This window comes from Burkholderia sp. RF2-non_BP3 (assembly GCF_001522185.1).
GTDB classification, from domain to species: domain Bacteria; phylum Pseudomonadota; class Gammaproteobacteria; order Burkholderiales; family Burkholderiaceae; genus Burkholderia; species Burkholderia diffusa.
This window is the reverse complement of the sequence record NZ_LOSU01000040.1, coordinates 1-57,199: the sequence shown is the minus strand read 5'-3', so window position 1 is coordinate 57,199 and position 57,199 is coordinate 1. Positions and strand designations below refer to the sequence as shown.

Genomic DNA, 57,199 nt, shown 5'->3' with positions numbered 1-57,199 from the left:
CATCGGCTTCTTCAACAGCGCGGCTTCCAGCGTGACGGTGCCGCTCTTCACGAGGATCGCGTCGGCGGCCGTCATCGCGACCTGCGAGCGGCCGTCGGTGATCGTCAGCGCAAGCTGCGGATGCGCGTCGACGAGCGCCTGCAGCAGTTCGCGCAGTGCAGGCGTCGCCGCCGGCATCACGAACCTCACGCCGGGCTCGCGCTGCTGCATCAGCGCCATCGCCGCGAAGAACGTCGGGCCGATCAGTCCGATCTCCGAGCGCCGGCTGCCCGGCAGCACCGCGATCACGGGGCCGTCCGCGGGCAAACCCAGCGCGATGCGCGCGCCGTGCGTGTCGGGCTCGAGCGGAATCTCGTCGGCCAGCGGGTGGCCGACATACGTCGACGCGACGCCCGCCTTGTCGAGGATCGCCGGTTCGAACGGGAACAGGCACAGCATGTGGTCGACGGACTTCGCGATCTTCTTGATCCGCCCCCCGCGCCATGCCCAGATCGACGGGCACACGAAGTGGATCGACGGGATGCCCGCGTCGCGCGCGGCCTGCTCCACGTTGAAGTTGAAATCGGGCGCGTCGACGCCGATGAATGCGTCGGGCCGCTCCGCGAGCAGCTGGCGCTTCAGTTCGCCGCGAATCCGAAGGATTTCGGGAATCTGGCCCAGCGCCTCGACGTAGCCGCGCACCGTCAGCTTGTCCATCTGCCAGTGCGAGTCGAAGCCGTGCGCGAGCATCCGCTGCCCGCCGATCCCGTAGTAGCGGGTCGACGCGGGCAGCCGCGCTTGAAGCCCGCCGAGCAGCGACGCCGCGAGCAGATCGCCCGACGGCTCGCCGGCCACCATCGCGAGCCGGAGCTGATTGGTCGGGAGCGACATCGCTTAGCGGATGATGCCGCGTTGGGACGCGTCGATGAACGCGACGAGCGCGCCAACAGCTGCGTCGCCTTCGCCGCCCGCGGCCGCCAATTCGCGCAACTGCACCTTCGCTTCCTCGAGCGACAGGCCGTTCTTGTACAGCAGGCGGTACGCGCTGCGCAGCGCCGAGATCGCGTCGGGCGAGAAACCGCGCCGGCGCAGGCCTTCGACGTTGATGCCGTGCGGTTCGGCCTTGTTGCCGGCCGCGATCACGAACGGCGGCACGTCCTGCACGAGCGCCGAGGCGCCGCCCAGCATCGAGTGCGCACCGATGCGCACGAACTGGTGCACGCCCGACATCCCGCCGACGATCGCCCAGTCGCCGATTTCGACGTGACCGGCCATCTGCGCGTTGCTCGACAGGATCACGTTGTTGCCGACGCGGCAATCATGACCGATGTGCACATAGGCCATGATCCAGTTGTCGTCACCGAGCGTCGTCACGCCGACGTCCTGCACGGTGCCGGTGTGGATCGTCGTGAATTCGCGGATCGTGTTGCGGTTGCCGATCACGAGCTTCGTCGGCTCGTCCTTGTACTTCATGTCCTGCGGACGGCCGCCGACCGACGCGTAATGGCCGATGCGGTTGTCCTCGCCGAGCGTCGTGTGACCTTCGATCACGCTGTGCGAACCGATCGTCGTACGCGCGCCGATCGTGACGTGCGGCCCGACGATCGCGTACGGCCCGATCTCGACGGACTCGTCGATCTGCGCACCCGGTTCGACGATCGCGGTAGGATGAATCCTGGTCATGCGCCGTTGCCTCTCGATGTGATGTGTCGCGTTGCTCGCGTTATGTTACCCATGCGTGCCGCGTCGCTCAGGGCGCCGCGTCGGCCGTCTTGACCGTGCACATCAATTCGGCTTCCGCCGCCACCTTGCCGTCCACTTCCGCCACCGCCTTGAACTTCCAGATGCCGCGGATGTAGCGTTCGAACGTCACGTTCAGAATCAGCTGGTCGCCCGGTTCGACCACACGCTTGAAGCGTGCGCCGTCGATGCCGACGAAGTAGTACAGCGTGTTCTCCGGATCCTTCGGCTGCTCTTCCGCGAACGTCAGCAGCGCGGCCGCCTGAGCGAGCGCCTCGAGGATCAGCACACCCGGCATCACCGGCCGCTTCGGGAAGTGCCCCTGGAAGAACGGCTCGTTGATCGACACGTTCTTCAGCGCTTTGATTCCCTTGTGCGGCTCGAGTTCGAGCACGCGATCGACGAGCAGAATCGGGTAGCGATGCGGCAGCAGCGTGAGGATCTTGTGGATGTCGAGATTGATTTTTTCAGTGCTCATGATGGTTCGTCTCACGCAGAAGCTGCGCGGTGGTGATGCAAAGGCTGAAGCGGGCCGCCGCGCGGCCCAGTCTGGCAAACCGGGCCGGATGCGCTGGCGGTGCCCGGTTCGTGGTCTCGCATGGTGCGGTCAGGCGTCCGTGCCGCCCTGGGCGGCCAGCGCGGTTTCGAGCGCCTTGATGCGGTCGCGCAACTTGTCGAGGTTGCGCACGAGCGCGGCGCTCTTGTTCCATTCGCCGTGGTCGACGGCCGGGAACGCGCTCGTGTAGATGCCTGCCTTCGGCAGCGACTTCGACACGCCCGAATTCGCGGTGATGATGACATAGTCGCCAAGCGTCACGTGGCCGGCGATCCCGGCCGCACCGCCGATCATGCAGTGGCGGCCGATCGTCGTGCTGCCCGCGATGCCCGCCTTGCCGGCGATCACCGTGTACGCGCCGATCCGGCAGTTGTGGGCGATCTGCACCTGGTTGTCGATCTTCACGCATTCCTCGATGACGGTGTCCGCCATCGCGCCGCGATCGATCGTCGTGTTCGCGCCGATCTCGACGTCCGGGCCGACCGACACGCCGCCGACCTGCGGGATCTTGACCCAGCTGCCGGTGCGCGCCTCGCCGTCGCCGACGAAATCCGGCGCGAAGCCGAACCCGTCGGAACCGATCACGGCACCCGAATGAATGATCGCGCGCGGGCCGATCTTGCAGCCGTGGTACACCGATGCGTTCGGATACAGGTGCGAACCCGCGCCGATCGTCGTGCCGCGCCCCACGAACACGTTCGCGTCGAGCTGCACGCCGTCCTCGATCACCGCGCCGGCCTCGATCGTCACGTGCGGACCGATCACCGCGCTCGCGGCAACCTGCGCGGCCGGATCGATCGTCGCGCTCGGATGCACGCCGGCCGCGCGCGGCGGCGTGGCGAGATCGATGAACATCTGCGCGACGCGCGCGAAGTACGCGTACGGATTCGGCGTCACGATGAAATTGCGGGAGCCGGCCGTCCGGCCATCAGCGGCCGCGCCCAGCTTTTCGAGATCCTTCGGCGCGATCAGCACCGCGCCGGCGCGGGTCGTCTCGACCTGCGACAGGTACTTCGGATTCGCGAGAAACGCGAGTTGCTGAGGGCCTGCCTGGTCGAGCGGCGCGAGGCCGCCCACCTTGCACTGGGCGTCGCCGACGATCTCGCCGCCGAACCGCTTTACGAGTGCCTCAAGCGTCAATGCCATTCGTCGTCTGCTCCGTTCAGTTCGTCGAGCCGGACGCGAGCGCCTTGAGCACCTTGTCGGTGATGTCGATGCGCGGGCTGACGTACACGGCTTCCTGCACGATCAGGTCGTAATTCTGCTGCTCGGCGATCTGCTTGATGACCTTGTTCGCACGCTCCAGCACCGCCGCGAGCTCCTCGTTGCGGCGCTGGTTCAGGTCCTCGCGAAACTCGCGCTGCTTGCGCTGGAAGTCGGTATCGAGCTGCGCGAGATCGCGCTGCTTCTGTGCGCGATCGGCCGCCGACAGCGACGGGCCGTTCTTGTCCAGCGAATCGGACATCGACTTCAGACGCGCGGCGAGGTCCTGCAGATCCTTGTCGCGCTTCGCGAACTCGGCTTCGAGCTTCGTCTGCGCCGCCTTGGCGGGCGCGGACTCGCGCAGGATCCGATCCGAATTGACCGCCGCGATGCGGGCGACGTCCTGAGCATGTGCCGTCGCCGCGCCCAAGGCCAGCGCAACGGTCAGCGCACACATCACTCGTTTCGAAAACTTACCGGTTAGCAAAATTACCCTCTCGTTGCTGTTGTCATGCGTTCGATCAGAACGCCGTCCCGATCTGGAACTGGAATTTCTGGTACTGGTCGCCTTCATGCTTCTGCAGCGGGAAGCCGAGGCTCAGCTTCAGCGGGCCGATCGGCGAGATCCACGCGAGACCCACACCGTAGCCGTAACGCAGGCCGTTCGCGCCGGTACTCGTGCCGCCCGGCGCGTTGCCCCACACGTTACCGCCGTCGAGGAACGTGAACACGCGCAGCGTGCGGTCGTAGCCGGTACCCGGCAGCGGGAACGTCAGCTCGATGTTGCCGACCAACATCTTCGAACCGCCGATCGGGTCGTTCGTCTTCGTGTCGCGCGGGCCCAGCGAACTCGGCTCGTAGCCACGCACGGAGCCGATACCGCCCGCGTAGTAGTTCTTGAAGATCGGGTACGGGTTGCCGATACCGTTGCCGTAGCCGCCTTGCAGGTTCAGGCCCAGGATGAAGCCGCGCGAGAACGAATAGTAGTACTGCGCCTGCAGGTCGGCCTTGTAGTACTGGATCTTGCCGACCGGCACGCCGTATTCGACGTTCGCCTGCGTGAAGTAGCCGCGGCTCGGGATCAGCGCGCTGTCACGCGCGTCGCGCGACCACGCGACCGTCAGCGGCACCGTGTTCGACACGCGGCCGAACTCGTTCACGTAATCCTGGTAGCTCTGCGGCGTGTTCGAGTCGACGTCGAGACGGTTCTGCTCGAAGCCCGCGCCGAAGTAGACCGTATCGACTTCCGAGAACGGAATGCCGAACTTCAGGTTGCCGCCCGCGCTGATGATCCGGAAGCTCGAGCTCGTCGAATAGTAGAGCGGCTGGTACGTGCGGTAGTAGACGTCCGTGATCCGCTTGATGCCGTCGACCGTGAAGTACGGGTCGACCTGCGTGACGGTCAGCGTGCGGTAGCTCTTCGCGGTGTTGACGTTCACCGACAGGCTCGTGCCCGAGCCGAACACGTTGTCCTGCGACACGCCGGCCGACAGCACCACCTTGTCCGTCGACGAGAAGCCCGCGCCCAGCGTGATCGCGCCGGTCGGCTTTTCATCGACCTTCACGTTCACGTCGACCTGGTCGTTCGTGCCTTCGACGGGCACCGTCGTCACGTCGACGTTGGTGAAGTAGCCGAGACGGTTCACGCGGTCCTTCGACAGCGCGAGGCGGTTCGAATCGAACCACGAGCTTTCGAGCTGGCGCATTTCGCGGCGCACGACTTCGTCACGCGTACGCGTGTTGCCGACCACGTTGATGCGGCGCACGTACACGCGGCGGCTCGGATCGACGACGAGATTCAGGTTCACCTTGTGGTTTGCCTGGTCGATGTCCGGCTGCGCGTTGACGGTCGCGAACGCATAGCCGTATTCGCCGAGCTTGTCGACGATCGACTTCGTCGTTTGCTGCAGCTTTTCGGCCGAGAAGCGATCGCCCGGCTTGATCTTGATCAGCTTGTTCAGTTCGGCTTCGCGGTCGAGCAGGTTGCCCGACAGCTTGATGCCCGACACCGTGTACGGCTCGCCTTCGTGCAGCGTGACCGTCAGGTACATGTCCTTCTTGTCGGGCGAGATCGACACCTGGGTCGACTCGATGTTGAACTCGAGGTAGCCGCGGTTCAGGTAGTACGAGCGCACGGCCTCGAGGTCGCCCGTGAGCTTTTCCTTCGAGTACAGGTCGTTCTTCGTGTACCAGGAGAACCAGTTCGGCGTCGACAGCTGCATCTCGTCGCGCAGCGCGCTCGTGCTGAACGCCTTGTTGCCGATGAAGTTGATCTGGCGGATCTTCGCGCTCGGGCCTTCGGCGACCGCGAACAGGATCGACACGCGGTTCGCGTCGACCGGCGTGACCGTCGTCTTGACCTCGGCCGCATAGAAGCCACGCGTCAGGTACTGACGCTTGAGCTCCTGCTCCGCCTTGTCGACGAGCGCCTTGTCGTAGTAGCGGCCGTCGGCCAGACCCACTGCGCGCAGCGCCTTCGTCAGGTTGTCCTTGTCGAATTCCTTCGTGCCGGTGAAGTCGATCGACGCGATGGCCGGACGCTCCTGCACCTGCACGATCACGACGTTGCCCTGGGTGGCAATGCGCACGTCGTTGAAGAAACCCGTGGCGTACAGCGCGCGGATTGCTTCGGATGCCTTGTCGTCGGTGAAGGTATCGCCCTGCTTGATCGGCAGGTAGGCGAACACCGAACCCGCTTCGACGCGCTGCAACCCCTCGATCTTGATGTCTTGCACCACGAACGGTGCCGCTGCATGCGCCGCGAGGCCGTGCGCGGCGAGCGCGGCCGCTGCAACTGTCTTAGGTACAAAGCGATGAGGTTTGAACAACGTGCATCCCCAATATTTAGCTGCATCAAATCAGGCGGCGGCCGACTGGCCGCCGCCTGACGCTTCAGAAATGGATTAACCGAGCCAGGTCGTTGAACAGCGCGATCGCCGACAACGCGACGATGCAGATCAACCCGGCTCTTTGCAGAATCAGCTGCCAGCGCTCCGAGACGGCTTTCCCGGTCGCGGCTTCAACCAGATAATATAACAGATGCCCCCCGTCCAAAACGGGAATCGGCAGCAAGTTCAGCACCCCGAGGCTAATGCTGACAAGGGCGAGGAACGACAGGAAGGCCGACGGACCGAGCCGCGCGCTCTTGCCGGCGTAGTCGGCGATCGTCACCGGGCCGGACAGATTCTTCAGCGACGCATCGCCCGTGATCATCCGTCCGAACATCTTCAGCGAGTAAACCGCGATGTCCCACGTGCGGTGCGCGCCGAGCCGCAGACTCTCGATCGGCCCATAGCGCACGTCGACCGACGGCGTGTGCATCGACAGCGCCGCGCCGATGCGGCCGATCTGCTGCCCCGTTTCATCGTCGCGCTGCGCTTGCGGCACGATCGACACCGTCCGGGCGGCACCGCCACGCTCGACCTGCAGCTCGACCGCCTTGCCCGCATGGTGCTTCACCGCGTCGATGAAGCGCGACGCGCCGCCGATCGGATTGCCGTCGAGCGCCAGCAGCTTGTCGCCGGCCTTCAGGCCCGCCTGCTCGGCCGCGCTGCCGGGCTGCACCGACGCCACCGACAGCGTGCCGCCGCCGGTCTCGAAGCCCAGGTGCATCATGAAATCGTCGTCGAGCTGGCTTTCGGGAACATTGCGCAGGTCGACGCGGAAGTCGAACGTCGACGCGCCGCCGTCGCGCGCGCCGAGCACGACCTCGCGATGATCGAACGCGGCGGACAGCAGCTTCCAGCGCAGGTCCGACCACGAGCGCACCGGCACGGCCTCGCCACCTTGCGCGTCACCTACGCGCGCGTCGCGGATCGACACGATCGTCTCGCCGCCGTCGAAGCCCGCGTGGGCCGCCACCGTGCCGGCGGCCGGCGGCGCGAGCACCGCGGCCGGCTCGGTCACACCGGTTGCGAATACGACGGAAAACAGGACGATTGCCAACAGGAAGTTCGCGATCGGGCCGGCGGCGACGATCGCGATGCGCTTGAACACCGATTGCCGGTTGAACGCCTGATCGAGTTCCTCGGGCTTGACGCCCGCCCCCGGCTCGCGCTCGTCGAGCATCTTCACGTAACCGCCGAGCGGCAACGCCGAGAGCGTCCATTCGGTGCCCGTCCTGCGGCTGACCCAGCGCGCAACGGGCTGGCCGAAACCGATCGAGAAACGCAGCACCTTCACGCCGCACCAGCGCGCGACGCGATAATGTCCGTACTCATGCACGACGACCAGCACCCCGATCGCCACCGCAAACGCGATCAGTTCGACCAGCACGTTCATGAGCACCTCATTCAGACAGCGCGCTCCACGCGTGGCGCAGGCGCTTTCGCAATGATCTCGGCGGCGAGGCGGCGTGCCTCGGCGTCCGCCGCAAGGACGTCTTCGAGCCCGTTCGGGTTACGATTCGGCAGTGCGTTGAGCACCGCATCGACCGTCGCCGCGATCGCCATGAAGCCGATCCGGCGCTCGAGAAATGCTTCGACCGCGATTTCGTTCGCCGCGTTCAACGCGGCGCTCGCGATACCGCCCTCCTCAAGCGCCTTCAGCGCGAGCGCGAGGCACGGGAAGCGCGTGTAGTCGGGCTTCTCGAACGACAGCTGCGCGATCTGCGCGAGGTCGAGCTGGTCGACACCGGCGTCGACGCGCTCCGGGAACGCGAGTGCGTGCGCGATCGGCGTGCGCATGTCGGGGTTGCCGAGCTGCGCGAGCACCGAGCCGTCGCGGTACGACACGAGCGAATGGATCACGCTCTGCGGGTGGATCAGCACGTCGATCCGGTCGCCCGGCAGGCCGAAGATCCAGTGCGCCTCGATGACTTCGAGGCCCTTGTTCATCATCGTCGCGGAATCGACGGAAATCTTGCGGCCCATCACCCAGTTCGGGTGCTTGCATGCTTCGTCCGGCGTCACGTCGACGAGCGTGGCCGGCTCACGCGTGCGGAACGGGCCGCCCGACGCGGTCAGGATGATCTTCGAGATCCCGCCGTGCTCGTTCTCGTCGCGCGGCATGCACTGGAAGATCGCGTTGTGTTCGCTGTCGACCGGCAACAGGATCGCGCCATGGTCGCGCACGGCGTCCATGAAGATCGCGCCCGACATCACGAGCGATTCCTTGTTCGCGAGCAGGATGCGCTTGCCGGCGCGCGCGGCCGCGAGGCTCGGCGCAAGGCCGGCCGCGCCGACGATCGCGGCGACGACCGTATCGCAGCCATCGCTCTTCGACACGTCGACGAGCGCCTGCGGCCCGTACAGCACCGTGGTCTTGCTGCCCGCCGCGCGCAATTTCGCCTCGACGTGCGCGGCCGTGCTCGCATCGCCGACCACCGCGATTTCGGGTGCGAAGCGCAGGCACTGCTCGACGAGCTTGTCGCCGTTGCGGTGCGCGGTCAACGCGTAGACCGAGAAACGCTCGGGATGGCGGGCGACCACGTCGAGCGTGCTGTCTCCGATCGAGCCCGTGGAACCGAGCAGTGTCAGACGTTTTTGCATAGCAGAAATAGTGGTTTAACCAAGCAGCAGCATTGCGAGCGGCAGCACCGGCAGCAGCGCGTCGACGCGGTCGAGCACGCCACCGTGACCGGGCAGCAGGCCGCTCGAATCCTTCACGCCCGCCTGACGCTTGAGCAGCGACTCGAACAGGTCGCCGATCACGCTGTAGACGACCAGCAGCGTCAGCGCGGCCCACGCGCCGGGCATCCCGTAGCGCGCGGCGAATGCGGAAAACAGGGTCGGCTCGAACCAGTGCGCGGCCATCGCGACACCCGCGACGACCATCACGGCGAACCAGCCGCCGATCGCGCCTTCCCAGCTCTTGCCGGGACTGATCGTCACGGCCAGTTTACGCTTTCCGAAGGCCTTGCCCGCGAAGTATGCGCCGATATCGGCCAGCCAGACGACCAGAAGCAGCGACAGCACGAACGCAACGCCCTGCGCGCGCGCCGCGACGACCGCATGCCAGCAGGCCGCGAACACCACGAGCCCGGCCGCGAGCAGGAACGGCCGCCACACGCCGCCCGCGAGCTCCGGCTTGCGCCGCAGCGAGAACGGGCCGACCAGCAGCCAGAACACGCCGGCCGCCATGAAAAGGGGACGGGACGAAGTGGCTTCGACGCCGAGCGGCGCGGTCGCCGCGAGCGCCAGCGCCGCGACGATCGCGTAGACGACCGAGCCGGTCGCGCCGAGCTTGAGCAGGCGCGCCCACTCCCACGCGGCGAACACGAGCACGACGCCGATCAGCGCGCCGAACGCGGCGAGCGGCGCGAACAGCGTCACCGGCAGCAACACTGCCAGCATCACGACCGCCGTGATCACACGGGTCTTCAGCATGAAAGGGAATCGGCGTTCTGCGATTGGGGTTCGAGCTGCGCGCTGGTGCGCCCGAAACGGCGCTCGCGCTCGGTATACGACGCGATCGCGTCGGCCAGCGCCGCGCCGTCGAAGTCGGGCCAGTATTTGTCGGTGAAATAGAATTCGGCGTATGCGAGCTGCCACAGCAGGAAATTGCTGACGCGCTGCTCTCCGCCGGTGCGGATGAAGAGATCGGGCTCCGGCGCATAGGCCATCGCCAGGTGCGGCGCGAACGCGTCTTCGGTCACGTCGACCTCGCGTCCCTCGCGCACGGCCTGCTCGACGAGTTTCTTCGTCGCCTGCAGGATGTCCCAGCGGCCGCCGTAGTTCGCGGCGATCGTCAGGGTGAGACGGGTGTTGCGCGCCGTCTTGGTTTCGGCACGGCGGATCAGTTCGCGGATGCGCGGCTCGAAGCGCTCGAGATCGCCCACCACCCGCAGGCGGATCCCGTTCGCATGCAGCTTGCCGATCTCGCGCTCGAGCGCGGTGATGAACAGCCGCATCAGGAACGACACTTCGTCGTTCGGCCGGCGCCAGTTTTCCGAACTGAACGCGAACAGCGTCAGATATTCGACGCCGGCGCGCGCGCAGCCTTCGACCACCGCCCGCACGGCATCCACGCCGCGGGTGTGCCCCGCGACGCGCGGCAAGCGGCGTTCGGTCGCCCAACGGCCGTTGCCGTCCATGATGATCGCGATATGACGCGGCACGGCGCCGACGTCAGGCACGCGAACGGTAGAGCTGGTATAGGTCATGGCCGTTGAGACAGTAATGCGGGAAGAAGGCGGCGCGCGAGGACGGTCGTCAGACCGTCATGATCTCGGCTTCCTTGCTCTGCACGAGCTTGTCGACTTCGGCAACGTGCTTGTCGGTCAGCTTCTGCACGTCGTCGCTCGCACGGCGCTCGTCGTCTTCCGAGATTTCCTTGTCCTTCACGAGCTTCTTGAGCGCTTCGTTCGCGTCGCGGCGCAGGTTACGGATCGCGACCTTGGCCGTTTCGCCTTCGCTCTTGACCACCTTGGTCAGCTCGCGGCGACGCTCTTCCGTCAGCGCGGGCATCGGCACGCGGATCAGGTCGCCGGCCGTCGCCGGGTTCAGGCCGAGATCCGCTTCGCGGATGGCCTTCTCGACCTTCGCGACCATGTTCTTTTCCCACGGCTGCACGCCGATCGTGCGTGCGTCGACGAGCGTCAGGTTCGCAACCTGCGAGATCGGCACCATCGAACCGTAGTAGTCGACCTGCACGTGATCGAGCAGACCGGTATGCGCACGGCCCGTACGGATCTTCGCCAGATCGTTCTTGAACGCTTCGATCGAGCGCTGCATCTTCTGCTCTACGCCCTTCTTGACATCAGCGACACTCATTTCAACCTCCAAACCTTCCAACCTTCAAAGAACGCGGGCCCCGCCCGGCGCGCCACGCACCGCGGCCGGCGACCCACGCCGCTTGCCCGCATCCGCGGGAGTTTACACGTGGACGAGCGTACCTTCGTCCTCGCCCAGCACGATACGCTTGAGCGCGCCCGGCTTGTTGATCGAAAACACGCGGATCGGCAGCTTCTGGTCGCGGCACAGCGCGAAGGCCGTCGCGTCCATCACCTGCAGATTGCGGCTGATCGCCTCGTCGAAGCTGATCGTCGTGTAGCGCGTGGCCGACGGATCCTTCTTCGGATCGGCAGAATATACGCCATCGACCTTGGTCGCCTTCAGCACGACCTCGGCGCCCACTTCCGAACCGCGCAGCGCGGCGGCCGTGTCCGTCGTGAAGAACGGGTTGCCCGTGCCGGCCGCGAAGATCACGACCTTGCCTTCCTCGAGCTGGCGGATCGCGCGGGGCCGGATGTACGGCTCGACGACCTGGTCCATGCGCAGCGCGGACTGCACGCGCGCGACGATGCCGGCGTGACGCATCGCGTCCTGCAGCGCCAGCGCGTTCATCATCGTCGCCAGCATCCCCATGTAGTCGGCCGTCGCGCGGTCCATGCCGGCCGCACCGCCCGCGACACCGCGGAAAATGTTACCGCCGCCGATCACGACCGCGAGCTGCGTGCCGAGACCCACGACTTCGGCGATATCCGCCACCATCCGCTCGATCGTCGCGCGATTGATGCCGAAGGCATCGTCGCCCATCAGCGCTTCGCCGGAGAGTTTGAGGAGGACGCGTTTATAGGCATTGGACATAGGGGCTTCCGAGCGACGAGAGGATGACAACCACGAACTGTAGGGGCGAAATACTGATTCGGGCAAGCACCGACGGTCGGACGGGGGTTCCCGGCCGGCCGGCGGCGCCGCCGGCCGCGGCGGAGCGGACGCCCGCCGCGGATACTGCCTGACTGCTTACTGCTGCTTTGCTGCTGCGACTTGCGCGGCCACTTCGGCGGCGAAGTCGTCCTGGCGCTTCTCGATGCCTTCGCCGACGACGAACAGCGCGAACTTCTGCACTGCCGCATTCGCTGCCTTCAGCATCTGCTCGATCGTCTGCTTGTCGTTCTTCACGAACGTCTGGTTCAGCAGCGACACTTCCTTCAGGTACTTCTGGACGCTGCCGTCGACCATCTTCGCGACGATTTCAGCCGGCTTGCCCGATTCGGCAGCCTTCTGCTCGGCGACACGGCGCTCCGTCTCGATCAGCTCCGCCGGCACGTCGGCCGACGACAGCGCGACCGGCTTCATCGCGGCGATGTGCATCGCGACGTCCTTGCCGACCTGCTCTTCCGCACCCGTGTACTCGACGATCACGCCGATACGCGCGCCGTGCAGGTACGTTGCGATCTTGTTCGCGGTTTCGAAACGGACGAAACGGCGGATCGACACGTTCTCGCCGATCTTGCCGATCAGGGCCAGACGCACTGCGTCGACCGTCGAGCCGTCGAGCGGCAGTGCCGACAGCGCTGCCACGTCGGCCGGGTTTTGCGTCGCGACGAGTTCCGCGACCGTCTTCGAGAATGCGAGGAAGTCGTCGTTCTTCGCGACGAAGTCGGTTTCGCAGTTCAGTTCGACCAGCGCGCCCGCGTTGCCGCCGACGAACGATGCGACGACGCCTTCGGCCGTCACGCGCGATGCCGCCTTGCTCGCCTTGTTGCCGAGCTTCACGCGCAGCAGCTCTTCAGCCTTGGCCAGATCGCCGTCGGCTTCCGTCAGCGCCTTCTTGCACTCCATCATCGGTGCGTCGGTCTTTGCGCGCAGTTCTGCCACCATGCTTGCGGTAATTGCCGCCATCATTCGCTCCTTGAGTCTGTATTCACAACGCCGCCCGCTTGGACGCGAACGGCCGAAAATCGTTTCCGGACCCGCGCCGATTCGGCGCGATCAGGTCCGGCGCACAAGCTTAAAAAAAGGGGGCCTGTTGAGAGCCCCCTTTTTGCGCCGGCTCGGGGCCAGTTACGCGTTTTCCTCGACGTACTCGTCGTCGCCACGCGCTGCCTGGACCACTTCGTTGACCGCGTTCGCACGGCCTTCCAGGATCGCGTCGGCCACGCCTTCGGCGTACAGCGCGACTGCCTTGCTCGAGTCGTCGTTACCCGGGATCACGTAATCCACACCTTCCGGCGAGTGGTTCGTATCGACCACGGCGATGACCGGCACGCCCAGCTTGTTCGCTTCCGTCACGGCAATCTTGTGGTAGCCGACGTCGACGACGAAGATTGCGTCCGGAATGCCGCCCATGTCCTTCACGCCGCCGATCGACTTCTGCAGCTTGGCGATTTCGCGTTCGAACAGCAGCGCTTCCTTCTTGCTCATCTTCTCGAGCTCGCCTGCCTCGACTGCCGCTTCCATGTCCTTCAGGCGCTTGATCGAAACCTTCAGCGTCTTGAAGTTGGTCATCATGCCGCCGAGCCAGCGTGCGTTGACGTACGGCATGCCCGCGCGCTGCGCTTCCTGGGCGATCGTGTCACGCGACTGACGCTTCGTGCCGACGAACAGGATCGTGCCGCGGTTCGCTGCCAACTGGCGCACGTACTTCTGTGCGTCCGTGAACATCGGCAGCGTCTTTTCGAGGTTGATGATGTGAATCTTGTTGCGGTGACCGAAAATGAACGGAGCCATCTTCGGGTTCCAGAAACGGGTCTGGTGACCGAAGTGGACACCCGCTTCCAGCATTTGGCGCATCGTGACTGCCATGTAAATTCTCCACGAGGGTTGGGTCTTAAGCCGGCTGCCGTACCCGCCGCGCGAACGCGCCCCGAAGGACCCTCGTTCCGCGCGGCCGGCACCCTGGTTGCGCCGGCTTGCGATTCGGCACGTGCGAAAATGCCCGTGCCGCAAGCCTTTCATCGCCATGCCGCCCTGCACCGCCCGATGACGGGCATGTTCGGCATTTGGATGTCGACTTAGCCAGAGAGTATAGCACGCCGGTTTGTCGGCTCTCAAGTCGCCCGGCACTTTCGCTTGCCGCGCGGCAGTCGGCCGGACAATCCGCGAAAACCCGCATCGGCACCGCCGGCAGGGGCTGCGAGGCCCGCCATAAGGTGCGATAATCCGTCAATTCACCGCATTCCAGGCATACCTCGATGGCTATTACGCTCAAAAACGAACACGACATCGCCGAGATGCGCGTCGCCTGCCGTCTCGCGAGCGAAGTGCTCGACTTCATCACGCCGCACGTCGTCGCGGGCGTCACGACCGCCGAACTCGACCGGCTCTGTCACGAATTCATGCTCAACGAGCAGGGCACGATCCCCGCGCCGCTGAATTATCAGCCGCCCGGCTATCCGCCGTACCCGAAGGCCACCTGCATCTCCGTCAACGACGTGATCTGCCACGGCATTCCGGGCGAGAAGGTGATCAAGAACGGCGACGCGCTGAACATCGACATCACCGTGATCAAGAACGGCTACTTCGGCGACACCAGCCGGATGTTCATCGTCGGCGAGGGCTCGATCCTCGCGAAGCGCCTCGTACAGACCACCTACGAGTGCATGTGGCTCGGCATCGACCAGGTCAAGCCCGGCGCCCACCTCGGCGACATCGGCTACGCGATCCAGAAGCATGCGGAGGCGCAGGGCTACAGCGTCGTGCGCGAATACTGCGGCCACGGCATCGGCACGGTGTTCCACGAGGATCCGCAGGTCGTCCACTACGGCCGTCCGGGCACCGGCATCGAGCTGAAGGCCGGGATGATCTTCACGATCGAGCCGATGATCAACGCCGGCAAGCGCGATATCCGCACGATGCCCGACCAGTGGACGGTCAAGACGCGCGACCGCAGCCTGTCCGCGCAGTGGGAGCACACGGTGCTCGTCACCGAGACGGGCTACGAGGTGCTGACCGTGTCCGCCGGCACGCCGGCGCGGCCGGTGTTCGCGCAACCGGCCGCCGCGGTCTGAGCGCCGCCGCGCCAGGCCGCCCCGCCCGCCCCTGACCTGCTGACCTGAACGGCCCGCCCATGAGCGCTCACGCCGCCCCCTCGCCCGAAGCGCTGTCGCGGCGCGCCGAATTCAAGGCCGCCAAGGCCGACATGCTCGAGCGCTTTCGCAGCGCGACGAACGTCGCGTCGCTGATGCACGCACTGTCGAAACTCACCGACGACGTGCTCAAGCGCGTGTGGGACGACTGCGGGCTGCCCGCGACGCTCGCACTCGTCGCCGTCGGCGGCTACGGGCGCGGCGAGCTCGCGCCCTACTCCGACGTCGACATCCTCGTGCTGCTGCCCGATGCGCTCGACGCGGCGCTCGACGCACGCATCGAGCGCTTCATCGGGATGGCATGGGATCTCGGCCTCGAGATCGGCAGCAGCGTGCGCACGGTCGCCCAATGCATCGAGGAAGCATCGCAGGACGTCACCGTGCAGACCTCACTGCTCGAGGCGCGCCGCATCGTCGGCAGCACCGCGCTGTTCGAGCGCTTCACCGTGCGGTATCACGAGGCGCTCGACGCGCGCGCGTTCTTCACCGCGAAGGTGCTCGAGATGCGCCAGCGCCACGCGAAGTTCCAGGACACGCCGTACAGCCTCGAGCCGAACGTGAAGGAAAGCCCCGGCGGGTTGCGCGACCTGCAGACGATCCTCTGGATCGCGCGCGCGGCCGGCTTCGGCAGCAGCTGGCGCGAGCTCGACACACGCGGCCTCATCACCGATCGCGAGGCGCGCGAGCTGCGCCGCAACGAAGGATTCCTGAAGACGCTGCGCGCGCGGCTGCACGTGATCGCCGGCCGCCGCCAGGACATGCTCGTGTTCGACCTGCAGACGCAGGCCGCCGAGAGCTTCGGCTACCAGCCGACGCAGGCCAAGCGCGCAAGCGAGCAGCTGATGCGCCGTTACTACTGGGCCGCGAAAGCGGTCACGCAGCTGGCGACGATCCTGATCCAGAACATCGAGGCGCAGCTGTTTCCCGCGACGAGCGGCATCACGCGCGTGCTGTCGCCCGATCGCTTCGTCGAGAAGCAGGGCATGCTCGAGATCGTCGACGACGGCGTGTTCGAACGCCATCCGGACGCGATCCTCGAAGCGTTCCTGCTGTACGAGGCGACCCGTGGCGTGAAGGGTCTGTCCGCCCGCACGCTGCGCGCGCTGTACAACTCGCGCGAGATCATGAACGACACGTGGCGGCGCGATCCGCAGAACCGCCGCACGTTCATGCAGATCCTGCAGCAGCCCGAAGGCATCACGCATGCGTTCCGGCTGATGAACCAGACGAGCGTGCTCGGCCGCTATCTGCTGAATTTCCGCCGCATCGTCGGCCAGATGCAGCACGACCTTTACCACGTGTACACGGTCGACCAGCACATCCTGATGGTGTTGCGCAACATTCGCCGCTTCGCGGTGGCCGAGCACGCGCACGAGTACCCGTTCTGCAGCCAGCTGATCGGCAATTTCGAGCGCCCGTGGGTGCTGTATGTCGCGGCGTTGTTCCACGACATCGCGAAGGGCCGCGGCGGCGACCACTCGACGCTCGGGATGGCCGACGCGCGGCGTTTCTGCCGCGAGCACGGGATCGCCGGCGACGACGCGGCGCTGATCGTGTGGCTCGTCCAGCATCACCTGACGATGAGCCAGGTCGCACAGAAGCAGGACACGAGCGACCCGGAGGTCATCAAGCGCTTCGCCGAAGTCGTCGGCAACGAGCGCTACCTCACCGCGCTCTACCTGCTGACCGTCGCCGATATCCGCGGCACGAGCCCGAAGGTGTGGAACACGTGGAAGGGCAAGCTTCTCGAAGACCTCTACCGGATCACGCTGGCGGTGCTCGGCGGCGCCAATCCCGACGCGCATTCGGAACTGAAGTCGCGGCAGGAGCAGGCGCTCGCGCTGCTGCGCCTCGAGACCGTGCCCGACGACGCGCACCGCGCGCTGTGGGATCAGCTCGACATCGGCTTTTTCCTGCGCCACGACGCGGCCGACATCGCATGGCAGACGCGCGTGCTGTACCGGCACGTGAACGCCGAAACCGCGATCGTCCGCGCGCGGCCGTCGCCGATCGGCGACGCGCTGCAAGTGCTCGTGTACGTGAAGGACCGCCCCGACCTCTTCGCGGGCATTTGCGCGTACTTCGACCGCAACGGGCTGTCGGTGCTCGATGCGCGCGTCAGCACAACGCGGCACGGCTATGCGCTCGACAACTTCATCGTCACGCAGACCGAACGCGACGTACGCTACCGCGACATCGCGAATCTCGTCGAACAGCAACTCGCGACGCGCCTTGCCGACACCGCGTCACTGCCTGAGCCGTCCAAGGGTCGCCTGTCGCGGCTGTCCCGGACGTTTCCGATTACGCCGCGCGTCGACCTCCGGGCCGACGAGCGCGGTCAGTACTACATCCTGTCCGTGTCCGCCAACGACCGGCCGGGCCTTCTCTATTCGATCGCGCGCGTCCTGGCCGAGCATCGGGTCGGCGTCCACGCGGCGCGGATCAATACGCTCGGCGAACGCGTCGAGGACATCTTCCTGCTCGACGGTGCCGGCCTGTCCGACAACCGCTTGCAGATCCAGCTCGAAACCGAATTGCTGCGCGCGATCGCAGTCTGAATGAATCCCAGCGTTTATGCGCACCAAATTGACCGTCAAGAATCCGCGGCCGGCGTCGCCGACCCGCGCACCTGTCCGCTCCGGCAGCCTCGTCGCCCGCAAGGCGGTGCGCCCCGCCGCGCCGTCCGCGGCCGACAAGCCGCCGCGCCCGAAGAAGGCCGCCGCACCGACTGCCGCCGGTGAGCGTGCGTTCAAGCCGCGCGGCGCGGAGGGCCCGGGTGCGGAACGCGCTCCGGCAAAGCGCGCGCCGCGTGACGGCAGCGCCGAGCGCGGCTATCGCAGTGACGCGAAGCCTGGCGGCCGCGCCGAACGCGGCGACGCCCGTCCGTATCGCGGCACCGACGGCAAGCCCGATGCGCGGCCGCGCCGTGCGGGCACCGAAGGCGGTGCACGTGCGCCCTATCGTGACAAGGCAGCCGGTGAAGGCGAAAAGCGCAGCTTCGGCGAACGCCGTACGTCGTCCGACCGTCCGGCTCGCCGCAGCGACGACGATACGCGCCCGCGCCGCGCAAGCGCTGAAGGTGGCGCACGTGCGCCCTACCGCGACAAGGCAGGCGGCGCAGGCGAAAAGCGCAGCTTCGGCGAACGCCGTACGTCCTCCGACCGCCCGGCTCGCCGCAGCGACGACGATACGCGCCCGCGCCGCGCAAGCGCTGAAGGCGGCGCACGTGCGCCCTACCGCGACAAGGCAGCCGGCACAGGCGAAAAGCGCAGCTTCGGCGAACGCCGTACGTCGTCCGACCGCCCGGCTCGCCGCAGCGACGACGATGCACGCCCGCGCCGCGCAAGCGCTGAAGGCGGCGCACGTGCGCCCTACCGCGACAAAGCAGCCGGCGCAGGCGAAAAGCGCAGCTTCGGCGAACGCCGCACGACATCCGACCGCCCGGCCCGTCGCAATGACGACGATGCGCGCCCGCGCCGCGCAGGCGTCGAAGGCGCTGCACGCGCACCCTACCGCGACAAGGCAGCCGGTGCAGGCGAAAAGCGCAGCTTCGGCGAACGCCGCACATCGTCCGACCGTCCGGCGCGCCCCGCACGCGACAACGAACGTAGCGGCACCGAACGCCGCTCGACCGGCGCCGCGCTGAAGACCGCGCAACCGGTCAAGCGCCGCGCCGCCGACGTCGACCACGGCGACGAAACGGGCCTGATGCGCCTGTCGAAGCGCATGTCCGAACTCGGCCTGTGCTCGCGCCGCGAAGCGGACGAATGGATCGAAAAGGGCTGGGTGCTCGTCGACGGCGAACGCATCGACACGCTCGGCACCAAGGTCCGCCCGGACCAGAAGATCGAGATCGACGAACGCGCGAGCGCCGCGCAGGCCGCGCAGGTGACGATCCTGCTGCACAAGCCGGTCGGCTACGTGTCGGGTCAGGCGGAAGACGGCTACGAGCCGGCATCGGTACTGATCACGCGCGCGAACCAGTGGAGCGGCGACCGCTCGCAACTGCGCTTCTCGCCGCAGCATCTGCATGCGCTCGCGCCGGCCGGGCGGCTCGACATCGATTCGACCGGCCTGCTCGTGCTGACGCAGAACGGCCGGATCGCGAAGCAACTGATCGGCGAGCAGTCGGACATCGACAAGGAATATCTGGTGCGCGTGCGCTTCGGCGAACGGCTGATCGACATCGACCAGCACTTCCCCGCGGAATCGCTCGCGAAGCTGCGCCACGGTCTCGAGCTCGACGGCGTCCCGCTGAAGCCCGCGATGGTGAGCTGGCAGAACGGCGAACAGCTGCGTTTCGTGCTGCGCGAAGGCAAGAAGCGCCAGATCCGCCGCATGTGCGAACTGGTCGGTCTCGAAGTGATCGGTCTGAAACGCGTGCGGATGGGCCGCGTGATGCTCGGCGCGTTGCCGCAAGGGCAATGGCGCTATCTGTCGGCTGACGAGTCGTTCTGACGGCGGGCACGCACTGCGTGCCGCGCAATGCAAAAAGCCCGCGCAAGCGGGCTTTTTGCGTTTCGATACGGCGACGGCGCGCGCGGCCGCATGACGGTCAGTCGTCGTCGGCCGGATCAAGCCCCGGAAACAACACTTCGGTGAAGCCGAAGCGCGTGAAGTCGGTGATCCGCATCGGATACAGCTTGCCGATCAGGTGATCGTATTCGTGCTGGACGACCCGCGCGTGGAAGCCTTCGGCGACGCGGTCGAGCTTCGCGCCGAACTGATCGAAGCCGCTGTAGCGCACCTTCGCATAGCGGCTGACGACGCCGCGCATGCCCGGCACCGACAGGCAGCCCTCCCAGCCCTCCTCCATGTCCGGCGGCATGTACTCGAGCTTCGGGTTGATCAGCACCGTCTCGGGCACGGGCGGTGCGTCCGGATAACGGTTGTTGCTGCCGAAGCCGAAGATGATGATCTGCAGACCGACGCCGATTTGCGGCGCGGCAAGCCCCGCACCGTTCGCGTGATGCATCGTCTCGAACATGTCCGCGACGATCTCGTGCAGTTCGGGGGTATCGAACCGCTCGACCGGCTTGGCGACTTCGAGCAGGCGCGGATCGCCCATCTTCAGGATCTCGCGAATCATGGCGTGTTGCCCTCCAGGAGTTGGTGCAGTCCGTCTTCGTCCAGCACGGGGATGCCGAGTTCCTCGGCCTTCGCGAGCTTGCTGCCGGCGTCAGCGCCCGCGACCACGTAATCCGTCTTCTTCGATACCGAGCCCGCGACTTTCGCGCCCGCCGCTTCGAGCATCTCCTTCGCCGCGTCGCGCGTGAGCGTCGGCAGCGTGCCCGTCAGCACGACCGTCTTGCCGGCGAGCACGCCCTGCGGCGCCTTCGGCGCGGGCGGGCCTTCGGGCCACGTGACCTTGCCGGGCGCGCGCAACTGCTCGATCACCGTGCGGTTGTGCTCTTCCGCGAAGAACTGGTGCAGCGACTCGGCCACGATCGGCCCGACGTCGTTCACTTCGAGCAGTTCCTCGATCGACGCGTCCATGATCGGCGTCAGCGACCCGAAATGCTTCGCGAGATCCTTCGCGGTCGATTCGCCGACATGGCGGATCCCGAGCCCGTAGATGAAGCGCGCGAGGGTCGTGTGCTTCGCCTTTTCGAGCGAGTCGAGCAGATTCTGTGCGGACTTCTCGGCGAACCGGTCGAGTTCCGCGAGCGTCGCGAAACCGAGATTGAACAGGTCGGCCGGCGTGCGCACGAGGTTCAGCTCGACGAGCTGATCGATGATCTTCTCGCCGAGCCCGTCGATGTCGAGCGCGCGGCGCTGCGCGAAGTGCCACAGCGCCTGCTTGCGCTGCGCCGGGCAAAACAGGCCGCCCGTGCAGCGCGCGATCGCCTCGTCGGGCAGGCGCTCGATCTTCGAGCCGCATACCGGGCACTCGGTCGGCATCACGAACTCGGCCGCATCGGCCGGCCGGCGGTCGAGCAGCGCGCCGACGACTTCGGGAATCACGTCGCCCGCGCGCCGCACGATCACGGTATCGCCGATCCGGATGTCCTTGCGACGCACTTCGTCCTCGTTGTGCAGCGTTGCGTTGGTTACCGTCGCGCCGCCGACGAACACCGGCTCGAGCCGCGCGACCGGCGTGATCGCGCCCGTGCGGCCGACCTGCACGTCGATCGCGACGAGCTTCGTCAATGCTTCCTGCGCGGGGAACTTGTGCGCGAGCGCGAAGCGCGGCGCGCGCGACACGAAGCCGAGGCGGTCCTGCTCGTCGCGCCGGTTGACCTTGTAGACGACGCCGTCGATATCGTACGGCAGCGATTCGCGCTTCTCGCCGACCTTGCGGAAGAAACCGAGCAGGCCGTCGGCGCCGAGCACGACCGCGCGTTCGCGGTTCACCGGCAGGCCGAGCGACTCGTACCAGTCGAGCAGCGCGCTGTGCGTGTCCGGCATCGGCATCCCGTCGAGCACGCCGATCCCGTACGAGAAGAACGACAACGGACGCTGCGCGGTGATCTTCGGGTCGAGCTGGCGCAGGCTGCCGGCCGCCGCATTGCGCGGATTCGCGAATTCGCGCTGCTCGGCCGCGCGCTGGCGTTCGTTCAGGCGTGCGAAATCACGCTTGAACATCAGCACCTCGCCGCGCACGTCGAGCACGGCGGGCACGTGCGCGCCCTTCAGCTTCAGCGGGATCGAGCGGATCGTGCGGACGTTCTCCGTCACGTCCTCGCCGGTCGTGCCGTCGCCGCGCGTCGATGCCTGCACGAACACGCCGTGCTCGTAGCGCAGCGAGATCGCGAGCCCGTCGAACTTCAGCTCGCATGCGTATTCGACGGGATCCGTCACCGAGCCGGCAAGATCGGTCGTCTTGCCGAGCGCATCGGCGACGCGCTTGTCGAACGCGGCGATGTCCTCGTCGGCGAAGCCGTTGTTCAGCGACAGCATCGGCGCGTCATGGACGACCGGCGTGAAACCGCTCGCCACTTCGCCGCCGACGCGCTGCGTCGGCGAATCGGGCGTCACGAGCTCGGGATGATCGGTTTCGAGCTGTTGCAGCTCGCCGAAGAGCCGGTCGTATTCGGCGTCGGGCAGATCCGGCTGGTCGAGCACGTAATAGGCGTAATTCGCCCGCTCGAGTTGATCGCGCAGCCACGCGGCACGCGCGTCGGGGTGGCTGGCTGGCGGTTCGGCTTGGGTTCGGGCCATGCTGGCGGCAATTCGCTCTGAAAAATCGGATGTTCGATTATCTCAGTTTGACGCCGCGGCGGGGGCGCGCGATGCGTGCCGCGCAGGCGCGTTGCAGTGCACACGGACGATGTGTGTGCGGCGCTGCAGCGACAACGGGCGACGGCACCCGCAGGCCGTCGCCCGTGAAACGCGTTTACTGACTGAAGAGGCGGCGCGTGACCGGCGAACCGGCCGGGATGCCCGCTTCCTCGAGCTTCGCGTACAGCTTCATGAGTTGCTGGTCGATCGCCACCAGCGTCGATTCCGGCAGCGGCCGGCGCGAATCGTCGACGACCCGCGCGCCGATCCGCTCGGACAGCGACTTCGCGTAGTCGCACATCAGCCGGAACGGCAGGATGTCCTCTTCGGCGACCGGCACGTCGAGCACCAGCGTGATCATGTTGCCGCCCTTGTAGGTCAGGTCGTCGCGCAGGAAGTTCGTGTCGCCGAACTGCAGCATGAACACGGGGTTCTGCTTCGCATCGAGCTTCACGAAGCGCGTGCCGTCGCGCGACAGCAGCAGCCCGTCCTGGGAAGCGACGGCCTGCACGTAGTTCGCCGACCACGGCGCGCCGTCCGACATCACGTTGATCGACAACTGCGCGTCGCACTGCGCGGCAAAGCCGTCGAGTTCGCGCGCCATCGCGACCGTCTCCATCATGTCCGGGAATTCCGGTGCGCCGTCGATCGCATCGGCGAACTGCTGGACGCCCGTCACGAATTCGGAGAATTCGAGTTCGTTCAGCGCGCCGCTGCGGTTCGCGAGCTGGGCGGCGGCACGCAGCTCTTCATAGCGCACGCCGTTCTGCAGCAGTTCCCACTGGCCGCCTTCCGGTTTGCCCTCGATATGCACGGGCTTGCTGCCCGCACGGCGCAGCCGCTGCGCGACCGGCAGGATCTTGTCGCCCGGCAGCGGCGCGCCGAGGCGAATCGGCACGATGCAGTCGATCCGGCGGTCGACGATCGCGGGCGGCGCCGACGAAATCGTCGTCGCGGCGGGCAGCACGGGTTCGGCCGGTTCGTTCGATGCATCCGCGGCCGGTGCTTCCTGCGTGGCGGCGACCGCACCTTCGTCGACGGCCTGCTCGGCCGACTCGGTCGACGCCGACGGCGCGTCGACGCCGGTGGCCTCGGCCTGCAGGTCGGCCGGCGTGTCGGCAGGCGCCACACCACCGAAGGTTGGCTCGACGCGCGCGGCGTCGGCCGATGCGCTCGCGGCAGCGGCGGCCGGTGCCGGCGCCGCGGATTCGCGGCGCACGGGCTGGCGCACCGGCTCGATGAACGGCAGCTCTTCGTCGCGCTCGGGGCGATTCATCGCCTCGGCCGTCTCTTCCGGCATCGGGCGCGGCATCCTGCGCCGCACCTTCGCGCCCTGCCACGCGTTGTAGACCACGACGCCGCCCACCACGACGGCGCCCGCGCCGATCAATCCGAGTGTCAACTCGTCCATGCACGCTCCATCAGCAATTCTTGTTCGTCGGACTCGCGAACGGGCGCCCATGCGCCGCGCGAACGCGGTCCGGTTTCGTCAAACGTCAATTCTGGGCAAAACCCGCGGCGGTTTCCATGTCCACCGCGACGATTCGCGACACGCCCTGCTCCTGCATCGTCACGCCGATCAACTGCTGCGCCATCTCCATCGCGATCTTGTTGTGCGAGATGAAGAGGAACTGCGTCTTGTCGGACATCGCGCGCACGAGATTCGCGAAACGCTCGGTGTTCGCGTCGTCGAGCGGCGCGTCGACCTCGTCGAGCAGACAGAACGGCGCCGGGTTCAGCTGGAACATCGCAAACACCAGCGCGGTGGCGGTCAGCGCCTTTTCGCCGCCCGACAGCAGGTGGATGGTCGCGTTCTTCTTGCCCGGCGGCTGCGCCATCACCTGCACGCCCGCGTCGAGGATCTCGTCGCCCGTCATGATCAGCTTCGCCTGGCCGCCGCCGAACAGGCGCGGGAACAGGTCGCTGAAGTGACGGTTGACCTCGTCGAACGTGCCCTGCAGCAGCGTGCGGGTTTCCTGGTCGATCTTGTGGATCGCATCCTCGAGCGTCGTGATCGCGTCGGTCAGGTCGGCCGACTGCGCATCGAGGAACACCTTGCGCTCGCTCGCGGCCTTCAGCTCGTCGAGCGCGGCCATGTTGACCGGACCCAGCGCGTTGATCGCGTTGTTCAGGCGCGTGACCTCGCCCTGCAGATACGACGGTTTCAGGTCCGGGGTCAGCTTCTCGCGCAGCGCTTGCTCGTCGACCTCGGCGGCCGCGAGCTGCTCGGCAAACTGCTCGACGGACAGGCGCGCGGCCTGCTCCTTCAGCTGCAGCTCGGTGATGCGGTCGCGCAACGGCTGCAGCGAACGCTCGGCGACGAGACGCTGCTCGTCCGAAGCGCGCAGCTTTGCCGTCAGGTCGTCGAGCTCGATCCGCGCGGCCTGCAACGCCTCTTCCTTCACCGCGCGAATTTCGAGCGCGTCCTGCAGCCCCGTGTGCGCAGTCTGCTCGTTGATCGTTTCGAGTTCGGCGCGCGCGTCTTCCAGCGACGCGGCGACGCGCTCGCTCTGCTCGTGCGCGACCTGGATGCTGCGCTTGAGCTCGTCGATCCGCGTGACCGCGTTGCGCGCGGCGAAGCGTGCGTCGTTCGCGCCGCGCTCAAGGTCGCGCGCTTCCTGGCGCGCCTGCGTCAGCGATTCGTCGAGCGCCTCGAATGCGAGCTGGTTGTCCTCGAAGCGCGCCTGCAGTTCCGCGAGTTCGCCGTCGAAACGCTCGAAGTTCGCTTCCGATTCCGCGCGCAGCGCGCGCTGCTCGTCGATCTGCGCGCCGATTTCCTCGAGCTCCTCGCGGATCTGCGTGCTGCGCTGCGTGTAGCGCTCATGCGCCTGCGCGAGCTTCAGCACGTCCATCTGCAGTGCGTGCACGCGCTGCGTCGCACGCTCGGCCTGCGCGCGCACGTCGCCGAGCGCCTGCGTGGCCTGCGTGTGCGCGGCCTCCGCCCGCACGGCGGCGGTGCGGGCCTCGTCGGCGAGCAGCGCCTGCGCGCGCACCTGGCGCGTCAGGTTCTCGATTTCCTGCTGGCGGGCCAGCATCCCGGCCTGCTCCGAATCGGCCGCGTACAGCTGCACGCCGACACGCGTGACGATGTGGCCGGCCTTGACGACGAACGCGCCGCCTGCCGGCAGTTGCGCGCGCGTCGCGAGCGCCTGCGCGACGTCGTCGGCGACGTACACGTTGCCGAGCCAGTCGTTCAGCACCGCACGGATGCCCGCATCGTCGATGCGAACGAGCGACAGCACCGGGCGCAGCCCGGCCGCGGCGGCCGGCGGCTCACCGGCCGCGGGCGGCGCGTAGAACGCGAGCTTCGCGGGCGGCGCGTCGGTCGCGAACGCCTTCACCCAGTCGAGATTCGACACTTCGAGCGCAGCCAGACGCTCGCGCAGCACGGCCTCGAGCGCCGCTTCCCAGCCCGCCTCGACGTGCAGCTTCTTCCAGAGACGCGGCAGCGCGCCGAGCTCGTGCTTGTCGAGCCACGGCTGGATCTTGCCTTCGGTCTGCACGTTCTCCTGCAGCTGCTTGAGCGCGGCGAGCCGCGCCTCGAGCTGGTGGATCTGCGCGCTTTCGGCCTGCACGCGCTCCTGTGCGGCACGGCGTTCGCCGTCGAGGCGCGGCAGCGCGTCCTGCGCATCGGTCAGGCGTGCCTGGGCTTCGGCGAGGATCTCTTCCTGTTCGGCGAGCTGCATGCGCAACTCCTCGAGCTGCGCTTCGTCCGGTGCGTCGAGCCCGCCCGCCTCGGACTTCAGGCGTTCGTGGCGCTGCTGAAGCTGCTGGAGCTGCTGGTCGGCATTGCGCTGGTGCGCGGCCTCGAGCTTCAATGACTGTTCGGTCTGCGCGATCCGGGCGCGCTCGTCGTTGAGCTGCGCCTGCGCATCGCGCCATTTCGCCTCGAGCGCCGGGAGCGCGTCGTGCTTCGCGGCCGCGTTGTCTTCAGCGAGCGCGGCCTTCTCGTCGGCCATCGCCCGCGCTTCTTCCGCTTCCTCGAGCTCGTCCTGCGCCTTCTCGGCCTGCGCGCGCCATTGCTCGCGCTGCGCGTTCAGCGCGGCGATCTGCGCCTGCACGCGATTGCGCGATTCGACGATGAACTTGATCTCGGCCTCAAGGCGGCTCACTTCGGCGTTCGCCTCGTAGAGCGCACCCTGCGCGCCCTGCATCGCGTCGCTCGCCGAATAATGCGCGACCCGCAACGTCTCGAGCTGCGACTCGACCTCGCGCAGCTTTGCCGTCTGCGCCTCGAGGTCGATCTGCGCCTGCTCGATCGCGCGCTGCTGCTTCTGCTGCTCGCTCGCGGCCTCGTTCTTGCGCAGCAGCCACAACAGGCGCTGCTTCTCCTCGCCGTCGGCGACGAGTTCCTTGTATTTGGTCGCGACGACGGCCTGCGCCTCGAGCTTCTCGAGGTTCGCGCCGAGCTCGCGGACGATGTCCTCAACGCGCGTCAGGTTCTCGCGCGTGTCGTGCAGGCGGTTCTCCGTTTCGCGGCGGCGCTCCTTGTACTTCGACACGCCGGCGGCTTCCTCGAGGAACACGCGCAGCTCTTCCGGCTTCGCCTCGATGATCCGCGCGATCATGCCCTGGCCGATGATCGCGTACGCGCGCGGGCCGAGGCCCGTGCCGAGGAAGATGTCCTGGATGTCGCGGCGGCGCGCCGGCAGGTTGTTGATGTAGTAGCTCGACGTGCCGTCGCGCGTCAGCACGCGCTTCACGGCGATCTCGCCGTACTGGCCCCACTGCCCGGCCGCGCGGCCGTCGGAGTTGTCGAAGATCAGCTCGACGCTGGCCCGGCTGCCGGGCTTGCGTGCGGTCGAGCCGTTGAAGATCACGTCCTGCATCGACTCGCCGCGCAGCTCGGACGCGCGCGACTCGCCGAGCACCCAGCGCACGGCATCGATGATGTTGGACTTGCCGCACCCGTTCGGGCCCACCACGCCGACAAGCTGGCCCGGAACCTGGAAATGCGTGGGATCGACAAAGGATTTGAAGCCAGCGAGTTTGATCGAGCTCAGACGCACGGCGGTATCGGATGTGAAGAAGGTGTGAAACGGACGGGGCCGCGACGCGCGGGGCCGGACGGCCCGTGCGCGCGATGCGCCCCGGAATTCAAAAGCGGGGCCGCGCGCATCCAGCGTTGGGCCCCGCAAACGGCTTCCATCATACCATCGCGCGTGCGCCGTCCCGCCCGTCGCCGGGTTTGCCCGATGCCGGCGCGGCACGATGGACCCGGCTCGACAGCAGCGTCGCCAGCACGATGCATGCGCCGCCCGCCCATTCGCGCGCCGTCGGCAGTTCGTTCGCGAACACCCACGCGGACAGCGCGGTGATCACGATCTCGAACAGCATGATGATCGACGCGCGATTCGCCGGCACGCGCGCGAGGCCATATTGCACGAGCAGGTTGTTCGCCGCCATCGTCACGCCGATCGCGGCGACGATCAGCGCGGCGACGCCGAGCTGGCCGCCCGCCGGCGCGGCCGGCAGCCCCTCGAACAGCGATGCGATCGCGCCGAACACCGCCGCGCCGCCGAACAGCGTCGCCGTGCGCATTTCGGCGCGCATGTCCGGCAGCTCGCGGCTCGCCTTGATCACGAGCACGTTGCTCATCGCGAAACTCAGGCCGGCCGCGAGCCCCGCCCATTCCGCCGGATTGGCCGGCAGCGGCATGCCGAGCTTCGGCGACCACAGCATCAGCATCGCGCCGCCGATCGACAGCGCCGCAAGCCCCACGCCGGCCCAGGTCAGCCGCTCGCGCAGCAGGAAATGCGCGTAGATCGCGGTCCAGGCGGGCGTCAGGTAGAACAGCAGCATCACGCGCAGCACTTCGCCGTGGATCGTGCCCCATACGAAGCCGAGGTTCGTCACGCCCGCCGTGATCGCGATGCCCGGCAGCACCCAGTGCCAGCGCAGCGTGGCGATCGTGCGGTGCCGCACGACCACCACGAACAGGAAAGCAACGGCGCTCGTCAGCGCGCTCGCCAGCGTGCCGGTGAGCCCGAGCGACGCGAGGATCCGCAGCGGATACCAGATCAGGCCCCATACCGACGCGCCGATCAGGATGGCCAGCGTCGGCAGGCTGCCGCGTACCGCGTTATTCATTTGGTTCGATACCCTTTATTCGACCGGCCCGGCCGCCGTTCCGGCGGGCCGTGACCGCATTGCATCACGCTATAATCGTCCGTTGCGACCCGCGCGCCGTCGGCGCCCGCTCGCAGCCGTGCGGCACCCGCGCCGCCCCTTTCGCTCCAACCGGCCGCGATGGCCGCTTCGCCCGTGAACCCTCGACTCGACTCGCTCCAGCCCTATCCCTTCGAAAAGCTGCGCGCCCTGTTCAAGGACGTGACGCCCTCCGCCGGCCTGAAACCGATCAGCTTCGGCATCGGCGAGCCCAAGCACCCGACTCCGGCGCTGATCCGCGACGCCGTGGTGGCTTCGCTCGACGGCCTCGCGTCATATCCGGCCACGGCCGGCTCGGACGCGCTGCGCACGTCGATCGCGCACTGGCTGGAGCGCCGCTATGGGCTGCCGGCGATCGACCCGGCCACGCAGGTGCTGCCCGTGTCGGGGTCGCGCGAGGCGCTGTTCTCGCTCGCGCAGACGGTGATCGACGCGCGCCCGACCGCGGACGGCGAGAAGGCGATCGTACTCTGTCCGAATCCGTTCTATCAAATTTACGAAGGCGCGGCGCTCCTGGCCGGTGCCGAACCCTATTTCGCGAACAGCGACCCGGCGCGCAACTTCGCGTGCGACTACGCGGCCGTGCCCGATGAAGTCTGGGCGCGCACCCAGCTGCTGTACGTGTGTTCGCCGGGCAACCCGACGGGCGCCGTGCTGACGCTCGACGACTGGCGCGAGCTGTTCGCGCTGTCCGACCGCCACGGCTTCGTGATCGCATCCGACGAGTGCTATTCGGAGATCTACTTCGACGAAGCGGCGCCGCCGCTCGGCGGCCTCGAGGCCGCGCACCGCCTCGGTCGCGGCTTCGAGCGGCTCGTGATGCTGTCGAGCCTGTCGAAGCGCTCGAACGTGCCGGGCATGCGCTCGGGCTTCGTCGCCGGCGACGCCGCGCTGCTGAAGAAATTCCTGCTCTACCGCACGTACCACGGCGCCGCGCTGTCGCCGGTCTGGCAACACGCGAGCATCGCCGCGTGGAACGACGAGGCGCACGTGCGCGAGAACCGCGCGCTGTACCTGCAGAAGTTCAGCACGGTCACGCCGATGCTGGCCGACGTGATCGACGTGAAGCTGCCCGACGCCGCGTTCTACCTGTGGGCCAATGTCGCGCGCACCGGCCTGTCGGATACCGAGTTCGCCCGCCGCCTGTACGCCGACTATAATGTGACGGTTCTGCCCGGCTCGTACCTGGCGCGCGATGCGCACGGCACGAATCCGGGCCGCGATTTCATCCGGATCGCGCTCGTCGCGGGCACCCCCGAATGCGTCGAGGGCGCGCAACGCATCGTCGATTTCTGCCGGGCTCTCGCGCGGTAAGACGTCCATCCCGATCAATTCCATTCATCTCCTGCGAAAACGAACATGTCGCAACAACTTCAGCAAATCATCGATACCGCCTGGGAAAACCGCGCCGAGCTGTCGCCGAAGGCCGCGCCCGCCGACGTCCGCGAAGCCGTCGCTCACGCGATCGAGCAACTCGACAAGGGTGCACTGCGCGTCGCCGAGAAGATCGACGGCAACTGGACCGTGCACCAGTGGCTGAAGAAGGCCGTGCTGCTGTCGTTCCGCCTGGAGGACAACGCACCGATGCCGGCCGGCGGCTACTCGCAGTTCTACGACAAGGTGCCGTCGAAGTTCGCGAACTACACGGCCGAAGACTTCGCCGCGGGCGGCTTCCGCGTCGTGCCGCCGGCCATCGCGCGCCGCGGCTCGTTCATCGCGAAGAACGTCGTGCTGATGCCGTCGTACACCAACATCGGCGCATACGTCGACGAAGGCACGATGGTCGACACGTGGGCCACGGTCGGCTCGTGCGCGCAGATCGGCAAGAACGTGCACCTGTCGGGCGGCGTCGGCATCGGCGGCGTGCTCGAGCCGCTGCAGGCGAACCCCGTCATCATCGAAGACAACTGCTTCATCGGCGCGCGCTCGGAAGTCGTCGAAGGCGTGATCGTCGAGGAGAACTCGGTGATCTCGATGGGCGTGTACCTCGGCCAGAGCACGAAGATCTACGATCGCGAAACGGGTGAAGTCAGCTACGGCCGCATCCCGGCCGGCTCGGTCGTCGTCGCCGGCAACCTGCCGTCGAAGGACGGCTCGCACAGCCTGTACTGCGCGGTGATCGTAAAGAAGGTCGACGCGAAGACCCGCGCGAAGGTCGGCCTGAACGAGCTGCTGCGAGGCGACTGATGGCCAAGCCGCGCACCGTGGTCGTCTACGGCATTCCGAACTGCGACACCGTGAAGAAGGCCCGCGTGTGGCTCGACGATCACGGCGTCGAGTTCGAGTTCCACGACTTCAAGAAGCTCGGCGTCAGCGCACCGCTCGTCGAGGACTGGCTGAAGGACGTGTCGCTCGACGCGCTCGTGAACAAGCGCGGCACGACGTGGCGCGGCCTGGACGACGCCATGAAGGCGGCCGCGGAAACGAAGTCCGGCGCGGTCGCGCTGATGATCCACAAGCCGTCGGTCATCAAGCGCCCCGTGCTCGTCGTCAACGGCCGCGTGAAATCGCTCGGTTTCGTGGCCGATCAGTACGCGGCGCTGTTTGCCGCCTAGGGCCGCCCGCGCTGCGCCCGCGCCGCGCACGACGCCCCATCGCTGCCGGCCACCGCGCCGGCATTTTTTATCGAAAGTGGTCCGAACCATGTCCGCCACCCTAGCCCTTACCGAACAGCTGATCGCCCGCGCGTCCGTCACGCCCGACGACCAGCATTGCCAGCAGATCATGACCGAGCGCCTCGCCGTGCTCGGCTTCGAATGCGAGACCATCGCGTCGCACGGCGTGACCAACCTGTGGGCCGTCAAGCGCGGCACCGACGGCCGCGACGGCAAGCTGCTCGCGTTCGCGGGCCACACCGACGTCGTGCCGACCGGCCCGCTCGAGCAGTGGACTTCGCCGCCGTTCATTCCCGCGCATCGCGACGGCAAGTTGTACGGCCGCGGTGCGGCCGACATGAAGACGTCGCTCGCGGCGTTCGTCGTCGCCTCCGAGGAATTCGTCGCGGCCCACCCCGGCCATCGCGGCGCGATCGCGTTCCTGATCACGAGCGACGAGGAAGGACCGGCCACCGACGGCACCGTGAAGGTCGTCGAGCTGCTCGAAGCGCGCGGCGAACGCCTCGACTACTGCATCGTCGGCGAACCGACGTCGACCGCCGAACTCGGCGACGTCGTGAAGAACGGCCGCCGCGGCTCGATGTCGGGCGAACTGATCGTCAAGGGCGTGCAGGGCCACATTGCATACCCGCACCTCGCGAAGAACCCGATCCACCTGCTCGCGCCGGCGCTCGCCGAGCTCGCTGCCGAACAGTGGGACGAAGGCAACGAATACTTCCCGCCGACCACCTGGCAGGTGTCAAACCTGCATGCGGGCACCGGCGCGACCAACGTGATCCCCGGCCACGCGGACCTGATGTTCAACTTCCGCTTTTCGACGGCGAGCACCGTCGAGGGCTTGCAGGCACGCGTGCATGCGATCCTCGACAAGCACGGCCTCGAGTACACGCTGAAGTGGTCGGTGAGCGGCCTGCCGTTCCTCACGCCGCGCGGCGACCTGTCGAACGCGCTCGAGAACGCGATCCGCGCCGAAACCGGCCTCACGACCGAGCTGTCGACGACGGGCGGCACGTCCGACGGACGCTTCATTGCGCGCATCTGCCCGCAGGTGATCGAGTTCGGCCCGCCGAACGGCAGCATCCACAAGATCGACGAACACATCGACGTGCGCTTCGTCGACCCGCTGAAGAACGTGTACCGCCGCGTGCTCGAACAACTGATTGCCTGACGGAGCCTCGCATGACGACACCTTTTGCAACCGTTCGCGACCTGCTGCGCTATGCGGTCACGCGCTTCTCGAAGGCGAAGCTCGCGTTCGGCCACGGCTCGGACAACGCGTACGACGAAGCCGCCTACCTCGTGCTGCACACGCTCGACCTGCCGCTCGACACGCTCGAGCCGTTCCTCGATGCTCGCCTGCTGCCCGACGAAATCGCGGCAGTGCTCGCGGTGATCGAACGACGCGCGACCGACCGCGTGCCGGCCGCCTATCTCACGCATGAAGCGTGGATGCACGGCCACCGCTTCTACGTCGACGAGCGCGTAATCGTGCCGCGCTCGTTCATCGGCGAGCTGCTCGACGACGGGCTGCAGCCGTATGTCGCCGATCCCGAACAGGTCGGCGCGGTGCTCGAGCTGTGCACCGGCTCCGGCTGCCTCGCGATTCTCGCGGCCAGCGCGTTCCCGAATGCCGAGATCGACGCGGTCGACCTGTCCGAGAAGGCACTCGAAGTCGCCAGGATCAACGTGCACGACTATGGTCTCGACGATCGCATCACGCTGCATCACGGCGACCTCTACGCGCCGCTGCCCGCGTTCCGCGCCGAGCCCGACACGCGCTACGACGTGATCCTGACGAATCCGCCGTACGTGAACGCAACGTCGATGGCGGCCCTCCCGCCCGAATACCGGCACGAGCCGGAGATGGCGCTCGCGGGCGGCGACGACGGCATGGACATCGTGCGACGCATCATCGGGCAAGCACACAAGTGGCTGCACGACGACGGCGTGCTCGTCGTCGAGATCGGCAACGAGCGCGAGCACGTCGAAGCCGCGTTCGGCGGCCTCGAGCTCACGTGGCTGCCCACCAGCGCGGGTGACGACGCCGTGTTCCTGATCCAGGCGTCGGACCTGCCGCGCAAGGCCTGACGGCGCGCCACGACCGAACCGTGCGGTACGGCACACCGCTGTCCCGCACGGTTGGGTAAGATGCGCGTAAGCGGCTGTCGCGCCGCACGACTTCAGGAGTCCGTCACGCGCCCATGACCCTCGACTGGTTACACCTCGGCACCCTGATCCTGGCCATCCATGTGCTCGGGATCATCGCGGCGTGTCACGCGATCTTGAACACGCGCACGTCGCAAGGCGCGATCGCGTGGGCGGTATCGCTCGCCGCGATGCCATACCTGACGCTCATTCCGTATCTGTTCCTCGGCCGCAGCAAATTCTCCGGCTACGTCGACGCGCGGCGCCACGAGATGGAAGCGCTGCGCACGCACACGCCGCGCGCGCCGTGGCCCGATGCGAACGCAACCGACGGGCCGGCCGCCGACGCGATCGGCCGGGCCGCCGTGCTCGCGCTTACGCGGCTGGGCGGAATGCCGTTCGTCGGCGGCAATGCGGTGCGCACGCTCGTGAACGGCGACGCGACCTTCTCGGCGATCCTGTCGGCGATCGACACCGCGCGCGACTACGTAATCGTCCAGTTCTTCATCGTGCGCGACGACGCGCTCGGCCAGATGCTGCGCGACGCGCTGCTCGCCCGCGCGGCGGCTGGCGTGCGCTGCTACCTGTTGTACGACAGCATCGGCAGCTTCGACCTGCCGCACAGCTACGTCGACACGCTGCGCCGCGGCGGCGTCGAGGTCCATCCGTTCGCGACCCACCGCAAGTTCGTCAACCGCTTCCAGCTCAACTTCCGCAACCATCGGAAGATCGTCGTCGTCGACGGCAATCGCGCGTTCGTCGGCGGCCTCAACGTCGGCGTCGAATATCTCGGCGCGAACCGGCGCCTGTCGCCGTGGCGCGACACCCATATCGAGATCCGCGGCCCGGTGGTGGCCAGCATTCAGTACGTGTTCGCCGAAGACTGGCACTGGGCCACGCAGACGCTGCCGGCGCTCGCCACACCGCCGGAGGCGCTGCCCGACGACGCGATGCATTGCCTCGCCGTGCCGATGGGGCCGGCCGACAAACAGGAAACCGGCTCGCTGTTCTTCGTCGAGGCGATCAACGCTGCGCGCGAACGGATCTGGATCACGACGCCGTATCTCGTACCCGACGAAGCGGTGATCGCCGCGCTGAAGCTCGCGGTGATGCGCGGCGTCGACGTGCGCATCCTGATCCCAAGCCGGCGCGACCACTACGTCGTGTTCGAGGCGTCCAGGCTCTATGCGCGCGATCTCGTCGACGCGGGCGTCAAGGTGTTCCGCTACCGGCCCGGCTTCCTGCACCAGAAGGTCGTGCTGATCGACCGCGTCGCCGCCGCGATCGGCAGCGCGAATCTCGACAACCGCTCGTTCCGGCTCAACTTCGAAATCATGGTGCTGACCGTCGATCGCACGTTCGCCGACGAAGTCGAGGCCATGCTCGACGCCGATTTCGCACTGGCCTACGAAGTCGATGCGAACGAGTATCGGCACTCGCCCGCGTGGCGACGCATCGCGATGCACGTCGCGCGCCTGTTCGCGCCGATCCTGTAGCGGCCGCGCGAGCGCCGGACGTGCGCCGCTCGAACGACGGCACACGCTTTCGCGGGATTCGGCTCGGCGCCGCGGCCGCTACCCGTTCGGTCCGAACAGCCCGCCCACCGCTTCTCGGCGTTACAACAGCTTGTCGATATCCGCGGCGATGTCCTCGGGCTTCGTCGACGGCGCATAGCGCTTGACGATCCGACCGTCACGGTCGATCAGGAATTTCGTGAAATTCCACTTGATCGCCTTGAGGCCGAGGATGCCGGGCGCCTCGTCGGTCAGGTAGCGGTACAACGGATGCGCGTGGTCGCCCTTCACATCGATCTTCGCGAACATCGGGAACGTGACGCCGTAATTGCGCTCGCAGAACGCGCCGATCTGCGCGGCGTCGCCCGGCTCCTGCTTGCCGAACTGGTTGCACGGGAAGCCGAGCACGAAGAAACCGCGCGCCGCGTACTGGTCGTACAGCTTCTGCAGGCCCGCATACTGCGGCGTGAAACCGCACTCGCTCGCGGTATTGACGATCAGCAGCACCTTGCCGCGGTATGCATCGAGCGACGCCGGCTCACCGGCGAGCGTCTCTGCGCTGAACGAATACAGGGTGGACATCGGGCACTCCTTTTACGAAACCGGATCGAGGTGGAGTCTAGGCCAAATCGCGCCGTTGCGGCATCTGCCGAACGGCCGATATCCGGGGCGACGCGCGCGCAGTCTAGAATAGCGGTTTTGGCCAGTCATTCCCGCCGTGATCCGTTTCAATCAGTTCAGCCTTGCGCGCGGCACCAAGCCGCTGTTCGAGTCGGCCTCGTTCGTGCTCAATCCCGGCGAAAAGGCCGGCCTGATCGGCGCGAACGGCGCCGGCAAATCGACGCTGTTCTCGGTCCTGCGCGGCGAGCTGCATTCCGACGCCGGCGATTTCGCGATGCCGCCGTCGTGGCGGATCGCCCACGTGTCGCAGGAAACGCCCGCCGTCGACCGCTCGGCGCTCGACTACACGCTCGACGGCGACACCGCGCTGCGCGAGATCGAAGCGCGCATCGCCGCCGCCTCGGCCGCGCATGACGGCGCGGCCGAGGCCGACGCACATGCGGCCTTCGCCGACGCCGACGGCTATACCGCACCGGCGCGCGCCGAAGCACTGCTGCTCGGCCTCGGCTTCACGCTCGCGCAGACGCGCGAATCGGTCGCCAGCTTCTCCGGCGGCTGGCGCATGCGGCTGAACCTCGCGCAGGCGCTGATGTGCCGCTCCGACCTGCTGCTGCTCGACGAACCGACCAACCACCTCGACCTCGACGCGATCGTCTGGCTCGAGGACTGGCTGCACCGCTACGCCGGCACGCTCGTCGTGATCTCGCACGACCGCGAATTCCTCGACTCGATCTGCAACGTCACGCTGCACCTGGAAAATCGCCAGGTAAAGCGCTACGGCGGCAATTATTCGCAATTCGAAGTGCTGCGCGCGCAACAACTGGCGCTGCAGCAAAGCGCATACGAAAAGCAGCAGAAGACGATCGAGCACCTTCAGAGCTTCGTCGACCGCTTCAAGGCCAAGGCGACCAAGGCCAAGCAGGCGCAAAGCCGGATGAAGGCGCTCGAGAAGATGGAGCTGATCGCGCCCGCGCACATCGCGTCGCCGTTCACCTTCGAGTTCCGCACGCCCGATGCCGCGCCGAATCCAATGATGGTGATGGAGGACGTCCGCTGCGGCTACCACGCCGACGACGGCACGGACATCCCGATCGTCGAACGCGTGGCGCTGTCGATCCAGAACGGCCAGCGCATCGGCCTGCTCGGCGCGAACGGCCAGGGCAAGTCGACGCTGATCAAGACGCTGGCCGGCACGCTCGCGCCGCTGTCGGGCCACGTGCGCGACGGCAAGGGGCTGACGATCGGCTATTTCGCGCAGCACCAGCTCGAAACGCTGCGCGAGGACGATTCGCCGCTCGCGCATCTCGCCCGGCTCGCCCCCGATACGCGCGAGCAGGAACTGCGCGATTTCCTCGGCGGCTTCAATTTCTCGGGCGACATGGCGACGAGCCCGGTCGGCCCGTTCTCGGGCGGCGAGAAAGCGCGGCTCGCGCTCGCGCTGATCATCTGGCAGAAGCCGAACCTGCTGCTGCTCGACGAGCCGACCAACCACCTCGACCTCGAAACGCGTCACGCGCTGACGATGGCGCTCGCGCAGTTCGAAGGCACGCTGATCCTCGTCTCGCACGACCGCCACCTGCTGCGCGCGACCACCGACCAGTTCATGCTCGTCGCGAAACACCGTCTGCAGCCGTTCGACGGCGATCTCGACGATTACCGCGACTGGCTGCTGCAGCACGCGGCCGAGCAACGCGCGGCCGCGAAGGCCGACAGCGCGGCGGCAGCGGGTGTGGATCCGGGGGTCAACCGCAAGGATCAGAAACGTCAGGCGGCCGAGGAGCGCCAGCGGCTGTCGCAGTTGAAGAAGCCGCTGCAGAACCGCATCACGAAGCTCGAAAAGGAAATGGAAACATTGCACGCGGAGAAGGCACGCCTCGACGCGTTCGTCGCCGATCCGGCGAGCTACGAGGCCGCGCGCAAGACGGAACTGACCGACGCGATCCGCACGCTCGGGGAGGTCAATACCCGGCTCGAAACGGTCGAGGCGGACTGGCTCGCCGTGCAGGAAGAGCTCGAGCAGATCGGCTGACCACGGCCCGGGCGCCGTCGGCCGATCGCTTCATCGGCCACGCGCGGCATCCCCGGGATGCGTCAACGCCCGACGCACCCGCCCGGCTGCGCCAGGCCCGGAAACGACAAGGCCGGGCACCCAGGCCCGGCCTCTTCGTCATTGTCGCGTTCGCCGTTGTCGCGTCGGCCGTTCGTCGGCCCCGCCACCCGCTCAACGCCGCGGCAACGTATCGCGCGGCATCTGCTCGTCGTCGTCCATCAGATGGCGTCGCCCTTCGGTCGGCCGGCGGATCGCCGCCGCGACCTCCGCTTCCGTCACGTCCTCGGAGACGACCCGGCGCGCGATGCGCCCTTCGTCGTCGATCCACTCGACGATCCGACATCCACCGCCCCACGGCTGAACGATCGGCTCCGACACGCGGCAGCCGCGCAGGTTGTAACTGCGTCCGCCCGGCGTTTCCCCATACTGTTTGAACATAGGTTCCCTTCGCATTGCGCGGTTCGACAATCCGGCAAAGGATAGGGAAAAGCGATGTCCGGCAGGTTACATCAGCCTACATATTCTTTACAACGAATTACGCGACAGATCGCGGCCGGCCGGCACGCGCGGGTGCCGGCCACGCACGGTCATTCGAGATCGCGCACGCGGTCGATCGCCTGCTCGATCCGCTCGACGGCCATCACGTTCAGCCCTTCGATCGGCTGTTTCGGCGCATTCGCCTTCGGGATCAGCGCCGCGGTGAAACCAAGCTTCGCCGCCTCGCGCAGCCGTTCCTGGCCGCGCGGCGACGGCCGGATCTCGCCCGCCAGCCCCACTTCGCCGAATACGATCAGGCCCTTCGGCAGCGCCTTGTTGCGCATCGACGAATGGATCGCAAGCAGCACCGCGAGGTCGGCGGCCGGTTCGGTGATCTTCACGCCGCCCACCGCGTTCAGAAACACGTCCTGATCGAAACACGCGATGCCCGCATGCCGGTGCAGCACCGCGAGCAGCATCGCGAGCCGGTTCTGCTCGAGGCCGACCGCTAGCCGGCGCGGGTTCGGCACATGGGCCGTATCGACGAGCGCCTGGATTTCGACGAGCAGCGGGCGTGTGCCCTCCTGCGTGACGAGCACGCAGGAACCCGGCACGACCTGCTCGTGCTGCGACAGGAACAGCGCGGACGGATTCGCGACACCGCGCAGCCCGCGCTCGGTCATCGCGAACACGCCGAGTTCGTTGACCGCGCCGAAGCGGTTCTTGAACGCGCGCACGAGCCGGAACGACGAATGGGTGTCGCCTTCGAAGTACAGCACCGTGTCGACGATGTGCTCGAGCACGCGCGGGCCGGCGAGGTTGCCCTCCTTCGTCACGTGCCCGACCATGATGATCGCGGTGCCGGACTGTTTCGCGATGCGCGTGAGCTGCGCCGCGCACTCGCGCACCTGGGCCACCGAACCGGGCGCCGACGTCAGCGCTTCGGAATAGACGGTCTGGATCGAGTCGATGACGGCGACGTCCGGCCGTTCCGCATCAATCGCGGCCTGGATCTTCTCGAGCTGGATTTCGGCGAGCAGCTTCAGCTCGGCCGCCGGTGCGCCCCCGTCGAGCAGCGCGAGCCGTTGCGCGCGCAACGCGATCTGCGCGGCCGATTCCTCGCCGCTGATATAGAGTGCACGACGCTCGCTGGCGATGTCCGCGAGCGACTGCAGCAACAGCGTCGACTTGCCGATGCCCGGATCACCGCCGATCAGCACGACGCCGCCCGGCACCAGCCCGCCGCCCAGCACGCGGTCGAATTCGCCGATGCCGGTGGAGAAGCGCGGCACGTCGGCCGCCTCGATGTCGACGAGCCGCTGCACGGGCGCCCGCTTCGCGAGCGACTGGAAGCGATGGGCGGCCGGCGACTCGGCGACCGATTCGACGAGCGTATTCCAGGCCTGGCACGACGGGCATTGCCCCTGCCACTTCGGGGTTTGTCCGCCGCACTCGCTGCAGACGTAGACGGTTTTCTGTTTTGCCACGCGAGCTGCCCTTATTCCGCGCGCACCGGCACGCGACCGGCGACCGCGCACATCAGTTCATAGCCGATGGTCCCGCAATGGCGCGCGACGTCGTCGATCGGCAGCGCGTCGCCCCACAGCTCGACCCGCGCGCCGACGCCGGCCTGCGGGCACGGCGTCAGGTCGACGGTAATCATGTCCATCGACACGCGGCCGACGATCCGCGTGCGGATGCCGTCGACGATCACCGGCGTGCCTTCGGGTGCGACGCGCGGATAGCCGTCCGCATAGCCGCACGCGACGACGCCGATGCGCATCTGCGCCTGCGCGGAGAACGTCGAGCCGTAGCCGATCGCCTGCCCCTTCGCGATCGTCTGCACGGCGATCAGCTCGGACGCGAGCGTCATCGCGGGCTTCAGGCCCGTGTCGGCGATGTCGGCCGACAGCCCCGACGGCGACGCGCCGTACAGCACGATCCCCGGGCGCACCCAGTCGAAGTGCGTATCCGGATGCCACAGCACGGCCGCGGAATTCGCGAGACTGCGCGCACCGGCAATGTTTTCCGCACCGCGCTCGAACGTCGCGAGCTGCTCGGCCACACCGCGCTCGTTGTCCGCGTCCGAAAAATGGGTCATCAACGTAATCTGGCCGATGCCGGGGCACGCGCGGGCGCGCTCCCACGCGGCGCGGTATTTCTCCGGCACGTAGCCGAGCCGGTTCATCCCGCTGTTCATCTTGAGGTGCACGTTGACGGGCTTCGACAACCGCGCCGTCTCCAGCATCCGCATCTGTTCGTCGTTGTGGACGGTGGTCGCGAGGCTGTAGCGGTCGATCACGTCGATGTCGGTCGAGCGGAAGAACCCTTCGAGCAGCAGGATCGGGCCGGCCCAGCCGAGCTCACGCAGCTTCACGGCCTCGTCGAGGTCGAGCAGGCCGAAGCCGTCGGTGCCGCGCAGGCCGGGAAACACGCGCGCGAGACCGTGGCCGTACGCGTTGGCCTTGACGACCGCCCAGACCTTGGACGGGCCGGCAAATCGGCGGACGACGGAGAGATTGTTCGCGAGAGCGGCGGTATGGATGGTGGCGGAGATCGGGCGCGGCATGGGAAATTTACGTAAAGACGCTTGCGAATCATCAGCTTACCGCGCCTTTTGAGCACCGAAGCCGACAATTTGCGGAACGATCGGGGAATCTTGCTAGTCCGAATTGCCGTATTTTCGTGTTATAAAGCCGTGCGCACAACCCATTTCGAACGGAATAAGCCGATCGCATACCAGGCGGCCTACGCGGCCCTGCCGCAGCGACGAAAGCATCGCATCAGATGAAAAAAGGTTTTTACACCATCATGGCCGCGCAGTTTTTCTCGTCGTTGGCCGACAATGCGCTTCTCATCGCCGCCATCGCCCTGCTGAAAGACCTCCACGCCCCCAACTGGATGACACCGCTGCTCAAGCTGTTCTTCGTGTTGTCCTACGTGGTGCTGGCGGCGTATGTCGGTGCGTTCGCCGACTCGCGCCCGAAGGGCCGCGTGATGTTCATCACAAACTCGATCAAGGTGGTCGGCTGCCTGATCATGCTGTTCGGTGCTCATCCGCTGATCGCGTACGGGATCGTCGGCTTCGGCGCCGCGGCCTACTCGCCCGCGAAATACGGCATTCTGACCGAGCTGCTGCCGGCCGACAGGCTCGTCGCCGCGAACGGCTGGATCGAAGGCACGACCGTCAGCTCGATCATCCTCGGCACCGTGCTCGGCGGCGCGCTGATCAGCCCGCACATCGCGTCGCACGTGATCGCGCACACGCCAGCCTGGATCGCCACGCCCGCCGAAGCGGCGATGGTGATCATCATGGCGATCTACGTGATCGCCGCCATCTTCAACCTGCGGATCCCCGATACGGGCGCGCGCTACCCGAAGCAGGAGCGTGGCCCGGTCAAGCTCCTCACCGACTTCGCCGACTGCTTCATGGTGCTCTGGCGCGACAAGCTCGGCCAGATCTCGCTCGCGGTCACGACGCTGTTCTGGGGCGCCGGCGCGACGCTGCAGTTCATCGTGCTGAAGTGGGCCGAAGTCTCGCTCAACATGTCGCTGTCCGAAGGCGCGATCCTGCAGGCGGTGGTCGCGGTCGGTGTCGCGGGCGGCGCGATCGCCGCCGCCGCGCGGATCCCGCTGAAGAAGTCGCTCACCGTGCTGCCCGTCGGCATCATCATGGGCATCGCGGTCATGCTGATGGCGTTCTACACGCGCGATCTGTTCCCGTCGCACTGGGCCGTGCACTTCGGCCACCTGCGCCTGCCGGCGTACCTGATCGTCGCGTACATCTTCCTGATCTGCGTCGGCGCGCTGTCCGGCTACTTCGTGGTTCCGATGAACGCACTGCTGCAACATCGCGGCCACGTGCTGCTGTCGGCCGGCCACTCGATCGCGGTGCAGAATTTCAACGAGAACCTGTCGGTGCTCGTGATGCTGTGTCTGTATGCGGTGCTGGTCTGGCTCGACGTGCCGGTCGGCGTCGTGATCGTGCTGTTCGGCACGTTCGTGTGCCTGACGATGTGGCTCGTGATGCGCCGCCACCAGGCGAACCAGCGTCAGTTCGACTCGGTCGCGCTGATCGGCGAATCGCGGCACTGACGCTACACTTCCCGTTTTCGTCCGTCGGCGCCGGTCTTCGAACCGGCGCCTTGCCATCATGACGCACCCGATACCCAACGTCCTGACGATCGCCGGCTCCGACTCGGGCGGCGGCGCGGGCATCCAGGCCGACCTCAAGACCTTCTCCGCGCTCGGCGCGTACGGCGCGAGCGTGATCACCGCGCTGACCGCGCAGAACACGCGCGGCGTGACCGGCGTGCACGCGCCGGACGCCGCGTTCGTGACCGCGCAGCTCGACGCGGTGTTCGACGACATCCGCATCGACGCGGTCAAGATCGGCATGCTCGCGAACGCGGCGATCGTGCACGCGGTGGCCGACGCGCTGCGGCGCCATGCGCCGCGCTTCGTCGTGCTCGACACGGTGATGATCTCGAAGAGCTCGCATGCGCTGCTCGCGCCCGATGCGGTCGACGCGTTGCGCGACGCGCTGCTGCCGCTCGCGACCGTCGTCACGCCGAACCTGCCCGAAGCGGCCGCCCTGCTCGGCGATACGCCCGCGACGACCGAAGACGAGATGGTCCGGCAAGGTCAGCTGCTGCTGAAGACCGGTGCGCGCGCCGTGCTGATGAAGGGCGGCCATCTGCCCGATGCCGCCGCGAGCCCCGACTGGCTCGTCGATGCGGCGCATACGGTGCGGTTCGACGGCGTGCGCGTGCCGGTCAGCAACACGCACGGCACCGGCTGCACGCTGTCGTCGGCGATCGCCGCGCTGCTGCCGCAACAGCCCGATCTCGAGAGCGCGGTGCGCGAAGCGAAGGCCTATCTGACCGGCGCGATCGCCGCGAGCGGCCGGCTCGACGTCGGCCACGGCGTCGGCCCCGTCCATCACTTCCATCGCTGGTGGTAAGCGCCGGCTGACGCGGCGTCAGTGGTCCTGCGCGGCGAACACCCGCGCACGCGCCGGCCAGTCGTCCGGGACGATGAAGCCGCGTGCCGTCTCCCGCCATACGCCGTCGCCGTCGTGTCGATGCACGGCGATCAGCGCAGGCGCCTGGCGCGCCGTCAATACGGACGGCAGCTCGAGCGACTGCGCCAGCGGTTCGGGCGCGGCGTCCGGCGCCACCCGTCGCGGCGCGAGCCACGCCAGCCGCGGCAGCACGTTCCACGCCGCTTCACCGGGTTGCGCGGCCGCCCAGGCCGGCCACTGCGCATGCGTGAGCCAGAACCCGCGCGGATGATCGGCCGCGATTTCCGCGGCCACCGGCGGCAGCGGCACGCCGTGCGGATAGAACAGCCAGCCCTTGATGAACATCTGCGCATCGGACGGCGCGCCGTAGCCGAGCAGCGCGAACCCGTGGCGATCGCTCAGCCGCAATTGATGCTCGAGCAACCGGCTGCGCTTGCGGTCGAGGCGGTCGACGAGATTCGGCCCGACGAAATCCGCGAGCGTTGCGTCGCCGTCCACCGGCGCGCACAGATAGCACTTCACCGCGAGTTCCCAGTGCAGGCGCTGCCCGCCCGGCGCATCGACGAGGAAATCGACTTCGCCGAGCGTCTTGCCGTTGCTGCGCAGCGGCAGATTGGCGGCGACGAGCCGCAGCGACGGCCCGTGCGTGAGGAAATACTCGAGCAGGCATTCGGCATAGCGGCCGAGTCGCACGGGCCGCAGCCCGTCGAGTGCGCGGTGCAGCGGCGCCGGCGCGGCATCGAGCGCGACGAGCCACGCTTCGACGGCCACCCGCTCGACCGCGTCCGACCACGGATGCGCGAGCGGCGCGCCGGGCGCCGCGGTGAGCAGGCTCGGGCTCGCGAGGAGCCAGCCCAGATCGCGGACCGCGGCATCGTGCAGCGTATCGACGAACGCGAACGCCGCGCCGCGCGTCATCGTCCGGCCGGCCCGTTCGCGTCGTCACCCTCCGGCCGCTGGAAGGTATCGCGCGCCAGGCACAGGTCGGCCCACGCCTTCGCCTTGTCCTGCAGGCTGCGCAGCAGGTACGCCGGGTGATAGGTAACGATCACCGGCACGCCTTCATACGTGTGCACGCGGCCGCGCAGCGAGGCAATGCTCGCGTCCGTCTTCAGCAGCGTCTGCGCGGCGAAGCGGCCGAGCGCGACGATCAGCTTCGGCTTCACGAGCGCGACCTGGCGCTGCAGGTACGGCTCGCAGCGCGCAACCTCGTCCGGTTCCGGATTGCGGTTGCCCGGCGGGCGGCACTTGATCACGTTCGCGATGTAGACGTTGTCGCCGCGCTTGAGCGCGAGCGACTGCAGCATGTTGTCGAGCAGCTTGCCGGCCTGGCCGACGAACGGCTCGCCCTGCTTGTCCTCGTTCTCGCCCGGCGCCTCGCCGATCAGCATCCAGTCCGCCTCGCGATCGCCGACACCGAACACAGTATTGGTGCGCTTCTCGCACAGGCGGCAGCTCGTGCAGCCGGCAACGCGGTCGGCCAGCGCATCCCAGTCGAGCATCGCCACCGGGGTTGCGGCGGGACGCGATTCGGCCGGCGGCAGCGGATCGCCGGGCGGCGCCGCGTCGAACCAGGCGAAATCGTCCTCGGCGACGGGCGGCATGTCGTCCGCGGCAGCGGCCGGTGCGGGCGTGGTGGGCGCGCGGTCGTCATCGCTCGCGACACGGGCGGCCGAATCGGCCTCGCCCGCCGGTGCCGCAGCGCGTGCGGTTGCGCCGACCGGCGGCGTATCGTCGCGTGCGAACGCACGCGTCGCAGGCGGCGGCGTGTCGCGAGGCTGTTCCGCGACCGGCCGAGGCGTCGCCGCGACGGTTGCGGTCGCAACGGCGGACACCTCGCCCCCCGCGCCGGACGCGGCCGCCGGCGTTGCGCCCGCTTCATCGCCTTCCGCACGCTGCCCGCGCCGCACCCATATTTGCGCGAGCCCCATTTCCTCGAGCGCTGCTTCAGCCCACGCCATGCGCGTCCCCTTCGTCCTTGTTCAGCGTCAGACGCATCACGATCGCGTCCTCCCGGCTGCGATGCCGCGCCGGATAGTAGTTCTTGCGCCGGCCGATCGTCACGAAGCCGAAGCGCTCGTACAGATGGATCGCGCGCGGATTGGACGGCCGCACCTCGAGCAGCACGCCGTCGAGCCGTTCGGCGCGCGAGATGCGCACGGCTTCGCGCAGCAGCGCGAGACCCGCGCCCGACTGCTGGGCCGCCGGGGCGACGCACAGGTTCAGCAGGTGCATCTCGTCGATGACCGGCATCAGCACGCAATAGCCGACGAGCGCGCCCGTGACGTGCCGCAGGCATACGCCAAAATAGCCGTTGCGCAGCGAATCCTCGAAATTGCCGCGGCTCCACGGGAATTCGTACGCGACCTGCTCGATCGCGACGACTTCATCGAGATCGGTATCCGTCATCGGCGACAGATAGCGGTCGCTCAACAATACGCCCGTCATCCTTTCGCTCCGCCCGTCTGCGCGGCACGGGCCGCGATGCGCTCGGCGGTGGTCTGCGCGACCTTGTCGCGCACGTACTCCGGTGCAGCCTGGTCGGCAGGCACCGTACGGCCGGCGCGGAACGCCCGCAGCGCGGCATGCGCGACCGCCAGCGCATGCGGCAGCGCGTCGCCGTCGATCACGGCCGCGGCGGCCGCGGCCGGCAGCTGCGCGCCGAATGCGGCCGCCGCGTTGCCCGCGAGCGTGAACGGCGCGTCGGGCACGCCGACGGCGCCCGGCGCATCGAGCGACGCCGGATGCAGCGTGCGCCAGTCGCCTGCCTGGTCGTCCCACGCGAAGTCGGCCCAGTACGCTTCGTCCATCCGCGCATCGAGCGCGGCCAGCACGCGCGTCGTGCCGGGCGCGCGCAGCCGCGCATGCTCGGCGCACGCGAGCAGCGTGCCGACCGGCACGACCGGCAGCCCGCGCCCGAACGCGAGCCCCTGGGTAATGCCGGTCGCGGTACGCAGCCCGGTGAACGAGCCGGGGCCCGCGCCGAACGCGATCGCGTCGCAATCGGCGAACGTGAGGCCCGATTCGGCGAAGAGTTCCTGGATGGCCGGCAGCACGCGCGTGCTCGACACGGCGCCCGTCAGCTCGTGGCGGACCCAGGTTTGCGGGGTGGAAACGGCGTCATCGGCCGAAGCCGAGCGCAGCAGCGCGACCGAGCAGTATTCGGTCGACGTATCGATGGCGAGGAGCACTGTTTGCGTCATGGCCGACATTGTAATGCGGCGCCCCGCTCCCACGGGCGATCGGACCCGATCGCGTTGCGCGCGCCGCCCGGCCGGCGGTTTGGAAGGATCGCTCGACCCCGCGCGGCGCGGCGCTTGTTAAGATCGGCCGACTTGAAACCCTTACGGAGACACACGATGAGCGAACTCACCGCCCAATTCGACCAGGCCCAGATCGACGTCAAGCAACTGACCGAGCGACCGGGCAACCTGACGCTGCTGCGCCTGTACGCGCTCTTCAAGCAGGCGACCGACGGCGACGCGCACGGCGACAAGCCCGGCTTCACCGATATCGTCGGCAAGTACAAGTACGACGCATGGGAAGCGCTGAAAGGCACGACCCAGGATGCGGCGAAGCAGCAATACATCGAGCTCGTCGAATCGCTGAAGAACGGCACGGCGTCCTGACCTGCCCCGCCCGCCGCAATAGGCAATCAAATCAGTGGCGCAGCGCAGCAAATATCTTTATAATGCTGGCTGCGTCATCTCCCGCGCTCGGCTCGCAAGCCGTTCCGGCCCGACGCCTCGTAGCGTTAAGCTCCAATCCGGTTTAGAACCTGTCCCCTCCTGCTTCGACCCTCGCGGTCGTCACTTATCAGGCTGGCGGCCCCGCTCCAGAAGCGCGCCGCACCCAAAACAGCTTCTAATGCCTCATCCGCCGACGGTTCGGCGGATTGCACCCGTTTCCCGATTTGCTCGCTGAATCCGACGACTTGGGTATGCGCGATTGGCGCCGACGTTTCACCCACTGTGTTTCAAGGATTGTTATGACTTCGAGCATCAACTCCAGCCCGCTCAACGCGATCGCCGACCAGGCGCTCGGTCTCGAGAACGCCGCCGCACCGGCCGCGGTCGAACCGGCGTCGGACGAGCCGACTTTCGCGTCGCTCGGGTTGTCGCCGGAGATCGTCTCCGCGCTGCAGGCCGCCGGCTACGCCAAGCCGACGCCGGTGCAGCAGCGCGCGATTCCGGCCGGCATCGCCGGCCGTGACCTGCTGGTGTCGAGCCCGACCGGTTCGGGCAAGACGGCCGCATTCATGCTGCCCGCGATCGAACGTTTCGCGCAGCTTCAGAAGTCGCAGGCGCAGCAACCGCGTGCGCCGCGTGAACCGAACCAGGGCGACCGCCGTGCGCGCCGCCCGCAACCCGTCGCCCGCCCGGGCCTGCTCGTGCTGACGCCGACCCGCGAACTCGCGATGCAGGTCACCACGGCCGCGTCGACCTACGGCAAGCACCTGAAGCGTCTGCGTACGGTCAGCATCCTCGGCGGCGTCGCCTATGGCCAGCAGCTGATGCTGCTCGCGAAGAACCCCGAGATCCTGGTCGCCACGCCGGGCCGCCTGCTCGACCACCTCGAGCGCGGCCGCATCGACCTGTCCGAACTGAAGATGCTCGTGCTCGACGAAGCCGATCGCATGCTCGACATGGGCTTCATCGACGACATCGAGACGATCGTCGCCGCGACGCCCGAGTCGCGCCAGACGATGCTGTTCTCGGCCACGCTCGACGGCAAGATCGGTTCGCTGACGAGCCGCCTGCTGAAGGATCCGGAACGCATCGAGATCACGGCGAAGATCGAGTCGCGCGCAAACATCGCGCAGACCGTCCACTACGTCGACGACCGCGATCACAAGGATCGTCTGCTCGATCACCTGCTGCGCGACGACGCGCTCGACCAGGCGATCATCTTCACGGCGACCAAGATCGACGCAGACCAGCTCGCCGGCCGTCTCGCCGACGCCGGCTTCCAGTCGGCCGCGCTGCACGGCGACCTGCCGCAGGGCGCGCGCAACCGCACCATCCGTGCGCTGCGCGAGCGCCGCGTGCGCGTGCTGGTCGCGACCGACGTCGCGGCCCGCGGCATCGACATCCCGGGCATCACGCACGTGTTCAACTACGACCTGCCGAAGTTCGCGGAAGACTACGTGCACCGTATCGGCCGTACGGGCCGTGCCGGCCGTTCGGGCACCGCGGTGAGCCTCGTGCACCACGCCGAACAAGGCGCGCTCAAGCGCATCGAGCGCTTCGTGCGCTCGCCGCTGCCGGTCAACGTGATCGAAGGCTTCGAGCCGCGCAAGGCCCCCCCGCGCAACGATCGCGGCACCGGCGGCCGCGGCCGTCCGGGCGGCGGTAACGGCGGTCGTCGTTTCGGCGGCAAGCCGGGCGGCGGTCATGGCGGCAACGGCCGCAGCTACGGCGGCGGCAATGGCGGCGGCTGGAGCGGCAAGCCGGGCGGCAGCCGTGACGGCGGCCCGCGTCGCGACGGCCAGCGCAGCGGTGGCCCGCGTCGCAGCAATTCGGCGTCGTAAGCACGCCCGGGCGGCCTCGCGCCGCCCCGCCCATCCGGCAGACCGGCGCACCCGCGCCGGTTTTTTTTCGTCCCGCGCCATATTTCACGATACGGAAAATTTTTTTGAGTCGTAAAAAATCATGCTGCGCGGCACAACCTTACAATTGCGAGATGGGAAAAGTCGTTTCCCATTGCGAAATAGAATGCGCAACACATTGATTAATAACAATTAAAAAGTTTAAAACTTCCTGAGCCAACCCCTGTTTTGCTCCGATCGGCTTGCCTAAACTCTTATACAAGACTTCCCGAAAACGGCGCACACTCTGCCCCCGTTTCGAGAACGGCATCAGTACCGTCCGATTCGACCGATCTGGCAACACACCGCATCAAGGAGCTCATCATGTCGCGACAGCAACAGGCACAGGAACTGCAAAAGCAATGGGAAACCGATCCGCGCTGGAAGGGTATCAAGCGCAGCTACACGGCTGAGGACGTGGTTCGCCTGCGCGGCTCGATCGTCGTCGAGCACACGCTGGCCAAGCGCGGCGCGGAAAAGCTGTGGAGCCTCATCAACGAAGAGCCGTTCGTCAACGCACTCGGCGCGCTGACCGGCAATCAGGCGATGCAGCAGGTGAAGGCCGGCCTCAAGGCAATCTATCTGTCCGGCTGGCAGGTGGCCGGCGACGCGAACGTCGCGGGCGAAATGTACCCGGACCAGTCGCTGTACCCGGCGAACTCGGTGCCGCTCGTCGTCAAGCGCATCAACAATACGCTGACGCGTGCCGACCAGATCCAGTGGTCCGAAGGCAAGAACCCGGGCGACGAGGGCTACGTCGACTTCTTCGCGCCGATCGTTGCCGATGCGGAAGCCGGCTTCGGCGGCGTGCTGAACGCGTTCGAACTGATGAAGGCGATGATCGAGGCAGGCGCATCGGGCGTCCACTTCGAGGACCAGCTTGCGTCGGTGAAGAAGTGCGGCCACATGGGCGGCAAGGTGCTCGTGCCGACGCGCGAAGCGGTCGCGAAACTGTCGGCGGCGCGTCTGGCGGCCGACGTGATGGGCACGCCGACCGTGCTGGTCGCGCGGACCGACGCCGAAGCGGCGGACCTGATCACATCCGACATCGACGACAACGACAAGCCGTTCCTGACGGGCGAGCGCACGGTCGAAGGCTTCTTCCGGACGAAGCCGGGCATCGGGCAGGCGATCTCGCGCGGCCTCGCCTATGCGCCGTACGCCGATCTCGTCTGGTGCGAAACGGGCAAGCCGGATCTGGAGTACGCGAAGAAATTCGCCGAAGCGATCCACAAGCAGTTCCCGGGCAAGATGCTGTCGTACAACTGTTCGCCGTCGTTCAACTGGAAGAAGAACCTCGACGACGCGACGATCGCGAAGTTCCAGAAGGAGCTCGGCGCGATGGGCTACAAGTTCCAGTTCATCACGCTGGCCGGCTTCCATGCGCTGAACTACTCGATGTTCAACCTCGCGCACGGCTATGCCCGCACGCAGATGAGCGCGTTCGTCGAACTGCAGCAGGCCGAGTTCGCGGCAGCGGACAAGGGCTTCACGGCCGTCAAGCACCAGCGCGAAGTCGGCACCGGCTACTTCGACGCGGTCACGCAGACGGTCGAGCGCGAAGCCTCGACGACCGCGCTGCACGGCTCGACCGAAGACGAACAGTTCTTCGACGGCAAGAAGGTCGCATAACACGCGAAAGCAAGCGTCACGCCGATGCCCGCCCGTCATGCGACGGCGCGGCATCGGCGGCATGGGACAACAATCAGGGAGGAGACGGCTGGCGCGCGGTGACCCGTGCGACCCGCCGCGCGGCCTGCGGCCGCCTGCAACGACGCGCGCCGGCTTCGTCCGGCGCGCCTTTTTTCCAGCGGCGCTGCCGTGCCGCCGCCCGCGCGGCCCTACACGGCGCCGCGGCTACCGATAGACGATCACCGGAATTTTCGTATGGGTCAGCACGCGCTGCGTTTCGCTGCCGATCAGCAGACTGCCGAGCCCGCGGCGTCCGTGCGACGCCATGAAGATCACGTCGCAGCCACCGCGTTCGGCCGCCTCGATGATGCCGAGGTACGGCGACGGATGCACGCTGGTCCAGCTGTCGCAGACGACGCCGGCCGCCTTCGCGGCCGCCTGCACGTCGTCCAGGTGCGCGCGCGCCTCGCGCTCGCTGCGCGCCCGGAAATCGGCGGGCGGTTCGATGATCACTTCGGAAAACGGCGAGTATGGATACTGCGGCAGGCACGCATAGGCCGTGACCTGCGCGCCGACCGCGCGCGCCAGGTCGATCGCGCCGTCGATCGCCTTCTGCGACAGCTCGGAGCCGTCGGTTGGAACGAGGATGTGCCGGAACATCGCGCCCTCCTGCGTCAGACGCACCGCGCGCGCCGCGACCCCATGCGGGCCGACCCCGGCGCGTCGCGCATGCCAATTTCGATTGTAGTGCGCGAAACCGGGCGACCGGCGCCGGCAGCGGGTTCGCCCTCATATCGGAAACGCGCGGGCGGGCGCGCCCTACTCGCCCCAATACCCGGGCCGCTCGTACGTATGTTTCAGGTAATCGAGAAATAGGCGCACGCGCAGCGGCAGGTGGCGGCGCTGCGGAAATACCGCGTGGATGCCGATCGGCGGCGCCGCGAACGCATCGAGCACGCTGACGAGGCGCCCGGCTGCGATGTCGTCGCCGACTTCCCACCACGAGCGCCATGCCAGGCCGTACCCGGCGAGACACCACTCGTGCAGCACCGCGCCGTCCGAGCATTCCATCGTGCCGTTTACGCGAATCGACACGACCTTGTCGTCCTCCTGGAAAGCCCAGCCGCGCTGCTGGTTCGCGTTCGCGGCAAGCGCGAGGCAGTTGTGGCGCGCGAGTTCGGCGAGCGTGGCCGGCGTGCCGCGCCGCGCGAGATACGCGGGAGACGCGACGCACACGCGCCGGTTCTCGCCGAGCTTCAGCGACACCAGCGACGAATCGGGCAGCTCGCCGAGCCGCACCGCGCAATCGAACCCTTCGTTGACGAGATCGACCATCCGGTCGGACAGGTCGAGCGTGACCGACACGTCCGGATGCGCGCCGCTGAATTCGGGCACGAGCGGCGCGACGTGGCGCCGGCCGAAGCCGGCCGGCGCGGAAATGCGCAGGTGGCCGCTCGCCTTAACGCCGCCGGCAGACACGCTCGCCTCCGCGTTCTGCATGTCGTTGATGATCCGCTGGCAATCCTCGAGGAAGGCCGAACCCTCGAAGGTCAGCGTGAGCTTGCGCGTCGTGCGCACCAGCAGCTTGACGCCGAGCCGCTCCTCGAGCGCGTCGAGGCGGCGGCCGATGATCGCCGGCGCGACGCCTTCCGCGTGCGCGGCCGCCGACAGGCTGCCCTTCGCCGCGACCGCGGCGAACGTTTCGATCTGTTTGAACCGGTCCATGACTCGCCAGGGCGGCGCTCCCGCCCTCCAAATAGCTTGAGCGGTCAAGATTATGTATATGAAAGTAAAAGATCAAGTGATGATTAGCGTCTTTTTTAGCACCTGTTATCACGAATAGAATCGATCCGACCTCTGAAACTGGAGCGCAAGGCTATGTCGGCCACAACGACACTCTCCTCTCCCGACGCAATCCTCTTCGACGCATTCGGCACGTTGTTCGACGTGCATGCGGTCGTGGCCGCGGCAGAGCAGATGTTTCCCGGTCACGGGGAGCGGTTGTCGCAGCTGTGGCGACGCAAGCAAATCGAATACTCGCAGTTGCGCACGCTCGCCGATCCATCCGGCGCCCGCTATCGGCCGTTCCGCGACATCACGCTGGACGCGCTGCGGTTCGCCGCGCGCCTGCTCGGCCTCGCGCTGAACAGCGCGGCCGAAAAGCGGCTGATGGACGAATACGCGTGCCTGTCCACCTATCCCGACACGGTGCCTGCGCTGCGCAAGCTGCGCGCCCTCGAACCGCGCCCGCCGCTCGCGATCCTGTCGAACGGCAACCCGGAGATGCTCGACATCGCGATCAAGAGCGCCGGCATGACCGGCCTGTTCGATCGTGTGCTGTCGGCCGACGCGGTGCGCGCGTACAAGCCGAGCCCGGTCGCGTACGCGCTCGGCACCGCCGCGTTCGGCGCGAATCCGCGCGACATCGTGTTCGTGTCGTCGAACGCCTGGGACGTCGCGGGCGCCGTCTGGTTCGGCTACACGACGTTCTGGCTCAACCGCACGGGCGCGCCCGCCGAGGAACTCGGCGCGCCGCCCGACGGCACCGGCAGCGGCATGGCCGACCTGCTCGCATTCCTCGCCACCCCGGCTCCGTCCGGCAGACCCGCGAACCGCGCGCGCCCCGGCCCGGGCGCATGACGTTCGCGGCGCTGCCGCCTTCCCCCTTCACCGAAACCGCAACTGACCGACCAAGGAGATGAGACTCATGAGCACCCCGATCACGCTGCCGCAAGGCATGGCGATCACCGGCGAAATCAAGCCGGGTTACGAAGCGATCCTGACGCCTGAAGCGCTCGCACTCGTCGCGGCGCTGCACCGCGCGTTCGAGCCGCGCCGCCAGGCACTGCTGCAGGCCCGCGTCGAGCGCACCAAGCGCCTCGACGCCGGCGAACGCCCCGATTTCCTGGCCGATACGAAGGCGATCCGCGAAGGCGACTGGAAGGTCGCGCCGCTGCCGGCCGACCTGCAATGCCGCCGCGTCGAGATCACCGGCCCCGTCGAGCGCAAGATGATCATCAACGCGCTGAACTCCGGCGCCGATTCGTACATGACGGACTTCGAGGATTCGAACGCGCCGAACTGGACGAACCAGATCGACGGCCAGATCAACCTGAAGGACGCCGTGCGCCGCACGATTTCGCTCGAGCAGAACGGCAAGTCGTACCGGCTGAACGACAAGGTCGCGACGCTGATCGTGCGTCCGCGCGGCTGGCACCTCGACGAGAAGCACGTGACGGTCGACGGCCAGCGCGTGTCCGGCGGCATCTTCGATTTCGCGCTGTTCCTGTTCCACAACGCGAAGGAACTGATCGCGCGCGGCTCGGGCCCGTACTTCTACCTGCCGAAGATGGAAAGCCATCTCGAGGCGCGCCTGTGGAACGACATCTTCGTCGCCGCACAGGAGGCAGTCGGCGTGCCGCGCGGCACGATCCGCGCGACGGTGCTGATCGAGACGATCCTCGCGGCGTTCGAGATGGACGAGATCCTGTACGAACTGCGCGAACACAGCTCGGGCCTGAACGCCGGCCGCTGGGACTACATCTTCTCGGCGATCAAGAAGTTCAAGAACGACCGCGACTTCTGCCTGGCCGACCGCTCGAAGATCACGATGACGGTGCCGTTCATGCGCGCATACGCGCTGCTGCTGCTGAAGACTTGCCACAAGCGCAACGCACCGGCGATCGGCGGGATGAGCGCGCTGATTCCGATCAAGAACGATCCGGAAGCGAACGACAAGGCGATGGGCGGCGTGCGGTCGGACAAGCAGCGCGACGCGACCGACGGCTACGACGGCGGCTGGGTCGCGCACCCGGGCCTCGTGCCGATCGCGATGGAAGAATTCGTCAAGGTGCTCGGCGACAAGCCGAACCAGATCGCGAAGCAGCGCGACGACGTCCAGATCGAAGGGAAGAACCTGCTCGATTTCCAGCCCGAAGCGCCGATCACCGAAGCCGGCCTGCGCAACAACATCAACGTCGGCATCCATTATCTCGGCGCCTGGCTCGACGGCAACGGCTGCGTGCCGATCCACAACCTGATGGAAGACGCGGCGACCGCCGAGATTTCCCGCTCGCAGGTGTGGCAGTGGATCCGCTCGCCGAAGGGCGTGCTCGACGACGGCCGCAAGGTCACCGCAGAGCTCGTACGCGAATTCGCGAAGGTCGAACTCGAGAACGTGAAGCGTTCGGTCGGCGGCAACACGCAGCCGTACGAGCGTGCCGCGGCGATCTTCGAACAGATGTCGACGTCGGAAGGCTTCACCGAATTCCTGACGCTGCCGCTGTACGAGGAAATCTGACGACGCGGACGGGGTCGACCTGCTCGCCCCGTCCTGCCCGCCGGTCGCGCGACGTGCGACACGGCGGCATGAAAAAAGCGCCCCGCGGGGCGCTTTTTCCTTTTGCCGTGCAGCCGTTCGCCGCGCGGACGCTCAGGCGGCTTCCCGCTCGCGCCGGTGCTGAACCCAGTCGCCCGACGCAATGCGCGGACGGTCGGCTGCCGCATGCGCTGCGACCGGATAGTAGACGCACGCATACGTCCGGCCGCCGAGCTCGACGGTCACCGGCTCCTGCCGGAACAGCGTGTCGACGCCCGGATAGACGCGCTCGATCTCGTCGAGCACGGGCACCAGTGGTTCGTCGATCTCGTAGACGTCGCCCCATACCAGCGACTGGCCGGCGGGCCCGGCGACCATGCCCGGATACGTGCCGAAATCGTACAGTTCGCCCGGCAGCGCGGCCGCACCGAGCAGCGTCGGCGCGGCGATCCCGTGCCGCGCGGCCGCATGGCCGATGTCGTTGGCTTCTCCCGCTCTCAACGTGCCGTAGACGAATACGTAGCGCATTGTGGTTCTCCTCTTTGATTCAGGTGTTGCCGTGCCGGGCCGTCGCGGCCGCGCCGCGGGCGCCGGCGTCGCCGGGGCGCCGCTCTCACGTGGACGCGCCCGCATCGATAGACCGCGCCGGCGGCCCGATGGTTCTTTCGGCACGACGCGGCGCGCTGGCCCTGAACCCGGCTTGCGTGGGCCGGAATGCGTGCGGCCCCATACAAAGTTCATTTGAACGGTGCATTATCGGCCGAAAAACCGCCGCATGCGCCTACGCGGCGCCTTCTAAAATAACGGCATCGCCGCCGCGCCGACCGAATCGTCCATGAATCCGCCTGCCCAAGCCGACGCATCGAATCCCTACGACGTCATCGACATCCCGCCCGAGTTCGCGCCGACCCGCGTCCACCCGATGCGCGTCCGGGCGCGGCAGGTGGATGCCGGCCGCCGGATCCCGCTGCACACGCATGCGTGGGCGCAGCTTGCGTATGCGTCGCGCGGCGTGCTGCGCGTCGCGACGACCGGAACGACCTGGATGGTGCCGCCCTCCCGCGCGATCTGGGTGCCGCCGCACGTCACGCACGAGGTCGTGATCGTCGAGGAAGCGTACTTGCGCACGCTGTATATCGACGAGTCGGTCGTGCCGGACGGGCTCGACGCGTGTCGCGTCGTCGAGGTGACGGGCTTGCTGCGCGAACTGATCGTCGCACTCGACGCGCGCGACCTGAGCGGCGAGCGCGAACGGCTGCTGTGCGGGCTCGTGCTCGACGAATTGAGCCGCGCCGAACCGCTGCCGCTCGCGGTGCCGATGCCCGACGAGAAGCGGCTGCGCTTGCTGTGCGAGTCGGTGCTCGCACAACCCGCGCACGCGGAATCGCTCGAACACTGGGCGAGTGAGGTCGGCGCCAGCACGCGCACGATTTCGCGGCTGTTCAAGCAGGAACTGGGTGTGAGTTTTTCACAGTGGCGGCAGCAGGCGCTGCTCGCGCGCGCGATTCCGCTGTTGAACCAGGGGCGTCCGCTATCGCACATCGCGCGCGAACTCGGCTACCAGAGCCAGAGCGCGTTTTCGGCGATGTTCCGGCGCGCGTTCGGCGAAAGCCCGCGCGCATTCATGCTGCGAGGCTACGAGCATCGCGGCGCGGAAGACGACATCGCCACCAGCGACATCCCCGACGACGACGCGATCGGCACCGCACGCTGACGTCGCCATGTTGCCTGCGGCCTTGTGCCGTTACGCGTTCAGACCGCGCGCACCATATGGCGGATCGATCCGAGCTGCGCCAGCCTCGGCCCGGTCACGCGGTACCCCATGCGCTGGTAGAGCTTCGCGGCCGGATTGTCGACGAACACGCGCAGCTGCAGTTCGTGCAGCCCGCGGGCGCGCGCCCAGCGATGCGACATGTCGAGCAGGTAGGTGCCTGCACCCTGCCCGCGATGGCCCGCTGCGATCTGCACGTCGCGGATGTGCAGCGAATCGCCCTCCTCGGTCACGCGCAGCACGCCGATGCGTTCGCCGTCGGCTTCCAGGATGAAGTTTTCGGATTCGCGCCAGCTTGCATAGAACAGATCGCTGCGCCAAACGAGCCCATGGCGCTTGTAATAGCCGCCCATGTTGCCGTGCGTGAGCGCCTCGGCAAAGGGAAAATCGCCAGGCTCCGCTGGCCGGAGCTGATACAGCAATCGCAGGTCGGTCGGATCGAGCATCGCGCGGGGGTCAAGTACGCATCCCGCCACGATAGCGCAGTCGCGGGCGGATGCAATCGCGAATTTCTCGTAGCGACACGGGATCGGCAATGCAAATGAAAATGCCCGCGCAAGGCGGGCTTTTTCATTTTCTGGCGGAGCGGACGGGACTCGAACCCGCGACCCCCGGCGTGACAGGCCGGTATTCTAACCGACTGAACTACCGCTCCAGTCTTGCTTCTTGCCTGGCAGGCGTCGGTTGCTTCCTGCCGGCGCATCGTTTGTTCGAACGACGCCGAAATCTGGCGTCCCCTAGGGGATTCGAACCCCTGTACTCACCGTGAAAGGGTGATGTCCTAGGCCTCTAGACGAAGGGGACAACGTACTGCTTACATCTTTAAT

Annotated in this window: 49 protein-coding genes and 2 tRNA genes (1 of these 51 cut by a window edge); 18 read left to right on the top strand and 33 right to left on the bottom strand. The window is 67.3% G+C overall.

Going from position 1 to position 57,199, the window contains the following annotated elements; translation table 11 throughout:
• The 14 genes from lpxB to rpsB form a co-directional block, all read right to left on the bottom strand.
• A protein-coding gene (gene lpxB / locus WS45_RS21365; RefSeq protein WP_059701565.1) for a lipid-A-disaccharide synthase crosses the window boundary here: on the bottom strand, nucleotides 1-870 show its 5' portion. Its footprint begins 300 nt before the window's first position; the window shows 870 of its 1,170 coding nt (coding positions 1-870); it begins with the start codon at nucleotides 868-870; the stop codon falls past the left edge of the window.
• Nucleotides 871-873: 3 nt separating this feature from the next.
• Nucleotides 874-1,662, bottom strand: a complete 789-nt coding sequence (gene lpxA / locus WS45_RS21360) for an acyl-ACP--UDP-N-acetylglucosamine O-acyltransferase (RefSeq protein ID WP_059701563.1) — start codon at nucleotides 1,660-1,662, stop codon at nucleotides 874-876.
• Nucleotides 1,663-1,729: 67 nt separating this feature from the next.
• Nucleotides 1,730-2,197 carry a 3-hydroxyacyl-ACP dehydratase FabZ gene (gene fabZ, locus WS45_RS21355; RefSeq protein ID WP_006495559.1) on the bottom strand — a complete coding sequence of 156 codons (468 nt, stop codon included), beginning with the start codon at nucleotides 2,195-2,197 and terminating at the stop codon, nucleotides 1,730-1,732.
• A gap of 129 nt (nucleotides 2,198-2,326) precedes the next feature.
• Entirely contained in the window at nucleotides 2,327-3,421 is a 1,095-nt protein-coding gene (gene lpxD / locus WS45_RS21350) for a UDP-3-O-(3-hydroxymyristoyl)glucosamine N-acyltransferase (protein WP_059691996.1), read from the bottom strand.
• Nucleotides 3,422-3,437: 16 nt separating this feature from the next.
• Nucleotides 3,438-3,935, bottom strand: coding sequence for an OmpH family outer membrane protein (locus tag WS45_RS21345; protein ID WP_059529330.1), 498 nt, complete (start codon nucleotides 3,933-3,935; stop codon nucleotides 3,438-3,440).
• Nucleotides 3,936-3,999: 64 nt separating this feature from the next.
• A complete protein-coding gene (gene bamA / locus WS45_RS21340; protein ID WP_059691997.1) occupies nucleotides 4,000-6,306 on the bottom strand; it encodes an outer membrane protein assembly factor BamA in 2,307 nt (768 codons plus the stop codon).
• 64 nt (nucleotides 6,307-6,370) lie between these two features.
• Complete coding sequence (gene rseP / locus WS45_RS21335) at nucleotides 6,371-7,759, bottom strand: RIP metalloprotease RseP (protein WP_059701561.1); 1,389 nt, start codon at nucleotides 7,757-7,759, stop codon at nucleotides 6,371-6,373.
• 11 nt (nucleotides 7,760-7,770) lie between these two features.
• Nucleotides 7,771-8,967, bottom strand: coding sequence for a 1-deoxy-D-xylulose-5-phosphate reductoisomerase (locus WS45_RS21330; protein WP_059529323.1), 1,197 nt, complete (start codon nucleotides 8,965-8,967; stop codon nucleotides 7,771-7,773).
• 15 nt (nucleotides 8,968-8,982) lie between these two features.
• Nucleotides 8,983-9,804 carry a phosphatidate cytidylyltransferase gene (locus WS45_RS21325; RefSeq protein WP_059529320.1) on the bottom strand — a complete coding sequence of 274 codons (822 nt, stop codon included), beginning with the start codon at nucleotides 9,802-9,804 and terminating at the stop codon, nucleotides 8,983-8,985.
• Nucleotides 9,798-10,580, bottom strand: a complete 783-nt coding sequence (uppS, locus tag WS45_RS21320) for a polyprenyl diphosphate synthase (protein ID WP_006758563.1) — start codon at nucleotides 10,578-10,580, stop codon at nucleotides 9,798-9,800. Before uppS ends, WS45_RS21325 begins: the two co-directional genes overlap by 7 nt.
• A 49-nt stretch (nucleotides 10,581-10,629) precedes the next feature.
• The gene (gene frr, locus WS45_RS21315) at nucleotides 10,630-11,190 is read right to left on the bottom strand and encodes a ribosome recycling factor (RefSeq protein ID WP_006752152.1); all 561 of its coding nucleotides are present in this window, start codon (nucleotides 11,188-11,190) and stop codon (nucleotides 10,630-10,632) included.
• 102 nt (nucleotides 11,191-11,292) lie between these two features.
• Nucleotides 11,293-12,006 (bottom strand): UMP kinase, encoded by a 714-nt coding sequence (gene pyrH, locus WS45_RS21310; protein ID WP_011885142.1) that lies wholly within the window; start codon nucleotides 12,004-12,006, stop codon nucleotides 11,293-11,295.
• 156 nt (nucleotides 12,007-12,162) lie between these two features.
• The gene (gene tsf, locus WS45_RS21305) at nucleotides 12,163-13,044 is read right to left on the bottom strand and encodes a translation elongation factor Ts (protein WP_034188848.1); all 882 of its coding nucleotides are present in this window, start codon (nucleotides 13,042-13,044) and stop codon (nucleotides 12,163-12,165) included.
• Between the two features lie 162 nt (nucleotides 13,045-13,206).
• The gene (gene rpsB / locus WS45_RS21300) at nucleotides 13,207-13,947 is read right to left on the bottom strand and encodes a 30S ribosomal protein S2 (protein WP_006483818.1); all 741 of its coding nucleotides are present in this window, start codon (nucleotides 13,945-13,947) and stop codon (nucleotides 13,207-13,209) included.
• A gap of 389 nt (nucleotides 13,948-14,336) precedes the next feature.
• Between rpsB and map the strand changes: the two genes are divergently transcribed.
• From map to WS45_RS33825, 3 genes are read left to right on the top strand one after another with little or no spacing between them, the layout of a single operon-like run.
• Nucleotides 14,337-15,152, top strand: a complete 816-nt coding sequence (map, locus tag WS45_RS21295) for a type I methionyl aminopeptidase (RefSeq protein ID WP_012328760.1) — start codon at nucleotides 14,337-14,339, stop codon at nucleotides 15,150-15,152.
• A gap of 59 nt (nucleotides 15,153-15,211) precedes the next feature.
• Nucleotides 15,212-17,788, top strand: a complete 2,577-nt coding sequence (locus WS45_RS21290) for a [protein-PII] uridylyltransferase (protein WP_059701559.1) — start codon at nucleotides 15,212-15,214, stop codon at nucleotides 17,786-17,788.
• 16 nt (nucleotides 17,789-17,804) lie between these two features.
• Nucleotides 17,805-19,688, top strand: coding sequence for a pseudouridine synthase (locus WS45_RS33825; protein ID WP_082721994.1), 1,884 nt, complete (start codon nucleotides 17,805-17,807; stop codon nucleotides 19,686-19,688).
• Between the two features lie 97 nt (nucleotides 19,689-19,785).
• On the opposite strand, the gene def is transcribed toward WS45_RS33825, so the two are convergent.
• From def to WS45_RS21260, 5 genes are all read right to left on the bottom strand, one after another.
• Nucleotides 19,786-20,319, bottom strand: coding sequence for a peptide deformylase (def, locus tag WS45_RS21280; RefSeq protein ID WP_059511077.1), 534 nt, complete (start codon nucleotides 20,317-20,319; stop codon nucleotides 19,786-19,788).
• Complete coding sequence (gene ligA, locus WS45_RS21275; protein ID WP_059529314.1) at nucleotides 20,316-22,391, bottom strand: NAD-dependent DNA ligase LigA; 2,076 nt, start codon at nucleotides 22,389-22,391, stop codon at nucleotides 20,316-20,318. The genes def and ligA overlap by 4 nt, the downstream gene beginning before the upstream one ends.
• Nucleotides 22,392-22,566: 175 nt before the next feature.
• Complete coding sequence (locus WS45_RS21270; protein ID WP_059701557.1) at nucleotides 22,567-23,862, bottom strand: cell division protein ZipA C-terminal FtsZ-binding domain-containing protein; 1,296 nt, start codon at nucleotides 23,860-23,862, stop codon at nucleotides 22,567-22,569.
• Between the two features lie 85 nt (nucleotides 23,863-23,947).
• Nucleotides 23,948-27,460 carry a chromosome segregation protein SMC gene (gene smc / locus WS45_RS21265; protein ID WP_059701555.1) on the bottom strand — a complete coding sequence of 1,171 codons (3,513 nt, stop codon included), beginning with the start codon at nucleotides 27,458-27,460 and terminating at the stop codon, nucleotides 23,948-23,950.
• A gap of 139 nt (nucleotides 27,461-27,599) precedes the next feature.
• Nucleotides 27,600-28,541, bottom strand: coding sequence for a DMT family transporter (locus WS45_RS21260; protein ID WP_059701553.1), 942 nt, complete (start codon nucleotides 28,539-28,541; stop codon nucleotides 27,600-27,602).
• A gap of 159 nt (nucleotides 28,542-28,700) precedes the next feature.
• Between WS45_RS21260 and dapC the strand changes: the two genes are divergently transcribed.
• From dapC to cls, 6 genes are all read left to right on the top strand, one after another.
• Nucleotides 28,701-29,933, top strand: coding sequence for a succinyldiaminopimelate transaminase (dapC, locus tag WS45_RS21255; RefSeq protein WP_059529303.1), 1,233 nt, complete (start codon nucleotides 28,701-28,703; stop codon nucleotides 29,931-29,933).
• Nucleotides 29,934-29,978: 45 nt separating this feature from the next.
• Entirely contained in the window at nucleotides 29,979-30,806 is an 828-nt protein-coding gene (gene dapD / locus WS45_RS21250; protein WP_006478479.1) for a 2,3,4,5-tetrahydropyridine-2,6-dicarboxylate N-succinyltransferase, read from the top strand.
• Nucleotides 30,806-31,174, top strand: coding sequence for an ArsC family reductase (locus WS45_RS21245; protein WP_044847939.1), 369 nt, complete (start codon nucleotides 30,806-30,808; stop codon nucleotides 31,172-31,174). The genes dapD and WS45_RS21245 overlap by 1 nt, the downstream gene beginning before the upstream one ends.
• Nucleotides 31,175-31,262: 88 nt before the next feature.
• Nucleotides 31,263-32,402, top strand: coding sequence for a succinyl-diaminopimelate desuccinylase (dapE, locus tag WS45_RS21240; RefSeq protein WP_059701550.1), 1,140 nt, complete (start codon nucleotides 31,263-31,265; stop codon nucleotides 32,400-32,402).
• 11 nt (nucleotides 32,403-32,413) lie between these two features.
• The gene (gene prmB, locus WS45_RS21235; protein WP_059529297.1) at nucleotides 32,414-33,322 is read left to right on the top strand and encodes a 50S ribosomal protein L3 N(5)-glutamine methyltransferase; all 909 of its coding nucleotides are present in this window, start codon (nucleotides 32,414-32,416) and stop codon (nucleotides 33,320-33,322) included.
• 113 nt (nucleotides 33,323-33,435) lie between these two features.
• Nucleotides 33,436-34,875, top strand: a complete 1,440-nt coding sequence (gene cls / locus WS45_RS21230; protein WP_059701539.1) for a cardiolipin synthase — start codon at nucleotides 33,436-33,438, stop codon at nucleotides 34,873-34,875.
• A 120-nt stretch (nucleotides 34,876-34,995) separates the two neighbouring features.
• Here the strand turns inward: cls and WS45_RS21225 are convergent, their stop codons facing one another.
• Nucleotides 34,996-35,475, bottom strand: coding sequence for a glutathione peroxidase (locus tag WS45_RS21225; protein ID WP_059529292.1), 480 nt, complete (start codon nucleotides 35,473-35,475; stop codon nucleotides 34,996-34,998).
• A gap of 136 nt (nucleotides 35,476-35,611) precedes the next feature.
• Between WS45_RS21225 and WS45_RS21220 the strand changes: the two genes are divergently transcribed.
• Nucleotides 35,612-37,543: an ATP-binding cassette domain-containing protein gene (locus tag WS45_RS21220; protein WP_059701535.1), complete on the top strand. Its 1,932-nt coding sequence runs from the start codon at nucleotides 35,612-35,614 to the stop codon at nucleotides 37,541-37,543.
• Nucleotides 37,544-37,735: 192 nt separating this feature from the next.
• Here the strand turns inward: WS45_RS21220 and WS45_RS21215 are convergent, their stop codons facing one another.
• The 3 genes from WS45_RS21215 to alr form a co-directional block, all read right to left on the bottom strand.
• Nucleotides 37,736-38,002 carry a DUF2866 domain-containing protein gene (locus WS45_RS21215; RefSeq protein ID WP_059529286.1) on the bottom strand — a complete coding sequence of 89 codons (267 nt, stop codon included), beginning with the start codon at nucleotides 38,000-38,002 and terminating at the stop codon, nucleotides 37,736-37,738.
• A 149-nt stretch (nucleotides 38,003-38,151) separates the two neighbouring features.
• Nucleotides 38,152-39,528, bottom strand: coding sequence for a DNA repair protein RadA (gene radA, locus WS45_RS21210; RefSeq protein ID WP_044847946.1), 1,377 nt, complete (start codon nucleotides 39,526-39,528; stop codon nucleotides 38,152-38,154).
• Between the two features lie 11 nt (nucleotides 39,529-39,539).
• Nucleotides 39,540-40,610: an alanine racemase gene (gene alr, locus WS45_RS21205; protein WP_059701533.1), complete on the bottom strand. Its 1,071-nt coding sequence runs from the start codon at nucleotides 40,608-40,610 to the stop codon at nucleotides 39,540-39,542.
• A 218-nt stretch (nucleotides 40,611-40,828) separates the two neighbouring features.
• On the opposite strand from alr, the gene lplT reads away from it, so the two are divergent.
• Both lplT and thiD read left to right on the top strand, forming a co-directional pair.
• Complete coding sequence (gene lplT, locus WS45_RS21200) at nucleotides 40,829-42,136, top strand: lysophospholipid transporter LplT (protein WP_059529280.1); 1,308 nt, start codon at nucleotides 40,829-40,831, stop codon at nucleotides 42,134-42,136.
• 58 nt (nucleotides 42,137-42,194) lie between these two features.
• Nucleotides 42,195-43,004, top strand: a complete 810-nt coding sequence (gene thiD, locus WS45_RS21195; protein ID WP_059701532.1) for a bifunctional hydroxymethylpyrimidine kinase/phosphomethylpyrimidine kinase — start codon at nucleotides 42,195-42,197, stop codon at nucleotides 43,002-43,004.
• Between the two features lie 18 nt (nucleotides 43,005-43,022).
• On the opposite strand, the gene WS45_RS21190 is transcribed toward thiD, so the two are convergent.
• From WS45_RS21190 to tsaB, 4 genes are read right to left on the bottom strand one after another with little or no spacing between them, the layout of a single operon-like run.
• Nucleotides 43,023-43,982, bottom strand: a complete 960-nt coding sequence (locus WS45_RS21190; RefSeq protein ID WP_059701530.1) for a DUF1853 family protein — start codon at nucleotides 43,980-43,982, stop codon at nucleotides 43,023-43,025.
• Nucleotides 43,979-45,025, bottom strand: coding sequence for a uracil-DNA glycosylase (locus tag WS45_RS21185; protein ID WP_059701528.1), 1,047 nt, complete (start codon nucleotides 45,023-45,025; stop codon nucleotides 43,979-43,981). The genes WS45_RS21190 and WS45_RS21185 overlap by 4 nt, the downstream gene beginning before the upstream one ends.
• Nucleotides 45,012-45,512, bottom strand: a complete 501-nt coding sequence (rimI, locus tag WS45_RS21180) for a ribosomal protein S18-alanine N-acetyltransferase (protein ID WP_059529269.1) — start codon at nucleotides 45,510-45,512, stop codon at nucleotides 45,012-45,014. Before rimI ends, WS45_RS21185 begins: the two co-directional genes overlap by 14 nt.
• Nucleotides 45,509-46,276, bottom strand: a complete 768-nt coding sequence (gene tsaB, locus WS45_RS21175) for a tRNA (adenosine(37)-N6)-threonylcarbamoyltransferase complex dimerization subunit type 1 TsaB (protein WP_059529266.1) — start codon at nucleotides 46,274-46,276, stop codon at nucleotides 45,509-45,511. Before tsaB ends, rimI begins: the two co-directional genes overlap by 4 nt.
• 147 nt (nucleotides 46,277-46,423) lie before the next feature.
• Here tsaB and WS45_RS21170 point away from each other — a divergent pair, with 147 nt between their 5' ends.
• From WS45_RS21170 to aceA, 3 genes are all read left to right on the top strand, one after another.
• Nucleotides 46,424-46,693 (top strand): acyl-CoA-binding protein, encoded by a 270-nt coding sequence (locus tag WS45_RS21170; RefSeq protein WP_059529263.1) that lies wholly within the window; start codon nucleotides 46,424-46,426, stop codon nucleotides 46,691-46,693.
• A gap of 359 nt (nucleotides 46,694-47,052) precedes the next feature.
• Nucleotides 47,053-48,594 (top strand): DEAD/DEAH box helicase, encoded by a 1,542-nt coding sequence (locus WS45_RS21165; protein ID WP_059529260.1) that lies wholly within the window; start codon nucleotides 47,053-47,055, stop codon nucleotides 48,592-48,594.
• A 381-nt stretch (nucleotides 48,595-48,975) separates the two neighbouring features.
• Entirely contained in the window at nucleotides 48,976-50,283 is a 1,308-nt protein-coding gene (gene aceA / locus WS45_RS21160; protein ID WP_059529257.1) for an isocitrate lyase, read from the top strand.
• Nucleotides 50,284-50,508: 225 nt separating this feature from the next.
• Here the strand turns inward: aceA and WS45_RS21155 are convergent, their stop codons facing one another.
• Nucleotides 50,509-50,943: a universal stress protein gene (locus WS45_RS21155; protein ID WP_057929788.1), complete on the bottom strand. Its 435-nt coding sequence runs from the start codon at nucleotides 50,941-50,943 to the stop codon at nucleotides 50,509-50,511.
• A gap of 159 nt (nucleotides 50,944-51,102) precedes the next feature.
• Complete coding sequence (locus WS45_RS21150; RefSeq protein ID WP_059529255.1) at nucleotides 51,103-52,008, bottom strand: LysR family transcriptional regulator; 906 nt, start codon at nucleotides 52,006-52,008, stop codon at nucleotides 51,103-51,105.
• A 153-nt stretch (nucleotides 52,009-52,161) separates the two neighbouring features.
• On the opposite strand from WS45_RS21150, the gene WS45_RS21145 reads away from it, so the two are divergent.
• Together WS45_RS21145 and aceB are read left to right on the top strand one after the other, a co-directional pair.
• Entirely contained in the window at nucleotides 52,162-52,923 is a 762-nt protein-coding gene (locus WS45_RS21145; protein ID WP_059701526.1) for a haloacid dehalogenase type II, read from the top strand.
• 67 nt (nucleotides 52,924-52,990) lie between these two features.
• The gene (gene aceB / locus WS45_RS21140) at nucleotides 52,991-54,583 is read left to right on the top strand and encodes a malate synthase A (RefSeq protein ID WP_059701622.1); all 1,593 of its coding nucleotides are present in this window, start codon (nucleotides 52,991-52,993) and stop codon (nucleotides 54,581-54,583) included.
• 132 nt (nucleotides 54,584-54,715) lie between these two features.
• On the opposite strand, the gene WS45_RS21135 is transcribed toward aceB, so the two are convergent.
• Nucleotides 54,716-55,129: a gamma-glutamylcyclotransferase family protein gene (locus WS45_RS21135; protein WP_059701524.1), complete on the bottom strand. Its 414-nt coding sequence runs from the start codon at nucleotides 55,127-55,129 to the stop codon at nucleotides 54,716-54,718.
• 307 nt (nucleotides 55,130-55,436) lie between these two features.
• Between WS45_RS21135 and WS45_RS21130 the strand changes: the two genes are divergently transcribed.
• A complete protein-coding gene (locus tag WS45_RS21130; protein ID WP_059529248.1) occupies nucleotides 55,437-56,315 on the top strand; it encodes an AraC family transcriptional regulator in 879 nt (292 codons plus the stop codon).
• Between the two features lie 38 nt (nucleotides 56,316-56,353).
• On the opposite strand, the gene WS45_RS21125 is transcribed toward WS45_RS21130, so the two are convergent.
• The 3 genes from WS45_RS21125 to WS45_RS21115 form a co-directional block, all read right to left on the bottom strand.
• A complete protein-coding gene (locus WS45_RS21125; protein ID WP_059529245.1) occupies nucleotides 56,354-56,818 on the bottom strand; it encodes a GNAT family N-acetyltransferase in 465 nt (154 codons plus the stop codon).
• Between the two features lie 132 nt (nucleotides 56,819-56,950).
• Nucleotides 56,951-57,027: transfer RNA gene (locus WS45_RS21120), tRNA-Asp, on the bottom strand.
• A gap of 73 nt (nucleotides 57,028-57,100) precedes the next feature.
• Nucleotides 57,101-57,176, bottom strand: a tRNA-Glu gene (locus tag WS45_RS21115).
• Nucleotides 57,177-57,199 lie beyond the last annotated feature (23 nt).

Bases quoted from the DNA above. Each gene is read 5' to 3' on its own strand.
- lpxD (WP_059691996.1), bottom strand. From the start codon at position 3,421: ATGGCATTGACGCTTGAGGCACTCGTAAAGCGGTTCGGCGGCGAGATC.
- WS45_RS21260 (WP_059701553.1), bottom strand. From the start codon at position 28,541: ATGAATAACGCGGTACGCGGCAGCCTGCCGACGCTGGCCATCCTGATC.
- dapD (WP_006478479.1), top strand. From the start codon at position 29,979: ATGTCGCAACAACTTCAGCAAATCATCGATACCGCCTGGGAAAACCGC.
- rimI (WP_059529269.1), bottom strand. From the start codon at position 45,512: ATGACGGGCGTATTGTTGAGCGACCGCTATCTGTCGCCGATGACGGAT.
- WS45_RS21325 (WP_059529320.1), bottom strand. From the start codon at position 9,804: ATGCTGAAGACCCGTGTGATCACGGCGGTCGTGATGCTGGCAGTGTTG.
- aceA (WP_059529257.1), top strand. From the start codon at position 48,976: ATGTCGCGACAGCAACAGGCACAGGAACTGCAAAAGCAATGGGAAACC.
- WS45_RS21245 (WP_044847939.1), top strand. From the start codon at position 30,806: ATGGCCAAGCCGCGCACCGTGGTCGTCTACGGCATTCCGAACTGCGAC.
- WS45_RS21155 (WP_057929788.1), bottom strand. From the start codon at position 50,943: ATGTTCCGGCACATCCTCGTTCCAACCGACGGCTCCGAGCTGTCGCAG.
- WS45_RS21225 (WP_059529292.1), bottom strand. From the start codon at position 35,475: ATGTCCACCCTGTATTCGTTCAGCGCAGAGACGCTCGCCGGTGAGCCG.
- uppS (WP_006758563.1), bottom strand. From the start codon at position 10,580: ATGACCTATACCAGCTCTACCGTTCGCGTGCCTGACGTCGGCGCCGTG.
- aceB (WP_059701622.1), top strand. From the start codon at position 52,991: ATGAGCACCCCGATCACGCTGCCGCAAGGCATGGCGATCACCGGCGAA.
- WS45_RS21135 (WP_059701524.1), bottom strand. From the start codon at position 55,129: ATGCGCTACGTATTCGTCTACGGCACGTTGAGAGCGGGAGAAGCCAAC.
- fabZ (WP_006495559.1), bottom strand. From the start codon at position 2,197: ATGAGCACTGAAAAAATCAATCTCGACATCCACAAGATCCTCACGCTG.
- WS45_RS21270 (WP_059701557.1), bottom strand. From the start codon at position 23,862: ATGGACGAGTTGACACTCGGATTGATCGGCGCGGGCGCCGTCGTGGTG.
- map (WP_012328760.1), top strand. From the start codon at position 14,337: ATGGCTATTACGCTCAAAAACGAACACGACATCGCCGAGATGCGCGTC.
- frr (WP_006752152.1), bottom strand. From the start codon at position 11,190: ATGAGTGTCGCTGATGTCAAGAAGGGCGTAGAGCAGAAGATGCAGCGC.
- cls (WP_059701539.1), top strand. From the start codon at position 33,436: ATGACCCTCGACTGGTTACACCTCGGCACCCTGATCCTGGCCATCCAT.
- WS45_RS21190 (WP_059701530.1), bottom strand. From the start codon at position 43,982: ATGACGCGCGGCGCGGCGTTCGCGTTCGTCGATACGCTGCACGATGCC.
- rpsB (WP_006483818.1), bottom strand. From the start codon at position 13,947: ATGGCAGTCACGATGCGCCAAATGCTGGAAGCGGGTGTCCACTTCGGT.
- WS45_RS21170 (WP_059529263.1), top strand. From the start codon at position 46,424: ATGAGCGAACTCACCGCCCAATTCGACCAGGCCCAGATCGACGTCAAG.
- WS45_RS21290 (WP_059701559.1), top strand. From the start codon at position 15,212: ATGAGCGCTCACGCCGCCCCCTCGCCCGAAGCGCTGTCGCGGCGCGCC.
- WS45_RS21215 (WP_059529286.1), bottom strand. From the start codon at position 38,002: ATGTTCAAACAGTATGGGGAAACGCCGGGCGGACGCAGTTACAACCTG.
- pyrH (WP_011885142.1), bottom strand. From the start codon at position 12,006: ATGTCCAATGCCTATAAACGCGTCCTCCTCAAACTCTCCGGCGAAGCG.
- prmB (WP_059529297.1), top strand. From the start codon at position 32,414: ATGACGACACCTTTTGCAACCGTTCGCGACCTGCTGCGCTATGCGGTC.
- alr (WP_059701533.1), bottom strand. From the start codon at position 40,610: ATGCCGCGCCCGATCTCCGCCACCATCCATACCGCCGCTCTCGCGAAC.
- def (WP_059511077.1), bottom strand. From the start codon at position 20,319: ATGATTCGCGAGATCCTGAAGATGGGCGATCCGCGCCTGCTCGAAGTC.
- WS45_RS21130 (WP_059529248.1), top strand. From the start codon at position 55,437: ATGAATCCGCCTGCCCAAGCCGACGCATCGAATCCCTACGACGTCATC.
- tsaB (WP_059529266.1), bottom strand. From the start codon at position 46,276: ATGTCGGCCATGACGCAAACAGTGCTCCTCGCCATCGATACGTCGACC.
- WS45_RS21145 (WP_059701526.1), top strand. From the start codon at position 52,162: ATGTCGGCCACAACGACACTCTCCTCTCCCGACGCAATCCTCTTCGAC.
- rseP (WP_059701561.1), bottom strand. From the start codon at position 7,759: ATGAACGTGCTGGTCGAACTGATCGCGTTTGCGGTGGCGATCGGGGTG.
- dapC (WP_059529303.1), top strand. From the start codon at position 28,701: ATGGCCGCTTCGCCCGTGAACCCTCGACTCGACTCGCTCCAGCCCTAT.
- WS45_RS33825 (WP_082721994.1), top strand. From the start codon at position 17,805: ATGCGCACCAAATTGACCGTCAAGAATCCGCGGCCGGCGTCGCCGACC.
- WS45_RS21345 (WP_059529330.1), bottom strand. From the start codon at position 3,935: ATGTGTGCGCTGACCGTTGCGCTGGCCTTGGGCGCGGCGACGGCACAT.
- ligA (WP_059529314.1), bottom strand. From the start codon at position 22,391: ATGGCCCGAACCCAAGCCGAACCGCCAGCCAGCCACCCCGACGCGCGT.
- tsf (WP_034188848.1), bottom strand. From the start codon at position 13,044: ATGGCGGCAATTACCGCAAGCATGGTGGCAGAACTGCGCGCAAAGACC.
- WS45_RS21185 (WP_059701528.1), bottom strand. From the start codon at position 45,025: ATGGCGTGGGCTGAAGCAGCGCTCGAGGAAATGGGGCTCGCGCAAATA.
- WS45_RS21330 (WP_059529323.1), bottom strand. From the start codon at position 8,967: ATGCAAAAACGTCTGACACTGCTCGGTTCCACGGGCTCGATCGGAGAC.
- WS45_RS21125 (WP_059529245.1), bottom strand. From the start codon at position 56,818: ATGCTCGATCCGACCGACCTGCGATTGCTGTATCAGCTCCGGCCAGCG.
- WS45_RS21150 (WP_059529255.1), bottom strand. From the start codon at position 52,008: ATGGACCGGTTCAAACAGATCGAAACGTTCGCCGCGGTCGCGGCGAAG.
- lplT (WP_059529280.1), top strand. From the start codon at position 40,829: ATGAAAAAAGGTTTTTACACCATCATGGCCGCGCAGTTTTTCTCGTCG.
- lpxA (WP_059701563.1), bottom strand. From the start codon at position 1,662: ATGACCAGGATTCATCCTACCGCGATCGTCGAACCGGGTGCGCAGATC.
- WS45_RS21165 (WP_059529260.1), top strand. From the start codon at position 47,053: ATGACTTCGAGCATCAACTCCAGCCCGCTCAACGCGATCGCCGACCAG.
- thiD (WP_059701532.1), top strand. From the start codon at position 42,195: ATGACGCACCCGATACCCAACGTCCTGACGATCGCCGGCTCCGACTCG.
- dapE (WP_059701550.1), top strand. From the start codon at position 31,263: ATGTCCGCCACCCTAGCCCTTACCGAACAGCTGATCGCCCGCGCGTCC.